Raw genomic sequence first — 56,828 nt, 5'->3', positions numbered from 1 at the left:
ACCTATGGGAGCACGAAGGCCCGCTGGGCAACCGGGATGGCTCCCCCGCTCAAACGCGACCCGGAGACTGGCGAGCCGATCCTCAACGAGGATGGCAACCCGATCCCGTTGCCGATGAACTACAACGCGAAGCGGTTCCTGTTCGCCGAGGACGAGACGACCAAATTCGGCTCGTTTGATGAGACACCACTGGATGGCTTCATTTCGAGCGTCGACATGTCGATCCGGCACCTGTCCGCGATCTCGCAGACACCGCCGCATCACCTGCTGGGGCAGATCGCCAACCTTAGCGCCGAGGCGCTGCTGGCCGCTGAGACTGCGCTGTCGCGCATGGTTGAGGAGTTTCGCACCAGCTTCGGCGAGTCGTGGGAGCGGGTTGACCGGCTGGCCGCCGAACTGAACAACGAATCTCTCGACGACTACGAGGTCGAGGTCATCTGGCGCGACATGGAGCTGAAGTCCCTCGCGCAGTCGGCCGACGGGCTGGGCAAGCTGGCCGAACTGCTCGGCATCCCGAAGCGCGGCCTGTGGGCCCGAGTTCCGGGCGCACGGCAGTCCGAGCTGGACGAGTGGGAGCGGCTATACGAGGAGGAGAACGCCGACCTGGCGATCTCCCAGGCGCTGCGCCGGTCGAGCCCTGACCGCGCCGTCGACATCCCGGCCACCCCGGATGCGGAGGCAACTCCTTCGTGACGCCCGCGCAGAGGGAGGCTGATCAAGCCTCGGTCGCCTTCCACTTGGCGCTGACCCAGGTCGGTGCCGCGACCATCGAAGACGCCCTCAAGATATGGGCCGACGTGCCACCCACCGCGACCACGCAGACTGCTGGTCGATGGCTGACTCAGGCTGTCCGCCTGGTCATGACCCGGCGTGGTCAGGCACGCGCGTTGGCGATGGCGTACTACCGGCTCATCCGGGCCCTCCGTGTTGGCAGGACCGTCGCGGACCCCTGGAGACCCGAGCCCGAGTACGTCACGCTCCAAATGCTGCGTGACGAGTTCGGAGAGCTGGCCGGACCCGTTCAGAAGCCCCTGGAGGACACTCCGTCCACCGGCGCAGACAGTGTCCTGGACGAGGACCGAATCCCGGTCGAGGAGATTGACGGAAACTCTGCTGCGGAGGAGGAGCGCCTGGAGCGCCTCGCTGAGCGGGAGGCCCGCATCGACCTCGAAGCCCTGGGGCCAAAGAACCTCGAAGTCAAGGTCAGCCACATTGACACCGACGCTCCCGCCAAGGAGGTTGACGCTGCCCGCGACGAGGCGCACCGCAGCGCCGGCAGCCGCCAGGCAGCCACCGCGGCGCGGGTCGCCATGGATGGCGGTCGGGGAATTGTCTGGAACTACTCCGACCGCGACCGCCGGGTGATCGGCTACGTGCGTCTGTCGCGCACTGGCGCCCCTTGCGGGTGGTGCGCGATGTTGATTTCCCGGGGCCCGGTCTACAAGACCAATGCGACCGCCAGGTACGGCGACGGGGACAAATACCACGACAACTGCCACTGCTACGCCGAGCCGGTCTACAGCCGCGAGCAGTGGCGTACATCAACTCGCTACACCCTGAACCGCCGCTACCAGGCGCTCTGGCCCCAGGTCACCAAGGGGCTGTCGGGCCAGGCGGCGGTAAGCGCCTGGCGGCGCTTCATCCGCCAGGAGCAGACCTAGCTCGCCCAGGCGGCGATCAACACCCCGAGCCCAGGAGGCTGATCCACGCATGCCCGACATCAACGAAGAGCCAGAGATCCCGGGCCCACAGGACACCGAAGTTGCGCCGGCCAAGGAGTCGGGCGGCGGGCCGGAGGCCCCGGAGACGCCCGAGGGCGAGGGCAAGAACGAAGGCGACGAGCTGCCGAAGTGGGCTCGGGACAGGCTGACCAAAGCCAACGCCGAGGCAGCCAACTACCGCACGCGACTGCGCGAGGCCGAAATGAAACTCTCGGCCGTGAAGTCGGTCGAGGAGCTTGAGGCCGCGACGAAGGAGCTACGGGACACCAACCAGAAGCTGGAGCGCCAGGTTCTCGTCAGCGATGTTGCGCGGCGATTCAGCTTGCCTGATGACCTCGCAAAGCGCCTGGACGGCACCACCGCCGAGGAGTTGGAGGCCGACGCGAAGGCGCTCCAGAGGTACGCGGTGGCCCCGCCAGGGGACCTTCGGGGTGGCCTGGACCCGTCCGACGAGGACGAGCCGTTCAACCCCGTGACGGAGGCACGCCGGGCGCGGGCTTTCCGCTACTGACTCCCTGATAACGCGAGCCCTGGGCGCAGCCAGCCCGGGGCTTCTTCGTAGCCCAGGAGGGCAGACAGAGTGGCTGAGCATCAGGTAATCAAGCCGGAGAAGATCGTCGCCACCGCGGCGGTCGCTCTGGAGGAGCAGCTTATCGTGCCGGCCGTGTTCCGGCGCGAGGGTATTGACCAATTCAAGGGTGCGACGGATGACACGATCAACGTGACCGTTGAGGGCGTCCTGCCATACCGCAGTTACGGCTGGCGCGCGGACCGAACGACCGAGGTCGTGTTCGATGAGTACGCCGAGCGCAAGGTTGCGGTGCAGTTCGGCGGCGACATCTACTCGGCCGTCAAGCTGACCGACGAGCAGAACGAGATGGACCTGCGTGGCTGGGCGAAGCTGGCGACCAAACAAACTGAGGCGATCGGCCGGGGCCTGGAGCACGAGGCCACCAACCACCTCGTGGCGGCCCCGTACGAGGTAACCCTCGGTGTAGCGGACACCAGCTTACGGGCGGGCCTGATCCGTGCCGGCCTGACGCTGGATGCCCTGCGTGCGCCGGGCCGCCGGGCCATGCTGATCGGCACCGGCTGGCAGTCGGCCCTACTCAACGACGAGAAGCTCAACCTCGCGTCCAACGTCGGTGAGGTCGAGGCGGTTACCGCACTACGTGAGGCGACCCTGGCCCGCCGGTTCGGTTTCGATTTCGTCGTCGCCCGAGAGCTGCCTGCCGACACCGCCATTGCGCTGGTGGACAGCGCGTTCATCTTCATGTCCGCGGCACCTGGTGTCCCGCAGTCCGTGCCGTTCGGGGCAACCGCCAGCCACAACGGCGTGGCCTTGCGCTGGATTCGGGACTACGACTCGACCCGGTTCCAGGACCGCTCAATTTTCAACAGCTACAGGGGCTTCCGTAACGTGGATGACCCGCTGGTGGGACATGATGGGTCGAACCAGCCGTTCGTCTCAACCCACAACCACTTCGTGCGGGCGATCAAGCTGGTTCTTAACGGCACCGACTCGCTGCCGGACCCGGTCGCTGGCCGGACCGATGAGAACGCAAAGTTCACCATCGAGTACGACACCGAGCTGGCCAACATCACCGGCATCAGCGGATAACCCTGTGTGATCCTGTGAGCGGGCTACCTTTCGGGGCCCCGCTCTCCACGCAAAGGAGACGGCATGGCGGACTACGCGACACTCGATGAACTGAAAGGCCGCCTCGACTGGACTCTTGACGCAGACGAGGAGCGAATCGCGCAGAGCGCCCTGGAGGACGCCTCGGACCTGGCCCGCCACTACGGCAGAGATTGGGACGTGACAAATACTCCACGCTTGGTGCGGACTTTGGTACTACGGGCCTGCAAGCGGTTCATGGACAACCCTCAGGGCTACACCCAGTCGCGGGCCGGCGACGAGACCCTGAGCTGGTCCGATGAAGCCGGCGGAGGCAGTGGCGCGGTCCACTTCACCACTGCTGAGCAGAAGCTGCTGGGGGGAATTGCCGGTAGCCGTGCGGCGCTCTACTGTGCACCCATCTCCGCATGGGGGCCGCAACGCAAGCGCCCCGTGGGCCTAGTGCCCGACGAGGGCAGCAATGAGCCCATCCCGTACTTTTCCAGCGACACGGAGCCGTGGTGAGCCATCAGCGCCGACGCGGCATAGACGCGCGCGTATGGCGGACCGTGGTCATACAGGACAACAGGGGCAACCAGGTGCGGATGGCCGACGCTGACGGCCCGCACGAGGTGCGGGTCTGGGTCAGTGCCCAGCGATCCGCCCGAGCCGAGGTGCCTGGACAGCAAAAGATCAACATCATCCGTATTGGCGTGGCCGCCGACCTGGAAGGCGTCGAGCTATGGTCCCGCGTCGAGATACTCGGGTCCACTTGGGACGTGGTGACCCCGCCGGCCTACCACCATGGCACCCGGCGCACCCGTCACTGGTCGATGGACTTGCGGGAGCGACCATGACCGTCACGCTCTACGGGAATGTCGAGAAGGCCCTGGCTCGCCATGGTGGCGTCCAGAGCTTCATGGCTGAGTTGCTTTTCGAGATGAAGGCCCACGCAGACGTTGAGCTTGCCGCACACAGGCACGATGGCCACGCCGCCATCGACATAGCCAGGGGACGCATCGATCACTATCTTGTCCTAACCGATGAACGCGGCCAAAGGGCTGCCCTGTCGATCGAATTCGGGCGTGCGGGCTATATCGACCCGGAGACTGGCGCAACCTGGGGTGCGATGGACGGCCTGTTCATCCTGCATCGGGTCGCACGGCTGCCCCGCAAGCGCAAAACGCTTAAGCGTGAGGTGCGCCGCCGGCCCGGCCGTGGGCCAGGCAGGTGACGCGGAGGAGGCGCTGATGGCCCCCATCAGGCGAGACAGCGGGCTGCCGGACGCAGTGCGGGCACTGGTCGAACTGTCACCCGTGGAGGATCTGCTTTTGACGATCTTGCGCGAGGGGCTACCAGAAATCCAAGTCAGGACGCTCATCGCCGACAAACAAGTGTTCCCCCTGGTGTTGGTGCGCCGGTTGCCTCAGTTCGGTGTTTGGGGTGGCGACACCCGTTTCGTTGATGAGGCAGACATCGTCGTGCACACCTTCTGCGAAGACCCCAACGGGGACGAGGATGCTGCCCTGCTGGGCGAGGCGGTTCGGGTGGTCCTACGTGATGCCTGGTTCAACCACACGGTGGTGCCAGGTCGCGGCCACATCACTCATGTGGAGATGACCTCCGCTCCGCGGCGGGCCCCGGACTGGGCGACTGCCACCGGGCCCGTTCAGTACGCAGACCTGCCTACGGGGCTCCATCGATACGAGACCGTGTTCCGCGTCCAAATCCGTAGATCCCGAAACCGGCCCTTTCCGCTCCCCTGATTGGAGTAGCCCCTGTGGCCTTGAACGACAACGCCACCCTCGTCATCGGCAGTGGCAACTACTTGACCGCGCCGACCGGCACTGCGAAGCCTTCGGACTTGCTCCTCCCAGGTGCCCCCTGGGAGCCTGTGGGCCATACGAGCCTCGAAGACATCTTCGGGATCACGTCTGAGGGCGGCGAGGCCACCACCATCGGCACGCTCCAGAACAGCACCCTGCGCACCAAGTACAGCAGGCGAACCGAGACCATTAACTTCACGCTCCAGCAGTTCGACAAAGCGTCATTGCGCCTGTACTTCGGTGCCAACAGCCCCGAGCTACCGGACGGCACGATGGGCGTACCGAAAGACCCGCAACCGACCGTTTGCGCCTTTCTAGCGATCTTCGTAGACGGCGAGAATCACTTTGCGATCTACGCGCCGAAGACTGAGATATACCGGGCCGACGATATCGAGAGCAGTGACACTGAGTCACTTGCCAGCTTGCCGCTTGGTGTGAAGCCCCTGGCCTACATGACCAACGATTGGACCTTCGCGATCACCCCGTTGGGCGAGAATCACCAGGCTACCGGCGCGGATGCTGGCAGCCCGGGTACCTACACCCCGGCTGGCGCTATGGCCCCGACCGACCTGGCCACGATAGCCGCAGTGATCGCCAATCCGCTGTCCGCGTGGACCACGGGACAGTATGTGGTCCTAGGCGACAGCTCGAACGCCTATTGGGACGGTGACTCGTGGGAGGCCGGCGAGGCACCCTGACCCGACAGTAGGGGCCTTTTAGGAGATGTCTCAAGCCGTATTCCACCCATGCATGATCTACTTCCCCTGGAGACTCGCACATAATGCCTAACGCCCTCTCCCTCGACGATATTCGTGCTGCCGCTGATGCAAAGTACGCATCGCTCGACATTGCCCTCGGAGAGACCACGGTCTCCCTACTCAACCCGTTGCGCCTGGCCAAACGAAACCGGGATGCGCTAGGCAGCGTCCAGGAACGACTGACCGAAGACGGCGCGGACCAGGAAGCCCTACTTCGTGAGGCGTTGACCCTCGTCGCCCGCAACAAGCCTCAGGCGACCGCGCTACTGAGAGAGATTGGCGACGACCTCGCAGTCATGGCCACGATCTTCGAGCGCTACGTGGAGGGCACCCAGGCGGGGGAAGCCTCGCCCTCTGCCGACTGATCGACGCCTACGGTGAGGGGCTGCTGCCTGACCTCGCGTACCACTACGGGCTCAACCTGGTGGACGTGATCGAGGGGCGCGGTCCATCGCCGACCCTCGTCCTGGCGTACGTGCAGAGGCTGCCCGACACCTCCCTGACCGTTGCTCTCGCGTCCGGAGGCCGGGACCGATTCGGCTGGGGGCAGGACCGTTACCTGCTAGCCGACCTTTTCGACGCGATCACCACCAACACCCGGGCTACCGGCAACTGGCAGAAGGGCAAGGCACCGAAGTTCGACGCCTACCCGCGCCCTAGGTCGAAGTCACAGGCCGGGCCCAAGAAGCCTGCCTCGGTCGCTGACATCTACAAACGGCTCCAGCGGAGGTAGACATGCCGGATTCCGGACAGGTAATCGGGCGCATCAGCGTCAGAGTGATGCCTGACACCAGCAAATTCCGGTCGTCGACCCAACGCGAGCTGACCAAGATTCAGCGGCAGCTCAAGGATCTCAAGGTCCAGCTCGACATCGACAAGACCCACCTGAACCGGCTGAAGAAGGAGCTGCGGGACTGGGCTAGGGGCATCAGCCCTCTGAAGATCCAGGTCAAGCCTGAGCTGTTGACTGGTGCCGCCACCCTGGTCAATGCCCGGCTGCGCGCGGTCTCTCGGCCCCGCACGGTCGAGATCATTCCGCAGATCAATAATGCGGCCTTGGCGAACGTGGTCACAGCCCTGGCTGCCCTCAGCGGCGCTCGCGCGCTGCACAGCATCTTCGACACCCTGTACGAAAAGCTGATCAACTTGGACAAGGCCGTGCCCCTGATCGGCGCATTGGCCCTGGCGGTTGCTGGTCTCGCCGGCTGGGGTATCGCCGCGGCGAGCAATCTGGCCGCCTTGTCGGCCGCCCTGGCGCAGATCGCCCCCGCAGCCCTGGCGTTGCCCGGGATTTTCGGCGGGATGGCGATCGGCCTCGGGGCAACGGTCGCCGTCTTGAAGGACTTCACCACGGTCTTTCCGCAGGTCAGTGCCCAGCTATCCGCCCTCCAGGACAGGATGTCGGCTAACTTTTGGTCGGCGGCCAGGGCTCCAATTCAGGAGCTGATCAGTACCCTCCTGCCACAGTTCTCGGCCGGCATCGCGCACGTCTCGTCACATCTCGGCACCTTCTTCGGCCAGCTTGCCACCGCCTTCACGGGAACGTTCGACGGCGCTCTGGCCGGCATGTTCGACGACCTAACGGCTTCGATCGACATCGCCTCCGAGGCAAGCGAGGGCTTGGCCAGTATTTTCGCGACCCTCGGGTCGGTCGGTGCCGGCTACCTGCCCCGGCTCGCCCAGTGGTTTGTTGACATCACGAACAGCTTCGACGCCTGGCTCTCCGGGGCCGCGGCGGATGGTCGGCTCGACGACTGGATCGACACCGCGCTCATGCAGCTCACCGCGCTGGGCGATGTGATCAAGCACCTCTCGTCGACGTTCGCGGGCATTGGCCGGGCGGCTACGGCCGGCGGCGGTTCGTCGCTCGGCGCGATGGCCGACACCCTCGGCCGAGTCGCGGCGGTGGTCAACTCTCCCGCTTTCCAAGCGACGCTCACGAACGTGTTCGCCACAGCGCACGAGATGATGAGCAACATCGCCTCGGGCGCGGGCCCTCAGCTCGAACGGCTGTTCACCAGCCTGGCGAACACGTTCACCACGCTGGGCCCGTTGATCGGGGCAACGCTGGGTGTCGCGCTGGGTGCCATAGCTGGCGCGTTGGCGGACCCTGCTATCCAGAGGGGTATCGAGGCCCTGATCGTCGCGATGTCGGCTGCGGTCTCTGCCCTGGCTCCCGCGATGGCCCCGCTCGCCGGGGTCATTGGCCTGATCGCCCAGGTCGCTGGTCAGCTCTTGGCCGCGTTGGGACCGATCGCTGCGGTGCTGATCGAGGCGCTGGCCATCGCGTTCACTGCGATCCTGCCGGCCCTGATGCCGGTGGTCGACATCCTCGGCGGTGCGCTGCTCCAGATTGTTACCGCGCTGGCTCCGCTTCTGGGGCTGCTCGGAATGGTCATTGGTGAACTCCTAACCGCGATCACTCCGCTTTTGCCTGTTCTGATCAACCTGGTGACGGCGATCCTTACCCCACTGATCGACATCGTCATGCAGATCGTGATGGCAGTCCTGCCGCCATTGGTCGCCGCGATCACGGGCCTGGTCGCGGCCTTGACCCCAGTGCTCACCGTCATCGCGGCGTTCGCAAACTGGCTGCTCGACCTGCTCGCGCCAGCGATCGTCTGGGTCGGCGAGGTTGTCATTGGCGCCTTCATCGACATTATCAACGCAATCAAGGACGTATTTAAAGGCGTCACTAGCTATGTTATGGGGGTCTGGAACGTCTTCGCGGGCCTATTCACCGGTGACTGGAGCCGAATGTGGACCGGCATCCAGCAGGTCTGGACCGGCATCTGGGACGCCATCAAGGGTGCCTTCGTCCTGATCCTCGCCTTCCTCGGGGGGAGTGTCCTCAAGGGCGCGCTCAAGGGGATTACGAGTCTCTGGGGCAACGCTTGGAGCGCGATCAAGCGGATTGCGCTGGAGCTGTGGGACAGCATCAAGGGGCGATGGGGATCATTCCTGGACGACCTCAAAGCCGCCCCGGGCAATGCGCTAGATGCGATCAAGAAGCTGTTCCGCGGAGCCTTCGACGATGTTCGCGCCGCGGTTGAACTGCTGCGCAAGGGCGTCGTTGATACTTTCCGCAATGCCAGTACCCTCCTACACGACGCCGGCAAAAAGATCATCGATGGCCTCATAAGGGGCATCAAATCAATGGTCGGCAAGGTCAAGGGCACCCTCAATTCAATTACCAACCTGATCCCCGACTGGAAGGGCCCGGCCTCTGAGGACCGAAACCTTTTGGTTGACGCCGGCCGAATGGTCATGGACGGCTTCATTAATGGCCTGGAATCCCGCTACGGCATGGTGCGCCGCTCCCTGGCCGAGCTGACCAAAGATGTTGCCAGCACTGAGTTTGCTATTCCGGGCGCGACCGGCGGCATTCATTCCCGGCTAGCGGCAGCCCTGGATGGGGCCGAGCAGGAGGCCGTCGTTCAAAAGATCCTCAACTATCACGCGGCCCCGGGATCCTCGCTGTCCAGCGAGGAAGACCTGTTCAAGGCCGCCGGACGCGCACGGATGGTGGGCTGGTGAGACTGCAACTGGAGTCGGCTACCGATGTCATTAACCTCGATGACGTCCTGATGCGGGGCGAGGGGTTTCAGGCCATGCCGGGCCTTACGGGCCTCGGCCTCCCAGACATCTCCACCCAGTGGCTCGCGGGCGCTGGCGACGGTGCCCTGTTTCGGGGGCAGCGGGTGTTGCCCCGGGACATCGACCTCCCGCTCTATTTTTCCGCACCCGACCGCGCGGGCCTCCAGCGGCTAGTGTCCCGGCTGGCGCTCATGATGGCGGGACCGTGCACCTTGCGTCTGGTCGAGGATGGCGGGTCGAGCTGGTATACCGAGGTACGCCGAGTCGGGGGCGGTGACTACGTCTACGGCGTCGACACCATTGGGAACCAAGACCTGCGGCTGGTCCTCACCCTGCGCGCCGGCCAGCCGTATTGGACCTCCTCAGTCGAAACGCGCAAGGTCATCGAGCACGGCAGCGGTGGTCGCGGCCTACTGCTCAGCGGACTAGCCAGGCTCCAGGTCGCCGCCAGCCAGGCTATTGGCTCAATGACGCTGGAGAACACGGGTGACGCTCCCGCCTACCCGGTGTGGGAGGTGAACGGCCCGGGAAGCGCCTTCCATGCCCGGTCCGTGGAGGGGCATGAGTTCATGTGGGTGGGCACCCTTTTGCCCGATGAGAAGCTGATCGTCGACACTGGCTCCGGCGCGGTCACGGACGGCACCGGGGTCAATCGCTACGCCGAGCTTGCTCCCGCTCCGAAATTGTGGTCAATCCCGCCCGGCACGACTACCGCACACGTCTCCCTGGAGGACACTTCAGCCGGCACCCTTGCCCCAAGGGGCGCTCCGATCTGGACTAATTATGTCACCAATCCCCGCGGCGAGAATGCGACGGGGGAAACGGTGGTGCGGAGAAATTACTTCCGTAACCCCTCTCAAGAGCCCGGCGGTGACCGTGACATCGGGGGCGGCTGGATATGGGCCTCCGAATTCGGCTTCGACGCCACGGCGGCCTACTCGGGCACTCGGTCCTCCTGGATGACCACAAGCAACGCGGACGGCACCAGGGCTGCCGGCTTCTACATTTATGACCTCATGGCCGGTCAGGTGGCCGAAGGCGACCCACTCACCTGCTCTGTTTACATGCGCAGTGACGAACCGTGCGAAATGCAGGCATCAATGGTTGCCTACAGCGCCGACTTCGATGAACTGGCCCGCATCGAGGGACCAGTCGCTGACCTCCCGGCGAACACCTGGACCCGAGTGCACGTGACAAGCCAGTCAATGCCGGCAGAAGTGGACAAGGTCTATATTGAGGTTGTAACAACTGACATCAATGTACCTCACCCGCCGGACGGCACGGCTCTCTGGTGGGATGCGGTGCTGTATGAAAAGACGACCGTTCTGGATAGCTACTTCGACGGCAGCACGGACCCTACGGATGGAGTCACCTACCGGTGGGTGGACATGGCTCACGGCTCAGTCTCGGAGGCCGTGGCCCCGCAGTCGGTAGGGCAGGCGGTCAGCGTCTCCGGTGACTCAGCCTGGTTTCCGTATTGGGCCGCCGGCACCGCTGGCACCCGCCACCAGCGGTGGCGCGCTGTCGCCGGTAGCCCGACTACCAGCAACCGCGTAGCCAGGTCCACGGCCGTGTCGCATACCGACATCACCGCCGGACAGCAGTACACGCTGCTGGTACGCATGCGGATGGCAGGCTGGCCGTCCGACGAGGTCTCACTACGAATCGCCAACGAGGCAGGCTCTGCTGAAGTGATGCCCAGCACCCATGTCTTCGGCGTGGGTGCTGGCTGGATGGACGCGCGGATACATTTCACCGCGCTCGCCGACGCTGGGACAGATGCGGACATCGGGCTCCATATCAGCCTACCCGACACCCTATCCCCGACCACGCATGGGCAGTTCGACCTAGCCCACTGGGCACTCATCAGCGGCAGCTACACCGGTTCCTACTTCGATGGAGACAGCCTGGACTCCCTGACAACGGGCGTCCACCAATGGACGGGCGTGAACCACGCCTCCGCCTCAACCCGCTCCCTCCCGCAGGTTGTCGGCCGCTCGTCGATTTCCTGCACCTGGCGGCCACGCAGATGGATGGTGATCTGAGTGATCCTCGCGGACATCACCGTCGAGATTAGGGACAAGACCCTCACCCGCCTAGGCCAAGTCCGCCACGAAGAACTGGACCTGGAGCTATCCGACCTGCACAACAACGTTGGTAGCTGGCGGCTGCGACTGACTGCGGATCACCCCCTAGCGGGCGCTCTACGCCAGCCCGGCTCCGGCATCGTGGTGACGGGCCCAGATGGTCATGAGGCGTTTTCCGGACCTACGGCCCGGCAGGAAAGCCGCGCCACGGCCGACGACCCCGCTGGCACTATCACTTTTGAGGGAGTGACGGACACCGTCCTACTGGCGGACCACCTGGCGCTGCCTGATCCGACTAACCCCGACCTCGATGGCCAGGCCCTGGCCCACGACGTGCGAACCGGCCCAGCGGAGTCGGTGATGCACGCCTTCGTCGCCGCGAACATCGGCCCGGCTGCGCCAGCCGAGCGCCGGCCTACCGGACTGCTGACTAGCCACCTCGTCATGGGCGCGGACCTTGCCCGCGGCGAGCAGGTCACCAAGAGCACCCGCTTCGCGATCCTCGGCGACCTGCTCGCCGAGCTGGCCGGACCAGACAGCTTAGGATTTCGTATCATCCAGCGCGGCGCCAGTCTGGCCTTCGAGACCTACCAGGTCAATGATCGATCGGCAGAAGTCCGCCTGGACGTGTACAACAACACACTGGCCGGGCATCGTGTGGCGGTCACGCCACCGGGCGCGACCCGCGTCCTGGTCGCTGGCCAGGGCCAGTTGACCGAGCGGCAGTTCCTGGAAATAGAGACTGCCGAGTCCCTGGCCGCCGAGGGCGCGTGGGGCCGGCGCATTGAACGGTTTGTCGACCAGCGCAACACCGACGACTGGGACGAGCTAGCCCGAGCCGGCCAAGAGGTGCTGGACGAGGAGGGCTTCGCCGCCCTCGCCGTCCAGGCTGTTCCGATGGAAGATTCCAGCATGCAGTTCGGCCGCGACTGGTACCTGGGCGACCGGGTAGGCGTCACAGTCGAGGCCCGCCCGCTCGCCTCCACTGTGACCGGGTACATCCTCAGGGCCAACTCGGAGGGATTCCGGATCGGGGCCCTGATCGGGTCACCCCGCGCCGACCCCAGCTCGGCGAGCAGACTCGGCATCGCCGAAAAACGGATCTCCCTGCTGGAGCGGAACGCGGAGAACCCGAACACGCTGCCCCCCGACCCGCAGGTGCTGTCGTATAGCAACGCAATTCCGGTCACCGCAACGTCCTGGGCCGACCTGCCCAACCTCGGGACCATCAGCCTCACCCTGCCCCAAGACGCCATCGTCCAGGTCGAGTTGGGCGCCTGGTTGTCGGCCGGATATGTCGACTCGACGACCATCCGCTGCGGCGTCAGCGTCAATGGCACTGCCCCGCAGTCGTGGGCTGGTGGGGCCTGGGGGCAGGTGTTGTATGTGGGCACCCATGGCACTCAACCCGGCGGCGGCCAACACTCCACCAGCATGACCACCCGCCTGGATGCGGGTTCATACACCTTCCGGGCGCGAGCATACAAAACCGGCAACGGCGCAACCGGTGTTGCCTACCCAGCACTGCGGGTAACCCCAATCCGCTGGGCCAACTAACGCCCCACCCACCACCAGCCCCAAGCGCTAGGCGCGGGGGCTTCTCCATGCCGAGGACTGTAGGACTGCCTGTGATCAGCGCGTACCCCTTCGACGGCCAAGAAACAACGGAAACCCAATACTCCAACCTGTTTCGGGAACTTCAGGACTCCGGTGTTGCCGACACGCACGGCGGGGCCGGCTTCCAGGTGTCTGGCGACCCAGGTGGGATGAACGTCTTCGTGCAGCCGGGCTTCGCCATCGTTCGCGGCCATGCCGTCGTATCGACTGCTGTCGAGACGGTGCCGGTACCGCCCTCTGGCACGTCCGCCCGCACAGACCGCACCATTCTGCGCCTAGACCCCGCCGCGGACTCGATCACACTGGAAGTCCTGGAGGGAGTCCCCGGCGGCGGGCTCCCAGCCCTCACGCAGACCGACACCGGCAGGCATGAAATCTCCCTCGCTCGCATGCCGATCGACGCGAACGTAACCGGGATCGCCGGGGTGGTCGATGACCGCGAGTTCGCCGGTCTTCGCGTTCGCGGCTGGACCACCGACACGCGCCCGACCGCCCCCCGCAAGCCGCAGCTCGGCTTCAACGCTACGACGGGGCGCTGGGAGTACTACAACGGCTCGGCCTGGGAGGGCCTAATCCCCAACCCGGTCGAGAACTCGACCCGGTGGCACGGATATACGCTAACGGTCTCCACCACCACTCCGTCAGGTGCGCCGACTACGGACCGCATCTGGATTCAGCCGGTCGGCTGAGGCGCATGGCAACCACATGGGGTAGCAGCTCAGGTCACCTCCGGGTAGGCATTAACTGTTGGACGTCCACCCCCGGTGCATCGAGCACATCCGTCACCGTGTATCTGCGCGTCTACGTCAGGGTTACGGACGGCTGGAGATTCGACGACAATCAAAATTACAGCATCAGCGGCACGGGTGGCGGCACAGGCACATACCACAACAGCCTGGACGGCACCGGTGCCACGAAGTTGATCTACAGCAAGAATTTCACTGCCAGCATCAGCCACAGTGGCGGACCTACCTACTCATGGACGGCCGCCATCTCCGGGATGTATAACGGCGGCACACCGAGACACACACGTTCTCTTTCCCTGCCGGCCCGCCCTCCGAGCGCGCCAAGCGCCCCTGGGACGCCCACGGCCAGTTCCGTCACCGCCACCTCGGCACGGTTGTCCTGGTCCACCCCGTCCAACAACGGGCGCTCCCTGGACTACAACGCTGGGCAGTTGTCACGAAACTCCGCCTTCACGGACCTCGTCCACACCTGGAGCACGCCAGGCTGGGGCACGATCCGGACCATCGTCGGGCTGCCACCCGGCACCACTCTCTACGCCCGAGTGCGGGCGCGCAATTCCGTGGGCTGGGGTTCCTACTCCGGCTCCAGGGCGTTCACCACCAGCGCCAAAGCGCCGAGTGCACCCACCACGCCGAGTTTCAGCACTATCACCGCGACCACCGCCTCAGTGTCCTGGTATGCGCCATCTGACACTGGCGGCGCGTCCATCACTGGATACGAGATCGCCCGATCCGTGAACCCGTCCTTTACGGACGTGACCACCGTGACCGACTCAGCATCACCCGCAACCCTGTCCGGCCTGCTCCCGGGCACCACCTACTACATACGGATTCGCGCCATCAACGCAGTCGGCGTGAGCCCGTGGTCCCCAACGGCGTCGGCCACCACGCTGAGCGGTGTCAAGGTCGGCGATGGCGCTCGGTGGCGCGATGCCATCGTATGGATTGGCAGTGGCACCCGGTGGGTCATGACCCAGGTCAGGGCAGGTGACGGATCAACCTGGAGGTGAGACTGCCGCGTGCGCCCCGCCCTCGCTCTCTCCCTCGATCCGGCCGTACAGGCGGCCATAGTTACCGCCCTCGGCGCGATAGCCGTCGCCTTCATCGGCCTACTGGTTGACCTGCTACGCAGACAGCACAAGCACCTCGCCGAGGTGCGCGAGCATGTCACCAACGCCCACGACACCAACCTCCGCGACGACATCGACCGCGTCCTCGCCGGGCTGGACCAGGTCATCGAGACGCAACGTCAGCAGGGCCGAGACATCAACGGTCTGCGCGATGACATCCGCCACGAACGCTTAGAGCGGATGGATGTCGCCCGCCGCCTTGACCAGCACATGACTGGTTGACTCGCCCCAACTCCTAGCCGCCTGATGCCGCCGCGGCCAAACCACCGCCTCACGCAACCAATCCCGCCTTTGGAGAATCCGCCCATGGCAAAAGCACCGAACCCAATTCCCACTCGAATTCATAACAGCATGTGGGAACTGGCGGGCAACATCATCGCCCTAGAGAGTGGCGACCTGACCCTGTCGGGCATTTACGCCAATAAACCCGGTTACCACAACACCCGTGACGCCAACGCGAAAACTAACTACTCCGTTACCCACGCTGACGACAAGGCAGGCCCCGGCGACAAGGCCGCAGCCGTCGACATTACCTCCCGGTCAGCGCAACGCGGCGACTACAGGATCATCGCTAAGTACACCCAACGGCTACTCAGTGCGGCCAAAGCCCGGGACCCCCGCATGGCCGGTTGGCGCGAGTTCTTCGGCCAGGCTGACAGCGACAGCCAGGTCGAGGGCTGGGACATCCGCAAGGGCAGGGCGTCAGTCAGCGACAAGTCCCACCTGTGGCACATCCACATTTCCGAGGTGCGGAGATACGTCACGTCCTACACCAATAAGCATGCCCTGCTGTCAGTCCTCAAGGGCGAAACCTTGGACCGCTACCTTGCGGCAGGCGGCAAGCTCGTTGCCGGCCAGGCTCCGCCCGCCCTGGGCGACCGAGTGCTCAAGCGAGGCATGCAGGGCCAGGACGTGCGCACCGGTCAGGAGCGGCTGAACGATCACGGCGCGAACATCGCGGCCGACGGCGACTTCGGCCCTGCCACCGAGGCTGCGGTGATCGCGTTCCAGCGTGCCAGGACGCTGGCCGTGGATGGCGTGATTGGCCCAAAGACCACGGCGGCACTCAAGGCCACCCCGGGCCTGGCCGTGGATGGGCGGTTGGGGCCGAAGACGGTCCGACGCTGGCAGCAGGTTATGGGCACCCCGGCCGACGGCGTGATCTCCAACCCGAGCGAGTTGGTACGCGCTGTACAGCTCGTACTGAAGTCGCGGGTCGACCGAAACCTGGTGGTTGACGGTCGTGGTATCGCGCAGGACGGTCGGAGGTACCACACCGTGAGCGCGCTCCAGCGGTATCTGCGCACCCCGGTCGACAGTGTGATGTCTAGGCCGACATCCACGGTAGTAAAGGCTCTCCAGCACCGACTCAACGCCGGCCGCTTCTGACTTTTCGACGAAGGAGTCTCGCGTGAATGATCACTCCCCGTACAAGGACATCACCAGCGAGGATCTGGCGGCCGGCGATGCCCGGCGCAGGCGTATCCGTACCCGCTTTCAGGCATTTGTCTCCGCCTGCTCGGTCCTCCTGGTCGCGGTCCCTGTGGCCATGGAGCAGATCGAGGGTAATGTCCCGCCCAACGTCTACGCCTACCTCGCGGCAGGGGCTGGCGGCACCGTCGCTGTGGCCAGTGTCGTGACCCGGGTGATGAACACCCCGGTGGTCGCCGACTTCATCGACGCGCACATCCCCTGGCTCAGCCGATCCTGATCTGTGATCCTGTGACAAAACGCGCCCCACTTGCAACTCGCTTGCAGGTGGGGCGCTATCCCTGTCTCACGACCCCTTCAGCTTCTCGATGTCCTCCATCGTGGCGACCGGGACTCGGCCGGGGCGGCGGACAACCGGCCGATCTTCGATCTTTGCTTGCAGGTCGAGGATCGGCTTGGCGTCATCTTCACACAAGTCGACGCTGACGGATCCATCCTTGCTCTTGATCGTGTACGGCAGGGCGTCCTTTGACCTGTCCCCGCATATATCACAGATCGTAAGATTCATCTTGGCCATGCAGTACCTTCCTGCTAACCCTCGGTGGCCTCTTTGTGACTGATTGAATCCTATCACACGACTACTGTGAGTTGACAAGCCCACTTACGGTAAGGCACAGTTGCACATGTTTACCGTGGGGCCGGGGGCTGGACGCGACAGGGGGCGCAAGTGCCAAGTTCGAAGATCCAGAACGAGCAGGAGTTAATCCGCTGGTTCGAGGAGCGCAGAAGCTATCAGTGGATGGTCCAGGAGTACAAGCGGAAGTACGACATCGATGTCGTCCCGTCATTCTTTGGTAACTTTCGGCGGCGCCGGGGCCTAGAGCGCCGCACACTACGAAACGACGACCTGCTGCCATGGTTGCTTAAGGATGAACACCGCTGGCTGTTCCCGGCCCAGATGCTACGGGCCGAGGCCCGCCGGAGAGCCGGCAAGACGCTGAAGCCAGACGAGGAGAAGCGGGTCAAGAACTTCGTCGACCGCCTCAAGCGTGATGGCCTGGTAGTCCATTACGACATCGAGACAAAAGAGGGGTTCTTCTACGTGCCAGCGCGCAAGCAGGACACAGACTTGGTGCGCAAGCCCGAACGCAAGACAACCACTCGCCCCCGAGTGGACTGAAGGGAGCCTTGGCCACGTCCAAGGGGTTCGGAGGCTATAGAGCTCAGACGGATGTTGCAACCGACCTGTCGCCACACTGGAGGGTCGCCGTCCAGCACGCCACCGGCGCACTTCTGTCAGCATCCGGCCATGTGGTCCCGTGGATTTGATAGCCGGCGGCTCGCTGGGCACCACCGGCCCCAAAACCGCACGTCGTGCCGCTGCCAGGCCGGAATCTGCTCCGGCTTCAGCGTTAGCTGCTGGTGTGGGTGCTCATGCCCAGCTCGTGACTACAGGACCGCGGCACATCTTCGCCGGCGACCGTCCACACGACTCACTCACCCGGTCGCCGCCGTTCGTTGGGGCGTGACAGCTCCTGCCACTCAAGAGCGCCCCCCTCCGCTCGGAAATCTGCAACCGTATCCAGGCGAGCGTGCGAATCAAGGCCCCGGCCCGGAGGCCAGTCTCCGATCAGTGCAGACGTTCGGACAACCCTCGCCAACCCCCGCGTCCCACGTCAAAGGTGCTGCGTCCACAGTGTGGCAGGGGTTGCAAAGATCAGATAGGGTTCGAACTACTTGGATCAGCCGACAGGAACTTCGCCGATCACAGTTGCACACGCTCAACCAGTCAAGTATGGTGATCTTTCCACTCGGCGACACCGCAAACGCCCACCGTGGGGGACGGGAGCCGGCAAATGCGTCACACAAGGGCCGCGAAAGTGACAGTCCACATCGACCCCGAGAACTGGGACTGGCATATTGACCTACAACCAGGGTACGTGGCCGAGGAGTATGAGCACGCCGTGACTCTGGTTGAGGCTCGGGGTATGGAGGTGTACGACAGCGATGAGTGCGAGCCCGACCTACTGGATGACGGGACCATCCGCATTTGGATGAGCCCGAAGGAGGCAATACCCACGTGACCGAGTTCGGCAGACCGCAACCCCGGCAGGCGGTGGACGAGCAACCCCGGGACCGCTTCGGAAGGCCCCTCATACACGTACCGAGCAAGGACAAGCTAGTCGCCTACACTCGGGCCACTACCTTCATCGATGCAATAGAGGACCGTTCAAGCTTAGAGCGCTGGCAGAAGCGGATGGTACTAATCGGGGCGACTCGCGACCCAGACGGGGTCCGGCTCGCTGGGAACCTAGACCCAGCCAACGACAAAAAGCAGCTCAACTCGCTGGCGGACCGGCTGGTAGAGGCAGCAGGCGCGCATGACAAGCGGAACAAGGGCTCGCACCTGCACTATCTGTCCGAGTGCGTCGATCGAGGCGAGCCTCTTCCGAACGTGCTGAAGCGCCCTGGGCGGCCATCAGTGCTGGTAACTGAGCAGGACCGTCAGGACATGGCCGGCTACATGCTTGCCACAATGGACCTAGAGGTGGTCCAGGTCGAGCAGTTGGTGGTGGTTGACGACATGCTAGTGGCCGGCACTCCTGACCGAGTGTCCCGCTACGACGGACCCGGCCCCGGCCGCTCCCCGGGGGCGCCGGAGTACGCGCCGGACAGCATCAGCGGCAGCCTGATCGTGGACCTGAAGACGGGCAACAAAGCCTACGGGGCGCTAAAACGAGCCATGCAGCTCGCGCTGTACTCACGTGGGCAGAGCTACGACTGGCGGACTCAGGAACGCACGCCACTGCCTGACGTCAATCAGGACTGGGGGCTGATCGTCCATCTACTTCCGGGTGGCGGCTCGACGGTCGTCGAGTGGATTGATCTGCGGATCGGTTGGCAGGCGGTGAAGGTGGCCCGCCAGGTGCGGGAGCTGCGCCGGGTGCGGAGCATCGAGTTTCCGCTCCAGATCAGCATGTGATGTTGACACCGATTCGCAATCGGAGTACTGTGAAGTTGTGAGCGTAGAGGAGCTGATCCACCAGTGAGTACCGTTAGCGGCACGAAGGGCCGCGGACTCCAGGTAACGATCAAGTATGGCAAGGGCCATGAGGAGACCTGGGTATCCTTCGCTGGCTCCCGGGAAGAGATCCATGAGGATATCGTCGAGTACTTCGACCTCGATCCAGACAGCCTTGCCGGCCTAAGCCTGTCGGATGTCGTCGTGTCGGCCACCAACCTGGCCCACGCCAAGGGCAACCTAGCCGGAGCTTTGGGTGCGACCGTCATCCCACCAGGTCGGGAGTACACGCCGGCCGCTCAGTCCAGACCACAGGGCGATGTCTGGAATGCCGTCGGCCAGGCCGTCCAGGCTGGGGCCACGGAATCGGCGGAGCCGACCGAACCCAAGCGACCGATGCTCGCTCTTATCGAGGCTGAGAAGACAGAAAACGGGCTCAAACGGCTGTACGCGGAGCACCCGACCGAGTTCAGGGACGCCGGCCTACTGGAGGCCTGGAAGGCACGGGGCAGGGCGCTGAGAGCGGCGACGTAGGTGGCGAGTCCGTTCGGCGGCTTTCATACGCGGTGAGCTATCGAACCACCAGCCCACGGCGCTAGCCCCTACCTGCGCGAGCCAACCCATAGTCCAAACAGCACGATGTGATCGTGTGACCAACAGAGGAGCCAATCGGTGTCCATCTTCGGCAAGCCATCCGCTGGCGAGTTCTTCAGGCCGGCACATCACATGAACGACTTGGCCCTACTCATTGAGACAAAGTCAATCCGTAGAAACGTGCCGAACACCTATCAGGGGGTGACTAGCACCCGCGACGAGGTCGTCGCCGACATCACTATCTTCAGCACCTCGGAGTCCCTGGACAAGGGGCAGCCAAGCAAGGTGCTAAAGGGCGCGACGATCACCCACAAGTACCTGACGCCAGACCTGGAGGCGTTCGTCGACAAGCCGTTCCTTGCCATCGTTACGCGGAAGACATTCGCAAATGGCGGGTCCGGCTTCGTGTGGCGGGGCACCGACCCCTCGGTCGAGGGGAAGGTCGAGAACTACTTCACCAGCCGAGAAGAGGCCGTCACCAGGGCACTGGCCAACGTTCCAACTTTCGACTGAAGTGTGAACTTGTGAGCGAGTGGGTAGCCAAACGGGCTGCCCACTCGCCCACTCAGCGAGGAGGTGGAGACAGAGTGCTGACAGCCGACAGATCCCTCGCCCTGTACGCGGAATCCGGCAAGGAACTACCCCGCGTTCCGGCGCTCCAGGCGCTCTACGAGCGCGGGACTCGCCCTCGACATGGTGAGGTCATCATGATCGCTGGCCGCAGCGGGACGCAAAAGAGTGGATTCGCCCTATTCTGGGTCGCGCAGATGGGACTACCCACCTTGTACTTTAGCGCCGACATGTCGGCCTTTACTGCTTCGTCGCGACTGGCCTCAATGGCAAGCGGCGACACGGCTGCGGTGGTCGAAAAGGGCATGGCGATGGGCGGGAAGTACCGCCAGAAGTACCTTTCCGCCCTTAGGCGGAGCAAAATCCAGTTCTCCTTCGGCTCCCCCATCACCTGGCAACAGGTGGACGAGGAGCTGGAAGCGTACGTGGAACTGCATAATCGGTACCCCGAGGTCATCGTCTTTGACAATCTGATGGACTTCGATCGGGCCGAATCCGACTACACCGAGCAAATGTCGGTTATGTCGATGGGCACCGAGCTGGCCCGCAACACCGGGGCTACCACGATGTTCCTTCACCACGCCAGCGACAAGACCTGGGACGCCAAGAGTAATCCCTGGTTGCCACCCAGCCGGGATCAGGTGAAAGGCGGTCTTTCGGAGAAGACTGAACTGTCCCTGTCTGTAGCCCTCGACCCAAACACCCTGGAGTACCGAATAGCGACGATTAAGCAGCGTATGGGCCCGAGTGACCCCTCAGGGCGCAAATACGCGATCGTGTACTGCGAACCCGAACTAACCCGGTTCAACGCCACTCCCCACTCGTCCAGTGCGCGAACCCTAGGAGTGTGATCCTGTGAGTACCGGAAGGAGAGTCGGTTCGGACCGCCATCGGGGTAAGCCGTGCGTCGACTGCGGCAAGAAGAAAGGGCCGAACCAGCAGGTCCACATCCGCTGCTACCGGTGCGGGCTGGCGAAACGGCGGGAGCGCAGAGACCGAGCGCACAGTCGGCGAATCGAGCAGGTTTACGGCATTACCGGTAATGAATACAACACGCTCTTGTCCTTCCAGGGCAGATGCTGTGCCATCTGCCGACGGGCCACGGGCCTAACCAAGCGACTCGCCGTGGACCACGACCACGCTCTGGCGGCAGAGCGTGGCAGTCGAGCTTCTGTGCGTGGCCTTCTCTGCTCCCCCTGTAACGACACTCTGGCGCATGCCCGGGACGACCCACATTTCCTGCGCCGCGCCATCGACTATTTGACCACCCCGCCTTCACGGGAGGTGTTAAACCTTGACCAGCCATTACGGTAGTACGGGGCCACAGTTGTAAGGTCCGCGACGACCTGCTCTTGCTGGCCGACTTCTCCGAGGTGGAGGTGAAGAGATGAGCGTCGATCGGCCGGACTTGGTGGAGGTGCTGGAGCACTACGGCGTCCAGGTCAATTCGTACAGGGTCACGCAGATGGTGCGGTGCCCGCTTCAGGACGAGGACCGTACACCGTCGATGTCCATAGACCTGAAAGCCGGGCTGTGGAACTGTCACTCCTGCGGAAAGGGAGGCGACAGCTTCACGCTAATCATGGAAAAGGAGGGGACGACCTTTGTCGGAGCAAGAGCCCTTGCAGCCACTCTCGACCTCACAGCGGGAAGCGCTGGAGGAAGCGACGACGGCGTACGAGGGTCAGCTTACGGAGGACGCCGCGAGGTACCTGATCGGACGAGGCATCGGACAGGCCGAGGCGGCTACATTCCGGCTTGGCGTCGTCATTGACCCGTTCCCGGGCCACACGAAGTACCGAGGAATGCTGGCCATCCCGTATCTGGACCGCTCCGGCAAGCCACTCTCGATCCGGTTCCGCTGCATCGTGAAGCATGAGCACCGCCACTTCTCTCACGGCAAGTACAACACTGTAAGGAACGAGCCGGTTCGCTGCTTCAACGTCGGTGCGATCTTCCGTGCCGACGATGAGCTGCACCTCACCGAAGGTGAGTTCGACGCGATCGTCCTCAACAAGATCGGGCTACCAGCGGTGGCCCTACCAGGGGCCAACGCCTTCAAGCCCCGTCACCGACGAATGCTGGCCGGCTTCTCACGGGTCTGGATCTGGGGAGATCCGGACGACGCTGGTGCGGAGTTCACGAACAAGGTCTGTCGCTCGCTGCGGCAAGCGAAGGGCCTACGGCTGCGGACCGGCGACGTGACCGACACGTACCTGGTCGGCGGGGAAGAGGCTCTACTGGCCCTCCTGGAGGAGGAAAGGAGGCGAGCAACCAATGACCGAGTGTGAAACTGTGAGCAGGCCCAATTCGAAGCTCCAGGTCGCCCTAGACGCGATGAGCGATGCCATAAGAGTCGCGTTCATGCGCCACCTCGACGGCGATACCAGCGCAGAGTATCTGTCCGACTGGCTAGAGCGGGCCGGCACCCCGGTCTCCCCGTCCAGCATCCGTACCTACAGGCGCACGGTGCGTCGAAGTGGAGTGTGATCCTGTGGGCACCGACCTACTGAAGGAGCTGCTCGACAAGCCCGTCGGGCCACAGATCCCGGCTCGTAAGACTAGCCCCGAGCGGGACTTCACGCGACAGGTCGAGGTTGCAGGCGATGTGGCCGCGGTGACGGTGCGGGGGTTGAAGGGAGACGTGAACGAGGATCTAGCGGTCGCCCACCTCCAGGAACGGGGCCTCGACCCGGACGGCTGGAAGGTGACTGGCTTCCGGTCCTCGGAGTGGACAATGCCGAACGGTGAGACTGGGTTGTCCACCCGGTTCACGTTCGTTCGCGTCGGCTCCGACGCCGGGCCCCCCGACATCGACCACCTGTTCGACCGGATCAGCCGGGACACGACGGTGGTCAGCCGGCCCACGGGTGACTACGGGTTCCTGGTCCTGCTCGGCGACATGCAGTTCGGCAAGATCGACGGCGACGGGGTAGAGGGCGCTTTGCGGCGCACGATCGGCTGCCTCGATCGGGCATCCGATCGACTACTTCAATACAGCGACCACGTTCCCATCGGCCACGTCCACCTCGGTTGGCTCGGCGACCACATTGAGGGCTTCGCCAGCCAGGGCGGGGCCAACGTATGGCGGACGCCACTAACGCTCAACGAGCAGATCCGGCTGACCCGCCGGGTGATGCTCTACGCGATGGAGCTGTTCGCACCGCTGGCCAGCCGGGTCAGCATGGCGGCGGTGCCGGGTAATCATGGCGAGGCGGTGCGTCTCGCCGGCAAGGGGGTGACCCGGTATGACGACAGCCACGACACCGAGTCGCTAATCGCCGTCGCCGATGCGGCCCGGCTCAACCCACAGGCGTTTGGCCATGTCGACTTCTACGTCCCAGAGACAGATGAATTGACCGTGGTCTTAGACGTGGCCGGCACGGTAGTGGCCCATGCCCACGGGCACCAGTGGCGGCCGGGCAAACACTTTGGGTGGTGGAGGGGGCAGGCGTTCAACCGGAAGTCCCCGATGCACCAGGCCGACCTGTTGGTCGCTGGCCACCTACACCACGAGCAAACCGACACCGATGGGCCCCGCACCTTCATACAGCCTCCGGCGATGGAAAGCGAGTCGACCTGGTGGCGGCACGCCAACGGCACGACGGGAGCGCCCGGCCTGATCATCGCGATCACCAGGGGCGGAGAAACGAACATCAAGGAGCTTGTGCGTGTTGAGTGAGAGTGTCCACGGTGCGGACTGGTCGGTGCTGGAGTACCCAGGCGTACGGACGGTTGCCCGAAAGGCGGCGAGCAAGGTGGCCACCGACTACGCAGATTTGACCACCATCGACTTCGACGACCTGCACCACGAGGTGCTAATCCTGCTGGCCACAGGGCCCGAGGCTCGGCAGTGCCTGGAGGACCCCGGACTGGGGCTGGGCGTGCTCTACGTTCGAATGGTCCAGGGCCTGCTCGACAAGGTGCGGGTGGAGGCTGGCCGGCACAACCGACAGACCTCGCTCGACGCTGCGACGGGTGACAGCCACGACGCCTCCCCAGCACGGGCCCGGGAGGCCGACGCACCAGGTAGTGACTACAGCCGAGAGCTGGTTGAGCAGCTTCTACCCGCAGTTTGGGATCATTCATGCGCTTTTGGCATGACCAACCCTAATGCCCCCGATCCCGACATGCCGCGAGCCACGATCGACGTGTCCCACGGCTGCACCCTGTTCGCCCACCTGGCTGACATTAAGGCCGCTTGGAGGTACGCGCCGCTGACCCTCCGGGAGCGGCGGTCCCTGCTCTTGCGTTTCGGCTTGGGCTGGGATCACCGGGAGATTGGCCATCACGAAGGGGTAAGCCGACAGGCGATCACCTCCCGACTGGAGACCGCCATCGGCAAGATGCGGGACCGACTGAACAACACCCTTCACGGGTGATGTGTGAAATTGTGATCGAAATGCCCACATCGCATGGAGCGCGGCCCAGGGCATTGACGGCCGCCCTAGAGTGAGGAAGTGGGCACGGGGAGTGCCCAGGCCCACTATCCGTTGGCTACTCTTCTAGGGCTGGACTGCTCGAATTACACATCTGGTGCCCTGGTGCGGCGATGACAGCGCCGCACCAGGTCACAGGTTGAACGAGCCGTCCCGAACCCCACCCACAAAGGCGTTCCAGCCGGCAGGGGTGAAGGCGACGTGGCCTTCTCCGGGGTTCTTGCTGTCGCGCACCAGCACGCCCTCACGGTCGAGTAGGTTGGTCGCGACCTCAACGCAGTCGCCCCCGTTTCCACTCCAGGTGCTCTTGCGCCAGATGGCGTCGGTCGGATCATGCACGGGTGTATCCCTCCTGTAGTTCCTTCATGAACGCTCTCGACGCCTCAACGTCGAGAGCGCGCTCTTCGAGGTCGCGCCAGGCGAGCCGGTACGCCCCAACCTCCTCGGACTTGTTCAAGTACATCGCACCAGTCAGCGATTCGACGTACGCCAGCGGGGGCTCCAGCGGATCACCAGTCGAGGCCGCCGGGAAGTCCAGGATGGTGAATGGCCCGCAGGCGGCCATGCCGCCATGCACGCCGGCTGAGAACGGCAGCACACGAATCTCGACGTTCGCGCGTTGCTGCACCTCTACAAGGTGACCGAGCTGCTCGGCCATCACGTCGCCGCCACCGACCGGGCGGCGTAGCACCGGCTCGTTGATGATGACGTTGAGGTGGGGTGCCCGGGGTCGGCGCAGCAGTGACTGCCGCTCCATACGAACGCGCACCCGGCGTTCGATTTCATCCTCGGTTACGTAGCCGGCGGGCACTCTGGTCACCTGCTCGGCGTACGCCTCTGTCTGGAGCAGGCCGGGAACCAGCTCCGCCAGATATTGCCGGATCGTCTCGGCGGAGTCCTCCAGGGATACGTAAAGCCCGAACCAGCCTGGCAACGCCGTCTCTGTGTAGTCATGCCACCAGCTCTTCCGACGCCCGTTGCGCGTCTCGGCAGTCAGCGCGAGCAGTAGCTCCGTCTCCTGGTCCGTCGCCCGATAGATCGCGAGCATCGCCCTGACGTCAATCTCCCTGAACCGGACCCGATCGTCACCGTCCTCGATGCGACCCAGCGTTGCGCGACCGCGCTCCAGAGCCTTCGCCGCCTGCTCCTGTGTCAGGCCGACACGCTCGCGTAGAGCTGCGAAGCGGCGGCCGATGTAGCGGCGCAGGAGCGCAGACCCAATCGTGTCGGACACCCGGGCACTCCTCCCAATGGTTTTTTGGGCACATGTCTCGCCCAATTAATACACGCCGCAGGATACAGCAGCAACTGGCCGATCCTGCATGAGGCGGCATCAAGCGAGTGGCCTCACAGTACTCCGACCCCTACTAGGCGGTTCGCGGTGAGCCATTGTTTTTTGGGCAGACTCACGCTTGAATGGTCCTAACTCGACGTGCCCACGGCGACATACGCACTCGTCGTGTCGCTCGACGGCCTATGTGTCCCCCTCGCCCGACCACGCCGCTCCGCATAGAGAGGATGATCTTTTGAGGCGCCGAAAATGGTTCGTACCCAGCGACGATGAGCATCCATACGAGCCGTTCGGCATTCAGGGCCTAGGCGAGGCCACCCTGTACGGCCACCACGGCGGTTGGGCTGGATGCGACGAACTCTCAGCTGAGGACGCAGCAGAAGCGAACCGGATCTTCTGGGCCAGCCTCAACCCAGCCGGCCGAAGCGCCAGGCAGGAAGGCCAGCGATGAACAGATCCCCTGGCGCGGGCAGCCAAAGCGCCCCGCCGGCCCGCCACCCTCCCACCCCGTACCCGCGCGCAGTCGGCATGGCCGGTGGGCCGCTGATCGCCAACGATTTCTACTTTTTGAGCCACGACGATCAGACCGGCCACCCTCGGCTGTTCCCCATCGCGGTGTCCCTAGGGCTGGCCGCCGGGCTGCTCGCAGAGCTGTACTTCGCTGCCCGAATTGACTTCTATCAGCGGCATGTTCAGATCCGGAACCACGGGCCGACGCCAACGGACTGGCTGCAACTCAAGGTGTTCGACCGGCTGCGCCGTCACCAGCAGCACACCACGATTCATGCCTGGCTGCTCTACCTCGCCGGCACTGACGCTGAGCAGGTCGCGGAGCGGATGACGCAGGCGGGGCTGCTCCAGGAGGAGACGGCCGGACCTCGCTGGCGGCGGCGTACCACATACGTCCCGACAGACACGAACGTCGCGTACTCGGGGGTGGCGCAACTGTCCGTGCAGCTACGCCATGGTGGCCCGCTCACCGAACGGGACATCCTCCTGGCCGGTCTGGCGCAGCACACCCAACTGGCCGCAGCGGTGCTCGACGGTGCCCCCAAATCCGCCTGGCAGTACCTAGAGCAGCAGCTCGCGCAGTTGCCGCCGCAGCTAACCGACCTGCTCGCCGACCTCGGTGTCGCTGTCGGTACCGCCGTTCTTTCTCACCGCACCTCCTAAGCGCCACACCCCCATCCCACCCCCATAGAGAGTGAACTATGCCTGACGTAAAATCCGATGCCGTGACGGCGACCCTGGCCCGTGGTCGGCTCGGGATTCCCTCGGTGGTGTTCTTCGTCCTCGCTGCCGCCGCGCCGCTGACCGTGGTTGCCGGCGGGCAGACCACCGCGTACGCCGTTACCGGCGTACGCGGCATCCCCGTGGCCTACCTGCTAGTCGCCGTCGTGCTGGCCCTGTTCGCGGTCGGCTTCGTGACGATGAGTCGCCACATCGTCAACGCCGGCGCGTTCTACGCCTACGTCGCCCGCGGCCTCGGTCGCCCGGCCGGCGTAGCCACCGCCATGATCGCCCTGTTGGCCTACAACACGATGCAGATCGGCCTCTATGGCGGGTTCGGTGTGGTGTTGGCCGGGTTCATGGAGGATCGGTACGGCTGGCCCGCCCCATGGTCGCTCTACGCCCTGGTCGCCTGGGTGGCCGTCACCGTTCTCGGCGTGCTCCGTATCGACCTCAACGGCAAAATCCTGGCAGTCCTACTGGTCGCCGAGGCCGCTGTGGTGCTGGTCTTCGACGCCGTTATGGTCTCTCACCCTGCTGATGGCCTCACCCTTACCACCCTGTCTCCCTCACACGTGCTCGCTGCTGGCATCGGTGCCGCGCTGGTCACCGCGATCACGGGTTATGTGGGATTTGAGGCCACCGTGGTGTTCAGTGAGGAAACCCGGGACCCACTTCGCACTGTTCCCCGCGCGACCTATCTCGCGCTGGCGGTGACTGGTCTGCTGTACGGGCTGAGTTCCTGGGCGATGTCCGTGGCCACCGGACCGGGCAACATCGTGGACTCCGCCCAGGCCGACGGCACAGACCTGATCTTCAACCTGGTGTCGCCGTATCTGGCCGGCAGCATCATCACTATCGCCCGAGTCCTGTTCATCACCAGCCTATTCGCAGCCCTGCTCGCCTTTCACCACACAGTGGCCCGGTACGTGTTCGCACTCGGCCGCGAGCGGGTCCTGCCCGAGGTGTTCGGCCGCACCAGCCGCCGCACCGGAGCACCTAAAGTCGGCTCACTCGTGCAGTCCGCGCTGGCCGCATCAGTGCTCGTCGTCTACGTGGTGGCGGGCTGGGATCCGCTCGTGCACCTGTTCTTCTGGCTCACCGTCACGGGCGGACTCGGGGTCCTGACCCTCATGACCATTACCTCGGCGTCCGTAGTCGCCTACTTTGCGCGGGCATCCCACCACGGGGAGGGTCGGTGGCGCTCTAGGATCGCACCACTGATCGCCACGCTGGTCCTCGGCGCGATCCTGGCCGCCACGCTGCGTGAGTTCGACACGCTACTCGGCGTCGACGCGCACTCGCCGCTGCGGTGGATTTTCCCCAGTGCCTACGTCGCCGTCGCGGTCGTCGGCGTGGTGTGGGCACTGATTCTGCGCGCCACCAACCGATCCGCCTACCTCACGGTCGGAATGGGCGCGAACAGCCTCAACGCCTCGCATGACGAGCACACCCCCGTCCGCCAGCCCGCCTGACCACGGAGGCGACCATGGCCAACACCAACACCACCGTCCGTCCGGCGACGATCGACGACGCAGAAGAGCTGATCGCCGTCCTCGCAGCGGCATTCCACGAAGGACCAGTCGCCTGCTGGCTGGTCCCTGACACCGGTGCCCGGCACGCGGTCTATCACCGATATTTCACGGACGCCGTTGACCACGGCCTGGCGCACGGCCACGTCGACACCACGGCAGACCTGTCCGCCGTCGCGATCTGGTACCCCCGCCTGGAGCCGTCAAAGGGGATGCCAGCCGAGCGTCAGCCAACGCTCGAACGCCTTGCCGGCTCCTGTGCCCCCAGGTTTTGGTTGCTGGAATCCATGTTCGACACCTTTCACCCCCAGACCCCCCATCACTACCTGGCGTATGTGGCTGTCCGGCCCGAACGGCAGAACCAGGGCCTCGGCGCGGCCCTGTTGAGCCACTACCACCGGCGGCTCGATGACCGCGACCTACCGGCCTATCTTGAGGCCACCAACACCCGCAACCGGGACCTCTACCGGCGGCTCGGCTACGTCGCCGGCCCCCCACTGCTCCTGCCCGGCGACGACATTCCGATCTGGCGCATGTGGCGCGGAACGCGGACTACCACCGGCCGTTCCCCGTTCCCGGCCGGCGACAGGCGGGCACGGCTAGCAGATGGGTTTCCGCGCCGCTAGGGAGTGCAAGCACCGTTCGCCGGATTCGCGTAAGACGCGACATCCATTAACTCCATGGAAAGCTAAATGAGGGATTGAATGGGGAGGACCGCAACGGCGTGTTCCGACCCACTATCCATATTCTCACATTCACAAGGAAGGGAAAGGCAATGGCAGTAGTAGCGTTCGGGGCGCGGCAGGCAGTTGACGTCGTGCCGGTGCCGGTGGACTTCTCCGTCATTCAGTTCGATGCAGATCGACAGATCAGCATGGTAACCGAGGGCGGGGTGAGTGTGCCGGCGTTGAGGCATTCCACCGGTGCCACGTCCACGAACACGGCAAACCGAGACAACCAGGGCGGCTCGGACACCGACTCTGACCGGACCGAGGACTGAGGCAGCCCGTGGGCGGGCAAACGGTCGTGGTGTTCACCGCCGAGTTCGACGTGACGGCCGACGCGGTGATTGTCGAGTTGGAGCGTCGAGGGACTCCGGTGTTCCGGTGTGATCCTGGCGCGTTCCCGTCCACGGTGGTGCTGGGTGCCCAGTTCGGCGAAAGCTGGACTGGGCGCCTTCGCGCCGATCGGCGAGTGGTGGACGTAGCCGATGTGGCCTGCGCGTGGTGGCGTCGCCCCACGCGCATTGAGGTATCGGCCGAGGTGCCACACAGCGGTTGGGTACGAGCGGAGGCGGTGGCCGGCTTGCGCGGCATCCTGGCGGTGTTGCCCTGGTTAAACAATCCGGACGACATCCGCGCGGCCGAGCACAAGCCGTTGCAGTTGGCGACGGCGGCACAAGTCGGGATGAGCGTCCCTGCCACGCTGGTGACCAATGACCCTGGCGAAGCGCGGGCGTTCGCAGAGACGCACGGCCCGATCATCTATAAATCGATGACCACCGGCATTCTCGACGGCGACCAGGTGATCTACGCCTGTCCGGTCGACCCGGCGACCCTCGATGGCGGGGTGGCAGTCACGGCCCACATGTTTCAACAAAAGATCACCAAAGCATACGAGTTGCGCGTGTCGGTCGTAGACGGGAATTTATTCACGGCGCGCATCGATGCACTGACGAATAAGGGTCGTGCCGACTGGCGCGCGGACTACCGCAATCTACGGTACAGCGTCGAAACGCTACCGGATGACGTAGCGGCCAAGGTTCGTCGCTTCCTGAAGCTGCGCCGTCTGCGTTTCGCGGCGCTGGACTTCATCGTAACCCCCGAGGGAGAGCACGTATTTTTGGAGGCAAACCCAAACGGGCAATGGGCCTGGATAGAAGATCAAACCGGGCTGCCGATTGCCGCTGCTATCGCAGATGCGCTGGAAGGCGTCACACATGACTGAAGAACTGTCCGACTACATCGCACAGTTTCTGGCCGGGCTAGAAGCGGACGGCTACCTGTCCGACCCGCTGTGGAAGAAGGCGTTTGGCGCGGTGCCGCGTCACGTGTTCCTACCGTCGTTCTTCCTGTCGCTGCCCGATGGGCGTTGGCAGGCGATCGACACGACCCACCCTGCCTACTGGCGCATGGTGTACTCCAACACCACCTTGACAACTCAACTCGACGGGGCGGTCGGCCCGGACCCGGAGGACGGCGCGCTGTCCGGCACCCCCACGTCCAGTTCAACACAACCAGGGCTCATGGCGTTGATGCTGGACTCGCTGCGCCTGTCCGGCAGGGATCGGGTGTTGGAGATCGGCACCGGGACCGGCTACAACGCCGCGTTGCTGGCACACCGTGTTGGGGCACGGAATGTCACCAGCGTCGAAGTGGACCCAGGGGTCGCGAAGTTGGCCCGGCAACGGCTCGCATCCGTGGCTGGCGACTGGCCGAGCGTGGTCACGACCTCCGGAGAGCAGGGCTGGCGGGACAACGGCCCCTATGATCGGCTGATCGCGACGGTGTCCGTGCCGGCGGTGCCACCCGCATGGCTCGCACAGGTTCGCGACGGCGGGGTAATCGTTCTCAGTCTGTGGCGTGACCTGGGCGGCGGTCCGCTGGTGCGGTTGGAGGTCAACGGCGGCAGCGCACAGGGCTTTTTCTTGGCCGAGGCGGGCAGCTTCATGCCGGTCCGTGCGGCCAACCGAGTGCCGACGGCGCTATCTACGGCCCTCAAGCAGACCGGAACCAGCCGGCAAACCCGGTATCCGAGCACCGTGCTGCACCACCCTGATGCGGGGCTGTGGCTGGCGTTGCGTGTCCAAAGCGTGAACTGGCTCGGGTTCACTCCGGATGGCGGCAACGAACAGGTGTGGCTGTTCGCCCCGGATGGCTCCTGGGCGGTCATTGACGACATCGCAGGGCAGGTGGAGCAGTTCGGACCACGTGAGCTGTGGAACGAGGTCGAAACCGTGTACGACCGGTGGCGCGCGATGGGCGCTCCATCGCGCGACCGCCTCGGGCTGACCGTCACCGACACTGGGGAACACCGGATCTGGCTGGACAGTCCGGGCGTGGTGGTGTGGGACGACATCAGCAGGCCAGTAGCCTTCCGCGGCTGAAGTCTCGTTAGGAGGATTTACAGCCGGGGAGGGCAAGGAGGACGCGCCGTTGTGGAATCCGGTCTTGCTCAACTTTGATTTTCTAGACCCAAGCGACTAGGGCATTGCGCAAGGTCGCTACGGTGGACCATGATCGTCGATGTTGGACAACACTTAAGCAGCGGAGGGGGGTAATGTGCAATGTCGTCCGTAATTCGTAAGGCGTCGCCCCTGGCGAAGGGGTTCTGGTGGACCATGGTGATCTGCACCTGTGGCCTGTGGGCGCTGGTGCGGGGACGCCCGCGTTGACCCACGAACTAGGCCCGCCCCCGCGGCAGCACACAATCGCACCCATTTGACGCGAGCGCCCCACCCCGCCGAGGGGTTGGGGCGCTGCTGCGTGTCCGGGGTTTCATGGCCCTCACTCGCGGCCTTGACCGGGAAAGGGTCGCCGCCGCGCACGATGACCAGACCCTCGCCCCGCCCTGCACGGGCAGGCGCCCCCAGGCGGGCAACTCATGATCGTGCGGCACGCGCTCTTGTGCCCGCCAAGGCACTCGGAGAGCGGGGGGCCAGCGAGCTGCCACCGCCTCGGCGTCCATCCCCCCAGGCTCGCACCAGCAGTTGCTGCCTGGCGCATCCTGCCCCTGTGCCATATATGTGCCCAAGTTCCCCGCACTCACATGCGTTGGTGGGTGTTAGCCCAGCACAGGGGCAGGATGTACCCGAGAAGAGCACCGCCCTCCGGAGGCGGGAGCGCAGGTTCGAATCCTGCCGGGGGCACGTAGAACATGGAAGCGGGTTTGACCGACAGGGGCGGACGCCAGCGCGTCCACCCCTTTCTGCTTCGCGTTCGGGCTGCCGCTGCCTCGGAACCTTCGGGGCCCTGCCCGTGGCGTCGGCAGCAGCCTGGCTGATGACGTCAATCACCTCAGCGCGTACGGCGACGCGCAGTGTGATCCGCTGGAGGTGTCGGTCGTACCGGATCTACAGCTGGAAGGCGTCGAACAGCTGCCTCTGCATCTCGTCGGGCAGGTCGAGCACGTTCAGATCAATGTGCGGTAGTCGGTCCACCAGTTCGCGGGTTCCCGCCCCCTTCGGCTGTGCGGCCTTGGCCAGCTCCTAGAGTTCAGCAGCGCGTACCTGGGCTCGGCGACCAGACCCATTCGCTGGGCGGGGTGACACGGCCTTTCACTCCTCGATCCGGCCGTGAGCGCTTGCGTCGGTTCCAGACCATGTATCCGGTGTACTTGTGGTTGTTGAGGCGGTGCTGCGCGACCAGCCGGGGTTGTTCGGGCCGGTCGCCTCTGACCCTGCCTTCAGCTACCACCCGCTGCTGTGCTTCCTGGACAACACCGGCGAAGCCCTCGCCGGCCTGCTGCGCGAAGGCCGAGCCGGGTCAAACACCACCGCCAACCACATCACCGTCCTCGATGAGGCCCTGGCCCAGATCCCCGACGCCCACCGGCACGGCACCCAATCCTGCTGCGCAGTGATTCGGCCGGCTCCAGCCACGGCTTCCTCGCCCACATCCGATCCCTACGCGAGCAGCACCACCTGGACATCCGGTTCTCGACGCCGCCGGATGGCCTACCGGCACCCGATTCCTGGTCCGCCGCGAACGCCCGCACCCCGGCGCCCAACTGACTACCCCAACCCGCCGGCTGACCCCGAAATCTCACGCCTCGACCCGCAGCACGGAGGAACCCGGCCCAGCACCGGGCCATCAGCATGCCAGCGAACCGGCCGACCAGCCCCGAACCAACTCATCGACCAGCAGCTACGACAGATCCCCCAGATGAAAGACCGAGGCCAGCGTTGCGTAGCCGGCCCCGGCCCCACACGCAGATCATCCGCGACCGTGGCCTGTAAGCCCGAAATGTTATGGTTGTCGGACCGCCTCCTCGTCTTCATGGCGTACCTGTCTCCTCAATCAGATATGACGCTCAGACGAAGCCAAAGGTGACCGATGAACGACCAGCGTCAGCTCGCCGATGAGTTCCATCGGCTCCGTGGCCACCTGCGCGGTGTCGCGTCGCGCATACTGGGCTCCTCGGACGAGGCGGACGACGCCATCCAGGAGGCGTGGCTGCGCGCGAACCGCAGCGACGTTGGCGTTGTTGAGAACGTGCCGGGGTGGCTGACCACGATCGTCGGCCGGGTGTGTCTCGACATGGTCCGTTCTCGCCTGCGCCGGCCCGAGGTCCCGATCGATGTGGGCACTCCAGACCCGCCTGCCGGTGACACCGCGAGCAGTGACCCGGCCGAGGCAGCCGAGCTGGCCGACTCGGTCGGGCTGGCCCTACTGGTAGTTCTGGACCGGTTGACACCTGCCGAACGTGTCGCGTTCGTGCTTCATGACCTGTTCGCCGTGCCCTTCGCCGAAATCGCAGAGGTGGTGGAACGGTCGCCGGACGCCACGAAGAAGCTGGCCAGCCGCGCCCGTCAACGCGTGCGCGGGGCGCCGAAGCTGCCTGCCTGCGACGTCGAACGGCACCGCAGGGTCGTCGAAGCGTTCCTCGCCGCGACTCGGGCCGGCGACCTGTACGGCCTCATCGCAGTGTTGTCACCCGACGTCGAGCGGCGGGCGGATCGAGTTGCACTGCGGCGGTACGCCCGTGCGCACGTTCGAGGCGCTGGCGAGGTCGCACAAGAGACGCTTACCAACGGCCAGCAGGCTCGCTTCGCTGAGCCCGCGCTCATCGAGGGTGAGGTGGGCGCGGTCGTGGCGCCAAGGGGGCGGCTGCGGTTCGTCCTGCAGTTCGTGGTCCACGACGATCGGATCGCTGCGATTGAGGTCGTCGGTGACCCACTCCGGCTCCGGCAACTGGACATTGCCCTGTGCGCGCCGGTCACCTCCGCCTGACCGCAGACGTCAGATGGGTGGCAGGTTCACAGCAGGGGAGGTTGCACATGAGCACCAAAATCGCCATCGTCTACCACAGCGGATACGGCCACACTCGGCGGCAGGCCGAGGCGGTTAAAACAGGGGTTGAACTGGTATCTGATGTCGAAGCACTCATGCTGACCGTCGAGGAGGCCAAAGACCAGTGGGTCGAACTGGCGTGCGCCGACGCGATCATCTTCGGTGCGCCGACGTACGTCGGCGGTCCCTCGGCCGCTTTCAAGGAGTTCCAGGAGGCCAGTTCCGCCGCAGTGATGCGCAACGGCTACCTGTGGCGTGACAAGATCGCAGCGGGATTCACCAACTCGGGCACACAGGCGGGCGACAAGCTGGCGACGCTAACCCAGATGGTGATCTTCGCCGCCCAGCACGGCATGCACTGGGTGTCGCTCGATCTACCGCCGGCGAACTGCTCGGCAACCGGCTCGGAGCACGATCTCAACCGGCTTGGGTTCTGGCTGGGCGCCGCCGCTCAGTCGAACGTCGACGCTGGGCCTGAGCAGGCGCCCCCGAAAGCCGACCTGCTCACCGCCGAGCACCTCGGTCGACGCGTTGCCGAGATCACACTGCGGTTCGTACAGGGGTCGCCCTCGACCGTTAGCGGATGTTGAGGGGCTCGCAGGGACGCCGCGGCTTCGGCGATCGACTGATCCTGCAGGCCCTGCGCCGTGACCCGGCGTGATGGCCGACCTTCTCATCGACACCATTCGCGCAGCAGGCTCGCCAACCTGGGGTTTCAGGATCGGTGATCTTGGGGTGGGCCAGAAACAGATCGGTTGGAATAGTACTCCAGCCGCACTTTCAGGTTCGATGTCTGCGCAGGTAGTGGCTGGTTCGCGCGCGGTAGCGGGCGACGATGTCGGCGGTTTGGGCCGCCCGGGCCAGTGGGCTGTGGTGGACGGCCGAGAACGGCACTGTGCGGAGCCGTCGGCCCAGCCGGTCGGCCTGGTCGCGGCCGAGCTGCGACAGACCTTCGTCCGGCTCGTCGTGGTCGGAGGCCGCACCCTATTCGCCGTGGCGAACGAGGTACAGCTGTGTACGAGCCATCGTGGGCGACCCTCCGGGTCCTTGTGCGACGAGGAGCACAAGGACCCGGAGGCACGGACGACCCGGTCGAGAGCACTGCCAGGTGCACTCTTCTGGCACCCCTCCCTACGCAGCGTCACCTTCGCATCGGGATGCCGGGCGCGCGGTCGCGTCGATAAGAGACATGCGGTCGCCAGCCAGCGGTAACCACACTCCGCCGTCTGTCGGGCCGCGTGCACCATCGACAGCATCCTCATCTAGCCACCCCGTTCGCACCGGAGGTCATGGTCCCAACCGGGGCGACCGAGGTTCTGATGTGCAGCTACCCCACGCTGGGGCCCGAACCGTGGAGTCTCGGCAGTACCAGGCGCAACACCAGCGACGTCACCGAGCTGACCGACTACCTCAACGGGCTGGCGGTCTCGTCCGAAGACGACGAGGCCTGCCTGATGCACCTCCCGTCTCTGCGGGGCAGCGTCGTGTTCGGCTACCCCGCGCAGCGTGTGGTGTCGATCCATCTGGACTGCCCCTTCTGGCAACGCGACGGCGGCACGTCCCGCTACGGTGGCGACCAGCGGAAGGTCCTCGTGTACTGGGGCCTGAGCTGGAACGAGCACTGAACGCTCCCACTCCAGCGATGGCAGCAATCGACCGGCTCATAGCCAGGCGGCGCGTGCGCACCCTACGCCGACTTCTTCTCCACCAATGCCCGCGCCGAACGGGGCGTCGCCGACTACCGGCGCGGCCTGCCCAACTCGACCAAGGCGTGATCGTGTCCGAGCCCGGCTACACGGTGGACACCGTCTCGACCGCGCCGAGGCCCTAACCCTCTGTCGCGGTGGCATGACAGTTCCGTTTACCAATGTCACAAATACACAAACCAGATAACGATTCGATAATGAGGGATGCGTTACATAAAAGCATCTGTCAAATAGCCGACAAGCTGGAATCAGTGCATACAGGCCGAGGTCAGAGCTGGTTTCTAATGGCACGGTGAAGGCTGCGGGTACCGCCAGGAAGAGCCTGGGGCGTAATTGTGTGTAGTATTCATCGACGTCGACCTCGACTCCCGGATCGGATCAACCAAGCCTGCGAGCGGACGCGGTTGAGCGAGCTGGTCGCACCATGGAAGGGTCGAGTGCCAGCAATCTATTGGCCTCAGATTGAAAGGGAAACGGCATGAGGTTGAAGAGGACACGAGCGCTCCTGGCGACGTCGATCGGCACCGTGGCTGCGGTATTGATGACCGCCTCGCCCGCACAGGCGGCGACGATCACCGACATCACCACACTGATCGAAGATCATTCGAAGTACGTCTACTTCAATGGTCTTGATCTCATCGGCCCGCCGATTTTAATCTCGGAGACCGATGCGGTTCCGGTGGGTACGGCGAAGGTCGTGTCAGGTGCTCCCTTCTACCTGGGGTGCGCGAGTTTGACGAACTCCACAAGTTCGAATCAGACCCTGACGAGCCACTCGTTCAGTAAGGCCTACACGAACACGGTGTCGACGACCGTCACCACCGGCGTGTCGTCAACCACAAAGATTTCGGGTAGCTTCGCCCTCTCAAAAGTGATCGGCCTTGGCCTCGAAGAGTCAGTGACGGTGTCGTACCAAAATTCGAACACGCAGTCGGAGTCGATCAAGGAGACACACACCGCGCCGTCCCAGCGTGTGCTGGTGCCCGCAAACGAAACCCGGTACGTCGTGTCGTCGCTGACGCAAAACACCTACAGTGGCTCGCTGGCGCTGAATGGCAGTTTCGAGGGCGCGTTTACGGCTTCCAGCGTTGTTTTCCCCTTCCCCCAAGCATACAATATGTACGATGTCTTGTCTCAGGCTAAAGATGCCGGCGCCAAGCTCCCTGCGGGATTCTCGCTTAACAGCTCCACCAGAAGGTTGGACTTCCAAGGAGCCGGGACCTACACGGTGAAGGCCGGGGTTCACTTCAAGGTTGACGTCCTGGAAACGTTGCCGAGCGGGTTGTCGGCAACACAATGCGCCTGAGTTAAAACGGGACCCGGTGGCCGCCAAGGGCGCAGCCACCGGGGGTGTCCCACCAGCACCCCGCCACAACAGTGCCCCGCCTGACCTCGCGGTCGGGCGGGGCACCGTGACAAGTTACCAAGGTTTTCATGCTCGCACAGCGACGCCTTCCGGGAGTTGTTGCACGCCGGAGTACCGGCCCTGGCCTCCCTCCACCCAGCCGCCATAGCACCGTTTCGACCTGTACCCGGGGCACTGGCCGATGTTGTCTGCTCCAGCAGAACTCGCCGACGTCCTCGATCTGGCCGCCGGCTGACCGCGAAGCAATGACCCATTCAGCCGGCGGCCCGCCGGGCACGGGCCCGACGCTTCCCCTCCTGCATCGCCTGCACCCGAGCCACCGGGATGGTGCGCCCCTCGACGATCAGGTCGGCCGGGAGCCGCTGCGCCGTGGGCATTCCGTCCGCCCACGGGTCCGCCGCGGCGACCAGGGCGGGCACGGTCTGAATCGTGAAATCGGTGGGCGTGACCGACGGCAGGAGATCCCAGGGCACCGGAAACGACACCGGCACGCCGGGCCGCAGCCGCGGACTGTAGGCGGCCACCACCGTCGCCCCACCAGCTCGGGTGGAGTCGATGAAGACCTTCCCACTCCGGTCCTCCCGGATGAAGGCGGTCGTCGCGAGGTCCGGATCGAGGCGTGCCGCCCGAAGCGCGAGCGCTCGGGTGGCGGCGGCAAGTTCCTCCGCCGTCGCCTCCGCCGCCACCGGCACGAACACGTGCACCCCCTTGGCACCACTGGTCTTCACCGCCCCGGCAAGCCCGGCTCCGGCGAGCGCCCGCCGGACCAGGAGGGCCGCGGCCACCGCCACCTCGAACGGGGCGCCCTCCGGCGGGTCCAGGTCGAGCACCAGGTGGGTCGGGCACTGCAGCGCGGCGACCGTGGCGAGGGTGGGGTGAAACTCCACCGCCCGCTGGTTGGCGAGCCAGAGCAACGTCCGTCGGTCGCCGCAGAGGGCGTACGAGATCTCGCGGTGCGACGCTGCCGCCCACACCGCCGTACGAGGAACCCAGTCCGGGGTGTACTTCGGCAGGTTCTTCTGCATGAACGGGGGCTGCCCGGGGCGCACCCGCATGACCGACAGCGGCCGTTCCCGCAGGTGCGGCAGAATCCGGTCGCGCACCGCGTCCAGGTAGTTCACCAGGTCGCGCTTTGTCGCGCCCGCACCGTCGAACAGCGGCTGACTCAGGTTGGTCAGTGCCACCCCGTCCCGGGTCTCCTCGACCTTGCCCATCTGATCACACTGCCGGCAGCCGGGACGGCGGTCAACCCAACTGGCCGTCAACACGGACACGTCAGCCAGCCGTGGGCCGGAACCGGCGGCGCCCGGAGCGCCCTCGCCGCGGCGGTCGCCGGCACTACCCCCAAACGGCCTCGCCACGGCGGTCGCCGGCACTACCCGAAACGCCCTCGCCGCGGCGGTCACTGTGCCCGGCGAGGCTCGTCCGGGTGTGGCGAACGCCACTGGATCGCCCATCAGTCGGCATCTGACCGATCGGTCAGGCATGCTGTTCGAGGAGGTGGGACCGACATGACACGGGCAGCGCCCGAGCGGCACGCTGATATTCTCGCGGCGGCGGGGCGACGGTTTGCGCAATCCGGCTACCGGGGCACGTCGTTGCAGGACATCGCGGCAGACGTGGGCTGTTCGAAGGCGGCGGTGCTCTACCACTTCGCCGACAAGAAGGCGATTCTTGCCGAATTGGTAGCCCGGCCGATCGACCAGCTACGGGAGCTCGACGAGCGCATCGCCGGCGCGAGTAACCCGGCGGAGGCGCAACGGATCGCGGCCGAGGGCTTCGTCGACCTGGCGGTCCGGTTCCGCCGCGAGACCGCGTTCCTCCGCGGTGAGTTCCCCGGCCTGTTCCAGCAACCCCCCTTCAGCCACCTACAACACATCCCAGATCGGCTCGTCCATGCCTTCGCCGGACATTCCGACCGCCCGGCTGCCCGGGTCGCGGCGCTGGTGATCCTCGCGGGCATCGCCGAGACGTGCGGCGAATTCATCGATCTCCCCGAGGCGGAGCTACGTCCGGCGCTGCTCGTGCTGGTCCGCCGGGCACTCGAACCGGTCAACTGACCCAACCAATAACGACGGAGGACATCGACCCATGTCGACCCTGCTCTATCGGCTCGGCCGCGGCGCGATGCGCAGACGACGCCTCGTCGCCGCGATCTGGCTAGTCGTGCTCGTCGGTCTCGGCCTGGCGGCCCTGAACCTGCGCGGCCCGACGGCGAGCGACTTCAGCATGCCCGGCACCGAGTCGCAGCAGGCGCGGGATCTGCTCGATGAACAGTTCTCGGCGGCCAGCGGCGCTACCGGCACAATCGCGCTCAAAGCCCCGCAGCCGGGCCTGCTCGGCACCCCGCAGGGCCAGGCGGTGGCCACCGAAGTCACCCAGGAGGCCGCGACGCTGCCCGGCGTGACCGCCGCGGTGGACCCACTCACAGCCCAGGCCATCAGCCCGGACGGCCAGTACGGGCTGATCCAGGTCCAGTTCACCGAGGGCGCGGACAAGGTCACCGACGAAGAGCGGGAGGCGTACGAGCAGGTCGGCGCCGCGGCCAAGGCGCAGGGCTGGCAGGTGGCCCCCGGCGGTGAGGTGCTCAACGCCGAGCCGCAGGCCGGCTCCTCCGAGGTGATCGGCGTCGCCGTCGCGGCGGTCGTCCTGGTCATCACCTTCGGCTCGCTGGTAGCAGCGGGAATGACCATGCTGAACGCGCTGATCGGGGTCGGCGTCGGCATGGCCGGTCTCTACGCGCTCAGCGGCACGGTTGAGTTGACCAGCACCGCGCCAATCCTCGCCCTGATGCTCGGTCTCGCGGTCGGCATCGACTACTCGCTCTTCATCACCTCCCGCTACCGGCAGAACCTGCTCGAGGGGCTGCCGCCGGACGAGGCGGTCGGCCGGGCGGTCGGCACCGCCGGCTCGGCCGTGCTCTTCGCCGGCGCCACCGTGGTCATCGCGCTCTCCGGTCTGGCGGTGGTGAACATCCCGTTCCTGACCGTCATGGGTTTGGCCGCCGCCGGAACGGTCGTCATCGCCGTGCTGGTCGCCCTCACCCTGCAGCCGGCGCTGCTCGGCTTCGCCGGCCGCCGGGTGCTCCGTCGCAAGCAACGGCACCAGTACCGGGCCACCGCGACCGAGCCCGGAACGGACACACCCGAGCCGATCGCGTCGGCCGAGGACCGCTCCACATTCGGCTTCCGCTGGGCCCGGCTGGTCATCCGGTTCCGGGTGCCGGTGATCCTGGTCGCCCTGCTCGGGCTGGGCGTGCTCGCGCTGCCCACCTCCGACATGCGGCTGGCCCTCCCGGACCAGGGGACCGCGCCGGTCGGCTCACCGGCCCGGGTCTCCAACGACCTGATCAGCGAGGGCTTCGGACCGGGCTTCACCGGTCGGCTGGCGATCGTGGTGGCCGGGGACAGCCCGGAGGCGACAGCGACAGCCGTGCCCCAGGTCGCGGCCCTGGTCCAGGACACCAACAACGTCCTGGCCGTGACGCCACCGCAGCTGAGTCCGGACGGGCGGACCGCCCTGCTCGGCGTGATCCCGGAGACCGGACCCACCGACCCGGCGACCGAGCAGGTGGTGGACGACATCCGCGGCTCGGTCGGCGGCATCCAGGGTGCCGAGGTGCTACTCACCGGGGTGACCGCGATCGGCATCGACGTCTCGGAGAAGCTCACCGACGCCCTGCCGATCTATCTACTCCTGGTGGTCGGGCTGTCGATCGTGCTGTTGATGCTGGTGTTCCGCTCGCTGCTGGTGCCGGTGAAGGCCGCGCTGGGCTTCCTGCTCACCGTGGCGGCCACTTTCGGACTCACCGTCGCGGTCTTCCAGCAGGGCCACCTCGCCGACCTGGTCGGTCTGGACACACCGGGGCCGCTGATCAGCTTCCTGCCGATCCTGCTCATCGGTATCCTCTTCGGACTGGCGATGGACTACGAGGTCTTCCTCGTCTCCCGGATGCGGGAGGACTTCGTCCACGGCGACACCGCCCGGCAGGCCACCATCAACGGGATGGGGCACGGTGCCCGGGTGGTCACCGCGGCCGCGCTCATCATGATCTCCGTCTTCGGTGGCTTCATCTTCATGGAGGACCCGGTGATCAAGTCGATGGGCTTCGCGCTGGCGGTCGGCGTCGCCATCGATGCGTTCGTGGTCCGGATGACGATCGTGCCGGCGGTCATGTCCCTGCTCGGCGACGCCGGCTGGTGGCTGCCGCGCTGGCTGAACCGGGTCCTGCCCAACGTGGACGTAGAGGGTGAGGGACTGCGTAGCCACCTGGCGGAGCAGGAGCCCGCCCGCACCTGAGGTCGACGACGAGGGACCCTTGCCCCGGTACGCGTGACGTGCCGGAGCAGGGGTCCCTCCCGTGGTGCGTGAACCGGGGCCGCTCCTTGGCGACGCCCGCTACACCCCGGCTGGATACGTCTCCAACTCACCGCGGGTGCCCCGAGCGGGCAGTGGGTCCAGCGCGGTCGCCTCGTCACACCAGACGAACCCGTCGTACCGCTCCCCCAGCCGGGTCGGCTGATAATTGCCCCAGGACTCGAACGAGGGGTTGTAGACCACCCCGATCGCCCGGTGGTCCAGCGGCTCGGTCACCCAGCCGGGCTGGTCGGCGCCATCGAAGATCAGCACTGCCTGTTCGGGTAGCAGCTCGTGTAGCCGCCGTTCCACCGACCCCTCCCGGGCCGGCGGAACGTTCATCTTCTCGGCCGGCGAGCCCCAGTGCGGCGCGGCGACCACCGTGCCCCGATGGCTACCGAACCCAACCAGGACGACATCGTCCCGGCCGTGCCGCTCCCGGGCCAACTGGCCCAGGCTCACCATGCCGTCCGCGACCATATCGGTTGCCCGCGCGTCCCCGACGTGGGTGTTGTGGGCCCACACCACCCCACGTGCCCCCGGGCCGTAGCGCTCCAACAGCCGGTCCAGCGTGTCTGCCATGTGGTGGTCCCGGATGTTCCACGACTCCGGTCCACCCCCGATCATGGCCCGGTAGTACCGCTCCGCGCCGGAGACGACCTCCGCGTTCTGCCAGGTCGAGAAGGCGTCCGCGCCGTCGGTCGCGGCGTGTTCCCGAATCCGTGCCAGCAGGCAGACCACCTCGTCCTCACAGCGCGCGGAGACGAACCGGCTCGCTGTGCCGTACTCCTCGATCCGCCGTCCGTACGGCTCGAAGCACCGGTAGGCGTCCTGCGCGGCGTCCAGCGCCGCCGGCGCCTCCTCCCCCAGGTAGTCGAAGATGGCCTGCATCGACTCCCACAGGCTGTAGACGTCCAACCCGTGGAAGCCGACCCGTTCCGGTCCGGGCCGCTGCCCGTTCCACTCCCGCAGCCAGCGGCAGAAGCGGGCCACCTCCGCGTTCGCCCACATCCAGGTGGGCCACCGTTCGAACCGTTCGAGGGCGGCCTGCGGTTCAACGGCGGCGTCGGGGGCGGCCGTGACCGAGCGGTGTACCCGGTCGCAGTCCGGCCAGTCCCCCTCCACCGCGACGAACGAGAAACCCCCTTCGGCGATCAACCGCCGGGTCAGCTCCCCGCGCAGCCGGTAGTAGTCATGGCTGCCGTGGGTCGCCTCCCCGAGCATCACGATCCGGGCGTCCCGGGCGCGCTCCAGCAACGGGTCAAAATCGCTCGGGGCGCCGAGCCGCCGCACCAGCATGCCGAGCGGCTACCCTGCCCGCCGGGTGGGCAAACCCAGCCGGCCGGGTGGGCCACCCGGTGTGCCGGCACGCGGAGCGGGTATCCGGCCCCATGACCGTCTCCGGCGCGCAGTTGCAGGACTATTTCGCCGCCCTCGCCTACCCCGTCTCCCGCAAGGACCTGGTCCGGTGGGGCCAGGAGAACGGGCTGAGCACGGAGATGCTGCAGGCGCTGCGGCTGCTGCCGGAGGGGAGCTTCAACTCACCGGCCGAGCTGTCGGAGGCGCTGAAGCTGCGCTAACGCCACAGCAGACGGAACAGCACCAGCCACTGCTCCGGCCAGACCTGGCCGACCGGGGTCGCCGGATCGAGTCGGGTCGCGCGCAGCGCCGCCGCCAGCCGCGCCCGCGGGTGGTGGCGGGCCAGCGACGCCGCGAGCGAGCCGCCGACGCCGTCGAAGCCCAACTCCACCATCCGCTGGTACGCGGGCAGCGCCGCCGCCGGCAGCAACGGCTCCCGGCGGCGCTCGATCCGCAGGATTCCGGCGTCCACCCGCGGGACCGGACGGAACGCCGTCCGGGGCACCCGCCCGGCCAGCCGCCAGCTGAACTCCGGCCAACTGCGCACGGTCAACCGCGTCCACCGCCCGTAGTCACCGCTGCGCTTGCGGGCGTACTCGAGTTGGGTGAGCAGGGTGGCCGTGCGCAGGCTCGGCGCGGCCAGGCACCAGCGGACCACTGCGGAGGTCAGCGACCACGGAATGTTGCCGACCACGTCGAAGGGCGCCCGCGGCGGCGGGGCGGTCAGGAAGTCGGCCTGCCGACAGGTCACAGTGGGCAGATCCGCGCAGCTTCGGACCAGTTCGGCGGCGGCGACCGGATCTACCTCGTAGGCGATGAGGCGACGGCTGTGGGCGGCGAGCAGCCGGGTCAGCTGGCCACGCCCGGCACCCACCTCCAGCAGGAGGCGGTCCGGGTCGGGCCGGGTCGCCCGGGTCAGCCGGTTGACCGCGGCCGGATCAACGAGAAAGTTCTGGGAGAGGATGCGACGGGACCGGTCGCGTTCGGTTGCTCGGGTACGGCGGGGCGCCATGGATCGTCGTCCTGTCTGTCGCCCGGTGGCGACGCTGGACAGGCAGCCGGAATCGGGGCCTGTCCGGATGAATCGGGACTCGGACGGCCCTCGGCGCTGGCGCGCGGTGCGCGGTTGGGTCAGGCGCGGCGGGCGCCGGCCGGGGCCGGACGCCGAACGCGCGGGCGGGCCACCAACAACGGCCCGCGGGTCGCCGGCACGGCGGCCCACTTGGTCAGGGGGTACGCGAACATGACCCGGACTGTAGTCGCCCCGGTCACCCCGTTCGACAGATTTTCGCCGTACCGGCGTCGGTACGGATCTTCGCCGTACCGACGCCGGCCGGGACGTGGTGGGCGGCTACGCGGGCACCTCAACGGTGCGGGCCTCGGCGCGGGCCGTCTCCGCCGCCGCCAGGATGGCCACCACCTCACGACCGAACCGCACGTCGAGGCGGTGGTCTCGGGTCCCCGAGTCGATCTCCGCCAGCAGCTGGTCGATCGCCGCCTCGAACGCCCCGGCCAGGGTGTCGTCGCCGTCGGGCACGGTCTCGACGCCGCTCTCGCCGTAGAAGACGATGTCCCGGCGGGCCACTGAACTGGGGGCGTCCAGGGTGAGCGACAGCCTGCTCGTGGCGCCGTTGTCGTGGGTGAGCAGCAGGTGCACCAGGCCCCGGGGGCCGTCCATCGCCGCGACCTGGGTGACCCGTCCCATGACCGGCAGGATCAGGGACAGCGCGTGCGGACCGATGTCCCAAAGCCCGCCGTGCTCACGCCGCCAGGTAGAGCCCACGTACGGGCTGCCGGGCTGGAAGATCGAGGTGAAGAGGGTCGCCTCGGCGTGTTCCCAGCCGCCGTCCGCGGCGGTGGCGGCGAGGAAGGTGGTGACGTTCTGGTGATAGCGCTGGGTGAAGAAGACCAACGAGGCGACCTTGGCCGTCCGGGCCGTGGCGACCAGGCGGTCGGCGTCGGCGAGGGTCAACGCGAGCGGCTTGTCGAGCAGCAGGTGCCGTCCCGCCGCGGCGGCCCGGGTGGCCAGCTCGACCTGCACATCTGGTGGCAGGGCGATCGCCACGGCCTCGCACGCCTCGATCAACGCGTCGGCGTCGGCAAACGCCGGCACGCCGTACCGCTCGGCGAGCACGGCGGCCTTGGCCGGATCCCGCCCCCAGACACCGACCAACTCGGTACGGGGATGGGCAGCCAGGCCCGCTCCATGCGTCCCGCCCGCCCAGTGCCCGGTACCGAACAACCCAAACCGCACCACGAACCTCCAACCGATCGGCGCCGCGACCACCGCGGTGTCGCAGACAACGCTATCCGGCGGGGCGAGGACGCCACCGGCAGGTGTACCACCCGGATTAGTAGAGTGTGCCGGTGACCGAAGCGAGCGCGACCACCAGCGCTGCCGGCGACCTCCCAGTCGACGGGCTCCTCACCGCCGTCCCGATCGCGCTCTCCCTTCTCGTCGCGGGTTGGGCCCTCGTGGCGACGCTGCGGCACCGCGCCCCGGACCGGGCGCAGTTCGCCGGCCTGGCCGTGCTGGAAGCGGCGCTGCTCGTGCTCACCGTCGTCACCCTGATCGCCCTCGGCGGCGGCCAGCGGCCGGATGAGCCGGGTTCCTTCTTCGGCTACCTGACCACCCTGGTCTGCCTACCCCCGCTGGCCTGGGTGCTGGCCCGAATGGAGCCCACCCGGTGGGGGTCGGCCATCGTCTGCACGATCTGCCTGGTCACCCCGGTGGTTCTGGTCCGGCTCCAGCAGACCTGGACGGTGCTCGGTGGCTGACCGGCGACCCACCGAGCGCCCACGAGCCGCCGATCGGACCCGGACCAATTCCGGCCCCGGCCGCCTCCTGATCGCGGTCTACCTGCTCTTCGCCATCGCCGCCACCAGCCGCGCCGGCCTCCAGATCGCCACCCGGTTCGAGGCGGCGCCGATGGCGTACCTCCTCTCCGCCTTCGCCGCCGCGGTCTACATCGTGGCGGCGGTGGGGCTGGGCCGGGCCGGCCGCACCGGCCGCCTGATCGCACTGGCCTGCTGCACGGTCGAGTTGGTCGGGGTGGTGGGTGTCGGTGCGGTCAGCCAGGCCCGGCCGGAGTTGTTCCCGGACGAGACGGTCTGGTCCGGCTTCGGCAGCGGGTACGGCTACATCCCGCTGGTGCTGCCGGTGCTCGGGCTGTTCTGGCTCTGGCGTACCCGCCACGACCTCGACCGGGCTGCGGCCAGCCGGCCGAGGCCGTCCCGGGTCGCGCCGGATCAGTCCTTCGGCCCGCCGGCGACGTAGAGGACCTGCCCGGAGACGAACGACGCGCCCGCACTGGCCAGGAACGAGATGGTGTGCGCGATGTCCTCCGGGCGACCCACCCGGCGGACCGGAATCTCCGCCGCAGCATGTTTCTGCAGCGCCTCGAAGTCAATCTTCATTCGGGTGGCGGTCGCCGCGGTCATGTCGGTGACGATGAAACCCGGAGCGACCGCGTTGACCGTCACCCCGAACGGGCCCAACTCGATCGCGAGGGTCTTCGTGAAGCCCTGCAGACCGGCCTTGGCCGCGGCGTAGTTCGCCTGCCCCCGGTTGCCGAGCGCGGAGATGCTGGAGAGGTTGACGATCCGGCCCCATTGCTGCTCGACCATGTACTGCTGGGTGGCCTGGCTGAACAGGAAGGCACCCCGCAGGTGCACGCCCAGCACCGTGTCCCACTCGGCGTCGGACATCTTGAACAGCAGATTGTCCCGCAGCACACCGGCGTTGTTGACCAGGACGGTGGGCGCGCCGAGATCAGCGGCGACCCGCTCGACGGCCGCCTCCACCTGGGCCCGGTCCGACACGTCCGCACCGACGCCGAGCGCCCGCCCACCCGCCTCGGTGATGGCGGCGACGGTCGCCCCGGTCGCGGACTCGTCGATGTCCACCACCGCTACGGCCAACCCGTCGGCGGCCAACCGCCGGGCGGTGGCCGCTCCGATGCCCCGTGCCGCGCCGGTCACGATAGCGACCCGCTGCTCCGACATGCTACCTCCCAGTAACGTCGATCGATCGAAGGAGCTTAGCCCACTCGAGCCGACTCGTTGCCCGTCCGGGAAGCGGTCGCCGCTGGGGGTGCTCGACGGGTTTTCGAGGGGAAAGCCGGCGGGCGGCCCTGGTTGGCGCCGGCGGGGAGCCGACCAGGGCCGCTCGCACCGCTAGCGGCGGAAGGTGAACCAGTTGACGTTGACGAAGTCGTTCGGCTGGCCGCTGGTGAAGGTCAGGTAGACCGTGTGGCGACCGGTGGGGCCGGCGACGTTGCCGGGCACCGAACGCCAGCTCTGCCAGCCGCCGGTGTTGCCGATCGCGAAGCTGCCGATCGGTGGGCTGGTCAGGCTGTCCAGGCGCACCTCGACCAACCCGCTCACGCCACCACCGGCGCCGGAGGCCACCCGAGCGACGAAGTCCCGGGGTCCGGTGGCGCCGAACTCGACGTTGTCGTACCGGGCCCAGTCACCGTTGCGCAGGTAGCCGATGTTCTCCCCGCCCTCGGTGGCGCCCTCCACCTGAACGCCGTACTGACCGTCGAACGACTCGGCCTCGATCGTCGCGTACGCGTCCCGCGCCCCACCCGGCGGTGGGGTGGTCGGCGGGGCGGTGGTGGGCGGGGCGGTGCCGGCGCCCCGGCTGTAGACCGCGACGTAGTCAACGAGCATCGGCCGACCCGGCACCGTCGCGGCGGTCGGGGTGGTCCCGCCGGCGACACCGTTCGGGAAGGCGCCGCCCATCGCCACGTTGAGCAGCAGGAAGTAGCCGTCGTGACTGGTCATCTGCGACCAGGCCGGCTCACCGACCCGGGTCTGGGTCACCGTGTGGTATTGCTCGCCGTCGACGTACCAGCGCAGTTCCTGCGGGCTGACCGAGGCGTCCCACTCGAACCGGTAGGTGTGAAACGCCGACTGACAGGTGGCTCCCGGGCAGGTTCGGGCGGCACCGATGCCGTTGAACTCGTCGCACGGCCCGCCCGGCGCATAGCCGCAGTGCAGCACGCCCCACACCGAGTTGATCCCGTTCACGTTCTCCATCACGTCAAACTCGCCGACGCTCGGCCAGTTCTGGAAGTTACCCCGGTACGGCGACCCGAGTGCCCAGAACGCCGGCCAGTAGCCGGCCGCCGGAGCCCCGGTCACATTCGGCACCTGGAGCCGGCCCTCGATCGCGAGGACACCGCCGGCCGGCGGCTTGAAGTCGGTCCGTATGGTCTCGATCCGCGCCGAGGTCCACCCGCCGGCTGAGTCGCGCAGGGGGGTGATTCGTAGGTTGCCCGCACCATCGTGACTGAGGTTGGCGGTGCTGTCGGTATACGTCTGGATCTCGCCGGTGCCCCAGTTGGGCGGGCCGCCGGGGTAGCTGGTGCCGAGATCGATGATCCATTCGGCCGAGGAGGGCAGGGTGCCGGCCGCGCCGTCGAAGTCGTCGCTCCAGACCAGACTCCAGCCGGGGGCGGGCGTGGGCACGGCGGCGCTCGCGGTGACCGCGACACCGGCCAGGGCGGTGGTGGTGAGGGCAGTGAACAGCGCCAACGCCAGTCGCTTCCGGCGTCTCGCGGGCAGGGCGGCAGGCGCCCCGGGTGGGGTGTACATGAACGTGCCTCTCTGGGGACGGGTCGAGAGAGCGCTCTCTCCGAGTTGTACGTGCCCGCCACGCAGTTGTCAATGCCGATCTCTTGCACCTCCGCCCAGCGCCCCCGGGCCCGGGTCGATCCGTGGCAGGATGAGCTGGTGACAGAACGGTTGATCGTCATTGGCGGCGATGCCGCCGGGATGGCGGCGGCGTCGCAGGCCCGCCGCCGCCGCGGCCCGGACGACCTGGAGATCATCGCCTTCGAGCGGGGCCAGTTCACGTCCTACTCGGCCTGCGGCATCCCATACTGGATCAGCGGCCTGGTGCCGCAACGCGACCAACTGATCGCCCGCGATCCGACGACCTTCCGCGAGCGGTTCGACATCGGAGTCCGGCTACGGCACGAGGTCACCGCGGTCGACCTCGACCGACGCGAGGTGGTCGCCCGGGACCTGGCCAACGGCGGCGAGGTCCGCGAGCGATTCGACACCCTGGTCTACGCCACCGGCGCCCACCCGCTGCGGCCCGCCTGGGCGCGCACCGGGGTGAAGGGCGTCTTCGGCGTGCAGACCCTCGACGACGGCGCCGCCCTCCGGGACTGGCTGGACACCGACCCGCGCCCCCGCCAGGCGGTCGTGGTCGGCGGGGGCTACATCGGAGTCGAGATGGCCGAGGCACTGATCCAGCGTGGACTGGAGGTCACCCTGGTCGAGAAGGCCAGTCAACCGATGTCGACCGTGGACCCGGACATGGCCAAGCTGGTCAATGACGCCATGCACGGAGTGGGGGTGCAGATCCGCACCGACCTGGAGGTGACCGGCCTACAGGAGCGAGACGGGCGGGTCTGCACGGTGCTCACCTCCGACGGACCGATCCCCGCCGACCTGGTCGTGCTCGGCCTCGGTGTCCGCCCCAACGTCGCGCTCGCCGAGGCCGCCGGGCTGCCAATCGGGCCCAGCGGGGCGCTGCGGGTGGACCGACGCATGCGGGTACCCGGAGTTGACGACGTGTGGGCCGCCGGTGACTGCGTGGAGTGCCTGCACCGGGTCAGCGGAATGCCCGTACACATCCCGCTGGGCACACACGCCAACAAGCAGGGCCGGGTCGCCGGCGTCAACATCGGTGGCGGGTACGCGACCTTCCCCGGGGTGATCGGCACCGCGGTGATCAAGGTCTGCGACCTGGAGGTCGGCCGCACCGGGCTCCGGGAGCAGGACGCTGCGGCGGCGGGTTTCGAATTCGTCTCGGTGATCACCGAGTCCACCAACCGTGCCGGCTACTTCCCCGGCTCCCGCCCGATGACCGTCAAACTCATCGCCGAACGGCCCACCGGGCGGCTCCTCGGCGCGCAGATCGTGGGCTGGTCGGAGGCGGCAAAGCGGATCGACGCCCTGGCCGTGGCGCTCTGGAACGGCATGACGGTGGACGACATGACCGCCCTGGACCTCGGGTACGCCCCGCCGTACTCCCCGGTCTGGGATCCGGTGCTGATCGCCGCGCGTAAGGCCGTCGACGCCCTCGGGCGGTGACCCGGTCCGTCTTCGCTCCGGGCCGGAGCAGTCGGGGACGCCCCTCCGGCGCCTGCAAGGAAACGCTACAGAAGAGCCGCCAAACGCAATGATCCGACGGCCAAAGCAACTTCCTACGGTGGATCCCGCTGGCCTGCCCCACATACCGTGGAGCAACGGCGCCAGCCCGCGGGCCACGGTGGCCAGGCGCGCCCGACCCTGAGAGCAGGACAATGCCGATGGACGCCACCCGCCACCAGCGCTTCCTCATGTGCCGGCCGACATACTTCGCCGTCGACTACGCGATCAATCCGTGGATGGATCCCACCGCGCCGGTCGACGTCGACCTGGCGATCCGGCAGTGGGAGCAGCTACGCCAGACCTACCGGGACCTCGGCCACGCTGTCGAGGAGATCACCCCGCTGCCGGGCCTACCCGACATGGTCTTCGCCGCGAACGGCGGCACGGTCCTCGGCGGCCGGGCCATGGCGGCGCAGTTCCGGGCCCCGCAGCGCGCCGATGAGGCGCCCGCCTACCGTGCCTGGTTCGAAGCCGCCGGCTTCGAGGTGCACCACCCGAAGCACGTCAACGAGGGAGAAGGCGACATCCTGCTCGCCGGTGGCCACCTCCTCGCCGGCACCGGATTCCGGACCGCGCACCCCGCCCACGCGCAGTTGCAGGAGGTCTTCGGCTACCCGGTCCTCACCATGCAGTTGGTGGACCCCCGCTTCTACCACCTGGACACCGCGTTGACCGTGCTGGACGAGCACACCATCGCGTACCTCCCTGAGGCCTTCTCCCCCGGCAGCCAGGCGGTGCTGCGCCGGCTCTTCCCGGACGCCGTACTCGCCAGCATGGCCGACGCCGCGGTCCTGGGCCTCAACGCGGTCAGCGACGGCCAGCACGTCGTCCTGCCGGCGCAGGCCACCGGCTTGGCGGCGCAGCTGCGGGAGCGGGGCTACCAGACGATCGGGATCGACCTGTCCGAGCTGCGTAAGGCCGGCGGCGGCCCGAAGTGCTGCACATTGCGACTCTTGCAGGGAGGCGAGTAGATGATCAAAGACGAGGTACGGACACCCACGGCCGTTCGCGATGCGCAACGGTGGACAGCGCACAGCTACAACCCGCTGCCGGTGGTCATCTCCTCAGCCGAGGGCGCCTGGGTCACCGACGTGGACGGCCGCCGCTACCTGGACTGCCTGGCCGGCTACTCGGCGCTCAACTTCGGGCACCGCCACCCGCGGCTGGTCGAGGCCGCCCACGCCCAGCTGGACCGGCTCACCCTGACCAGCCGCGCCTTCATCCACGACCAGTTCGCCGACTTCTGTCGGGAGCTGTCCCAGCTCTGCGGCAAGGAGCTGGTGCTGCCAATGAACACCGGGGCCGAGGCGGTCGAGAGCGGCATCAAGGTGGCCCGCAAATGGGGCTACCAGGTCAAGGGGGTCGCGGCGGAGCAGGCGAACATTGTGGTGGCCGAGGGCAACTTCCACGGTCGCACCACCACCATCGTCAGCTTCTCCACCGACGAGGACGCCCGCGCCGACTTCGGGCCGTACACGCCGGGCTTCCGCCTCGTCGCCTACGGCGACCTGGCAGCGCTGACCGCCGCCATCGACGAGAACACCGTCGCGGTGCTGCTCGAACCGATCCAGGGCGAACAGGGGGTGATCGTGCCACCGGCCGGCTACCTGCCGGACGTACGGCGGGTCTGCACCGACCAGAACGTGCTCCTGATCGCCGACGAGATCCAGTCCGGCCTCGGCCGCACCGGCACCACGTTCGCCTGCGAGCACGAAGCTGTGGTGCCGGACATGTACCTGCTCGGTAAGGCTCTCGGTGGCGGCATCGTGCCAGTCTCGGCCGTCGCGGCGGATGCCGATGTGCTCGGCGTACTCCAACCGGGCCAGCACGGTTCCACCTTCGGTGGGAACCCGCTCGCCGCCGCGGTCGCCACCGAGGTTGTCCGGCTCCTGGCCACCGGCGAGTTCCAGCGCCGCTCCGCCGAGCTCGGCGCCCGGTTACACGCCGGTCTTCGGGCGCTGGTCGGCAAGGGCCTGCTCGCGGTCCGGGGCCGCGGGCTCTGGGCCGGCCTGGACATCGATCCGGCGCTGATGACCGGGCGGGCGGCGAGCGAACGGCTGATGAGCCGCGGCGTCCTCGCCAAGGACACCCACGGCTCCACCATCCGTCTGGCCCCGCCTCTGGTCATCACCGAGGAAGAGATCGACCACGCGGTGGCACAGCTGGCTGCGATCCTCACCGAGTAGTCCTCGTACCACGGCGGGGGTGCCGGCCGGGTGATCCGGCGCCCCCGCCGGGGCCGGCGGTCAACGCGGCAGACGCATCGCCATCGTCGGCGCCTCGGCCATCACCGAGGTCGGGGTGTACGGCGCGCCAGCCGGCAGTTCGTCCGGGCGCCCGACCTGCACGCCCGGGTACAGCTCCACCATGTGCCCCTCGGCCAGCACCCGAGACTGCTGCGGTGCCAGCGGGACCCGCTCCGCCTCCACCATCGACCCGTTCGGCCGGATCCCGGAGCCGTTGGTACTCACGTCGGTGACGACGATCTCGCCGACCCGCAACTCCAGTCGCAGGTGGCTGCGGCTGATCCACCGGCGGGCCTCGTCGTTGAGCCACTGGCCGAGGATCACCCCGCCGTCAGCCTCCGGAGCACGCCCGACCAAGACCGGTTCGGAGTCGGTGAGCACGAACCGACGCCGGATCAGGCCACCAACCCGGACCGCCAGCACCGCCGACCGCGGACGTGGACCCGCGTCGCTGAGCCGAGCGCCGTGCCGGGGGCAGCTCGGCACTCCCCCACGCAGGCTGGGCGGCGGCTGCGTCACCGGGCTGCGATCGCTGACCGCGGCCAGGTCGGCGAAGGCCCCACCCCCACCGCCCTGACCGAAGAGTGCGCACGGGGCCTCGGGGCAGCGCCAGTGCCGCGCCAACAGCTTGGCGCCGGCCACGGACCGTTCGCCGGCGGAGAGGGCGTCCCCGCCACCGACGTGCGCGACGAAGGTCGGCCCACTCTGGGCGGGTACCGGGGCGACCACCCGGCCGGGCTGGTCGGCCACCCAGGGGTAGCGGCCCCGCAACCCGTCGAACCGGGCCCGACTCAGCACCGGAAGCCCGAGCAGGTCGGCGACCTCCAGCATCCGACCACCAGGATTGTCCAGCACCTCCACCAGGCCGTCATCGGCCCAGCGCCGCACCACCATCCGCTCGTTCGAGGTCAGGTCGGCGTCGGAGAGCACGCCCCGGTGCACCACCGCGTAGACCGGGACGCTGTCCTCCTCCAGGTGCCGCGCCAGGGCGTCGATCACCATGCCGAGGCGGAGCAGACTGGCCGGCCGGCCACCGTCAATATCCTGGTACCGAATCACCTCGGCCAGGTCGAGCACCGCGCGGGTCAGCCAGGGGTCGGTGGACACTCGGCCCTCAATGGCGTCCAACACCTTACTGATCTCGAATCTCATCGGATCTCCCCCACGAGGGTCGCCCTCCGCCCGGTGCGCACGGCTGCCACGGGCCGACCCTACCGGCACCGCTGGTAGGGAGCTGACCAGCGGTGTCGACGCCAGCTCGCCACCGCTGGAGCGCTCCTCGCTCAGCGCAACGGTCGGCCAACCGCATGCAGGTGCGCGAGCGCCTGCCGGTACGACTCCACCACCCCCACCTCGACGTACGGGACCCCCCGCTGCGCGCAGTAGGCCCGGACGATCGGTTGGGCCCGACGTAGGTTGTCGCGCGGCATACTCGGAAACAGGTGGTGCTCGATCTGCTGGTTCAACCCACCCAGGGCGACATCGACAAACCGACCACCTCGTACGTTCCGTGAGGTGATCACCTGCTTCCGCAGGAAGTCCAGCTGGTCACCGGCGGTCGGCATCGGCATGCCCTTGTGATTCGGAGCGAACGCGCACCCCATGTACAGCCCCCACAGCCCCTGGTGCACCACCGCGAAGACCAACGCCTTCCCCGGTGACATCACCAGCAGCAGGCCACCGACGTAGAGGACGGTGTGCGCGGCGAGCAGGAACGCCTCACCACCCCGGTGCCGCATCGGCGTCTGGAACCGCCCATCCGGCCCCCGCCCCGCGATGGCTCGCAGGCTCGACAGATGCAGGTTCAGCCCTTCCAGCAGCAGCATCGGGAAGAAGAGGAACGCCTGCCGGCGAGCCAGCCACCGAGCGAACCCCCGGGTCGCCCGGGCCTGCTCCACCGACCAGACCAACGCGCCCGCCGCCACGTCCGGGTCCTCGTCGGCGTGGTTGGGGTTGGCGTGGTGCCGATTGTGCTTCTCCACCCACCACCCGTAGCTGAGCCCGACCGCCAGGTTCCCCGCGAGCAGGCCGACCAGTTCGCTCGGCCCTCGCCGCCGGAACATCTGTCGGTGCCCGGCGTCGTGGCCGAGGAAGGCCACCTGGGTGCTGGCCACCGCCATCAGTGCCGCGACCGCGGCCTGCCCCCAGGAGTCGCCGACGAGGATGACCAGCGCCCAGACCGCGCCGAAAAACGCGCTTGTGGACGCGATCCGAACCGCATACCAGCCGGGACGGCGCTCCAGAAGTCCCGCCGCCCGGATCCGCCGGGACAACTCGGCGTAGTCACTGCCCCGTACCGGCGGATCCGATACCAGCTGCCGCATATTCGCCCACCCCCTCCTCGACTCCGGTCGCGCCGGTCAGCTCGACCACCGGCACCGAGTCTGCCGAGGAGGGTTGCGCTGAGTAAGCCGGTACGCCCCCGACTGGAGGTGGGAATACGCCCCCCGCCGATGGTGGTGGTACGCCCCCGGCTGAAGGTGGGGTACGCCCTACCGGGGCGGGCTACGGACGGGTCTGCTCGTGGACCCAGGCGGCGTAGTCGGGGTTGCTCTCCACCCGGTTCACCAGGATCTCTGGTACGTCGTAGGGGTGGTTGGCCCGGATCTGTTCGACCAGCGCGCCGACTCGTCCCGGGGCGGTCTTGAACTGCACGGACCACTCGGAGTTGGTCTCGACGCGCTGTTGCCACCAGTACGTGCTGTCCACCTGGCCGCCCACCTGCGCGCAGGCCGCCAGGTGATCGACCACCGCCGCGTCCGCGAGCCCCGCGGCGATCGAGCGCTCGTCCACCACCGTCGTCACCACACAGATCTCCTCCACCCGGTCACCCTACGTGGACCCGCTCTGGCGCGTCCCGCACAGCCACCGGGGTGGTGGCGGCATCAGCGGTCCAGCTGGGCCAGGTAGCGCCGCGAGGCCGTGTAGGCCCGGCTGATCCGCCGCCCCACCGCTGCCGTGTCCCGGTATGCCCACGGCGAGTCCTCCCGGGGCTGGATTCCTCCGGTCGGCAGCACATGCACCTGGACCCCGTCGGGCACGGCGGCCAGCTCGCGGGCAAACCGGTGCCGGCGGGCGATCTCGAGCGCGACCTGGGAGATCTCCCAGGGCCGTCGTGGTGGGCTGAGCTCGCGTTCGATTCGCCCCACCTGAAGCACGAAGATCCGGGTGGCTCCAGCCGCCACCGCCTCGCCGATCGGGATCGGGTTGACCACACCGCCGTCGATGTAGTGCTGGCCGTCGATCTGGGCTGGGGGGAGAAGACCCGGCACGGAGGCGCTGGCGAGGACGGCCGGTACGACCGGCCCGGTGTCAAACCAGTGCTCGGCGGCCCGCTCGATGTTCGCCGCGCAGCAGCGGAAGGGCACCCGCAGGTCCGCGAAGGTGGTGTCGGCACCGAGTTCC

General features: G+C 66.8%; 62 protein-coding genes and 2 pseudogenes (2 of these 64 only partly in view). 50 read left to right on the top strand and 14 right to left on the bottom strand.

Features of this window, described 5'->3' with window-relative positions:
• From B118_RS0101735 to B118_RS0101640, 19 genes are all read left to right on the top strand, one after another.
• A protein-coding gene (locus B118_RS0101735; protein WP_018728513.1) for a phage portal protein crosses the window boundary here: on the top strand, positions 1-693 show its end. The gene continues 729 nt to the left of window position 1, outside the view; 693 of the gene's 1,422 nt are visible here — the last part of the coding sequence; the start codon falls outside the window, past its left edge; it ends in the stop codon at positions 691-693.
• Positions 690-1,661 carry a VG15 protein gene (locus B118_RS0101730; RefSeq protein WP_018728514.1) on the top strand — a complete coding sequence of 324 codons (972 nt, stop codon included), beginning with the start codon at positions 690-692 and terminating at the stop codon, positions 1,659-1,661. Before B118_RS0101735 ends, B118_RS0101730 begins: the two co-directional genes overlap by 4 nt.
• 49 nt (positions 1,662-1,710) lie before the next feature.
• Positions 1,711-2,232 (top strand): hypothetical protein, encoded by a 522-nt coding sequence (locus B118_RS0101725; protein WP_050592772.1) that lies wholly within the window; start codon positions 1,711-1,713, stop codon positions 2,230-2,232.
• 69 nt (positions 2,233-2,301) lie between these two features.
• Complete coding sequence (locus tag B118_RS0101720) at positions 2,302-3,342, top strand: hypothetical protein (protein ID WP_018728516.1); 1,041 nt, start codon at positions 2,302-2,304, stop codon at positions 3,340-3,342.
• Between the two features lie 63 nt (positions 3,343-3,405).
• Positions 3,406-3,864: a hypothetical protein gene (locus B118_RS0101715; RefSeq protein WP_028192294.1), complete on the top strand. Its 459-nt coding sequence runs from the start codon at positions 3,406-3,408 to the stop codon at positions 3,862-3,864.
• Entirely contained in the window at positions 3,861-4,196 is a 336-nt protein-coding gene (locus B118_RS0101710) for a hypothetical protein (protein ID WP_028192293.1), read from the top strand. Before B118_RS0101715 ends, B118_RS0101710 begins: the two co-directional genes overlap by 4 nt.
• Positions 4,193-4,573, top strand: a complete 381-nt coding sequence (locus tag B118_RS0101705; protein WP_028192292.1) for a DUF5403 family protein — start codon at positions 4,193-4,195, stop codon at positions 4,571-4,573. The genes B118_RS0101710 and B118_RS0101705 overlap by 4 nt, the downstream gene beginning before the upstream one ends.
• Positions 4,574-4,589: 16 nt before the next feature.
• Positions 4,590-5,105, top strand: coding sequence for a hypothetical protein (locus B118_RS0101700; RefSeq protein ID WP_043540976.1), 516 nt, complete (start codon positions 4,590-4,592; stop codon positions 5,103-5,105).
• Positions 5,106-5,119: 14 nt separating this feature from the next.
• The gene (locus tag B118_RS0101695) at positions 5,120-5,863 is read left to right on the top strand and encodes a phage tail tube protein (protein ID WP_028192290.1); all 744 of its coding nucleotides are present in this window, start codon (positions 5,120-5,122) and stop codon (positions 5,861-5,863) included.
• A gap of 83 nt (positions 5,864-5,946) precedes the next feature.
• Entirely contained in the window at positions 5,947-6,288 is a 342-nt protein-coding gene (locus B118_RS0101690) for a phage tail assembly protein (protein WP_018728522.1), read from the top strand.
• 65 nt (positions 6,289-6,353) lie between these two features.
• A complete protein-coding gene (locus tag B118_RS0101685) occupies positions 6,354-6,656 on the top strand; it encodes a hypothetical protein (protein ID WP_238323847.1) in 303 nt (100 codons plus the stop codon).
• A gap of 47 nt (positions 6,657-6,703) precedes the next feature.
• Positions 6,704-9,460, top strand: a complete 2,757-nt coding sequence (locus B118_RS0101680; protein ID WP_155256528.1) for a phage tail protein — start codon at positions 6,704-6,706, stop codon at positions 9,458-9,460.
• Complete coding sequence (locus B118_RS32300) at positions 9,457-11,565, top strand: phage tail family protein (RefSeq protein WP_202902311.1); 2,109 nt, start codon at positions 9,457-9,459, stop codon at positions 11,563-11,565. Before B118_RS0101680 ends, B118_RS32300 begins: the two co-directional genes overlap by 4 nt.
• Positions 11,566-13,164 carry a siphovirus ReqiPepy6 Gp37-like family protein gene (locus tag B118_RS27810; RefSeq protein WP_080678004.1) on the top strand — a complete coding sequence of 533 codons (1,599 nt, stop codon included), beginning with the start codon at positions 11,566-11,568 and terminating at the stop codon, positions 13,162-13,164.
• Between the two features lie 71 nt (positions 13,165-13,235).
• On the top strand, positions 13,236-13,913 hold the full coding sequence (locus tag B118_RS0101665; RefSeq protein ID WP_238323846.1) for a hypothetical protein: 678 nt from the start codon (positions 13,236-13,238) through the stop codon (positions 13,911-13,913).
• Positions 13,914-14,011: 98 nt separating this feature from the next.
• Positions 14,012-14,980, top strand: a complete 969-nt coding sequence (locus tag B118_RS29745; protein WP_162173344.1) for a fibronectin type III domain-containing protein — start codon at positions 14,012-14,014, stop codon at positions 14,978-14,980.
• Between the two features lie 9 nt (positions 14,981-14,989).
• Positions 14,990-15,322 carry a DUF2746 domain-containing protein gene (locus tag B118_RS0101650; RefSeq protein ID WP_018728529.1) on the top strand — a complete coding sequence of 111 codons (333 nt, stop codon included), beginning with the start codon at positions 14,990-14,992 and terminating at the stop codon, positions 15,320-15,322.
• 84 nt (positions 15,323-15,406) lie between these two features.
• Positions 15,407-16,489, top strand: a complete 1,083-nt coding sequence (locus B118_RS32645; protein ID WP_238323845.1) for a peptidoglycan-binding domain-containing protein — start codon at positions 15,407-15,409, stop codon at positions 16,487-16,489.
• Positions 16,490-16,511: 22 nt separating this feature from the next.
• Entirely contained in the window at positions 16,512-16,811 is a 300-nt protein-coding gene (locus B118_RS0101640) for a hypothetical protein (protein WP_018728531.1), read from the top strand.
• A gap of 66 nt (positions 16,812-16,877) precedes the next feature.
• On the opposite strand, the gene B118_RS0101635 is transcribed toward B118_RS0101640, so the two are convergent.
• Positions 16,878-17,108, bottom strand: a complete 231-nt coding sequence (locus tag B118_RS0101635) for a hypothetical protein (protein ID WP_018728532.1) — start codon at positions 17,106-17,108, stop codon at positions 16,878-16,880.
• A 150-nt stretch (positions 17,109-17,258) separates the two neighbouring features.
• Between B118_RS0101635 and B118_RS0101630 the strand changes: the two genes are divergently transcribed.
• The 11 genes from B118_RS0101630 (at position 17,259) to B118_RS31485 (ending at position 25,099) form a co-directional block, all read left to right on the top strand.
• Complete coding sequence (locus B118_RS0101630; RefSeq protein WP_018728533.1) at positions 17,259-17,711, top strand: hypothetical protein; 453 nt, start codon at positions 17,259-17,261, stop codon at positions 17,709-17,711.
• Positions 17,712-18,411: 700 nt separating this feature from the next.
• On the top strand, positions 18,412-18,615 hold the full coding sequence (locus tag B118_RS31490) for a hypothetical protein (RefSeq protein WP_155256527.1): 204 nt from the start codon (positions 18,412-18,414) through the stop codon (positions 18,613-18,615).
• The gene (locus tag B118_RS0101620) at positions 18,612-19,514 is read left to right on the top strand and encodes a hypothetical protein (RefSeq protein ID WP_238323844.1); all 903 of its coding nucleotides are present in this window, start codon (positions 18,612-18,614) and stop codon (positions 19,512-19,514) included. The genes B118_RS31490 and B118_RS0101620 overlap by 4 nt, the downstream gene beginning before the upstream one ends.
• Before the next feature lie 63 nt (positions 19,515-19,577).
• A complete protein-coding gene (locus B118_RS0101615; RefSeq protein WP_018728536.1) occupies positions 19,578-20,087 on the top strand; it encodes a hypothetical protein in 510 nt (169 codons plus the stop codon).
• Positions 20,088-20,225: 138 nt separating this feature from the next.
• Positions 20,226-20,660 carry a hypothetical protein gene (locus tag B118_RS0101610; protein WP_018728537.1) on the top strand — a complete coding sequence of 145 codons (435 nt, stop codon included), beginning with the start codon at positions 20,226-20,228 and terminating at the stop codon, positions 20,658-20,660.
• Positions 20,661-20,734: 74 nt separating this feature from the next.
• On the top strand, positions 20,735-21,568 hold the full coding sequence (locus tag B118_RS27795; RefSeq protein ID WP_026323052.1) for an AAA family ATPase: 834 nt from the start codon (positions 20,735-20,737) through the stop codon (positions 21,566-21,568).
• A gap of 4 nt (positions 21,569-21,572) precedes the next feature.
• Complete coding sequence (locus B118_RS29740) at positions 21,573-22,031, top strand: endonuclease VII domain-containing protein (protein WP_018728539.1); 459 nt, start codon at positions 21,573-21,575, stop codon at positions 22,029-22,031.
• A 73-nt stretch (positions 22,032-22,104) separates the two neighbouring features.
• Complete coding sequence (locus B118_RS33815) at positions 22,105-22,491, top strand: CHC2 zinc finger domain-containing protein (protein ID WP_043540966.1); 387 nt, start codon at positions 22,105-22,107, stop codon at positions 22,489-22,491.
• Positions 22,373-23,008 (top strand): toprim domain-containing protein, encoded by a 636-nt coding sequence (locus tag B118_RS27785; protein WP_420329447.1) that lies wholly within the window; start codon positions 22,373-22,375, stop codon positions 23,006-23,008. Before B118_RS33815 ends, B118_RS27785 begins: the two co-directional genes overlap by 119 nt.
• 203 nt (positions 23,009-23,211) lie before the next feature.
• A complete protein-coding gene (locus B118_RS0101585; protein ID WP_028192283.1) occupies positions 23,212-24,399 on the top strand; it encodes a hypothetical protein in 1,188 nt (395 codons plus the stop codon).
• Positions 24,389-25,099, top strand: a complete 711-nt coding sequence (locus B118_RS31485; protein ID WP_155256525.1) for a sigma factor-like helix-turn-helix DNA-binding protein — start codon at positions 24,389-24,391, stop codon at positions 25,097-25,099. Before B118_RS0101585 ends, B118_RS31485 begins: the two co-directional genes overlap by 11 nt.
• A gap of 189 nt (positions 25,100-25,288) precedes the next feature.
• Here the strand turns inward: B118_RS31485 and B118_RS0101575 are convergent, their stop codons facing one another.
• Together B118_RS0101575 and B118_RS0101570 are read right to left on the bottom strand one after the other, a co-directional pair.
• Complete coding sequence (locus tag B118_RS0101575; RefSeq protein WP_018728543.1) at positions 25,289-25,495, bottom strand: DUF397 domain-containing protein; 207 nt, start codon at positions 25,493-25,495, stop codon at positions 25,289-25,291.
• Complete coding sequence (locus B118_RS0101570; RefSeq protein ID WP_018728544.1) at positions 25,488-26,390, bottom strand: helix-turn-helix domain-containing protein; 903 nt, start codon at positions 26,388-26,390, stop codon at positions 25,488-25,490. Before B118_RS0101570 ends, B118_RS0101575 begins: the two co-directional genes overlap by 8 nt.
• Positions 26,391-26,894: 504 nt before the next feature.
• On the opposite strand from B118_RS0101570, the gene B118_RS0101565 reads away from it, so the two are divergent.
• The 9 genes and pseudogenes from B118_RS0101565 (at position 26,895) to B118_RS0101525 (ending at position 35,810) form a co-directional block, all read left to right on the top strand.
• Positions 26,895-27,620, top strand: coding sequence for a GOLPH3/VPS74 family protein (locus B118_RS0101565; protein ID WP_050592770.1), 726 nt, complete (start codon positions 26,895-26,897; stop codon positions 27,618-27,620).
• A gap of 38 nt (positions 27,621-27,658) precedes the next feature.
• Positions 27,659-29,152: an APC family permease gene (locus tag B118_RS0101560; protein ID WP_050592769.1), complete on the top strand. Its 1,494-nt coding sequence runs from the start codon at positions 27,659-27,661 to the stop codon at positions 29,150-29,152.
• 14 nt (positions 29,153-29,166) lie between these two features.
• Positions 29,167-29,835, top strand: a complete 669-nt coding sequence (locus B118_RS0101555; RefSeq protein WP_028192280.1) for a GNAT family N-acetyltransferase — start codon at positions 29,167-29,169, stop codon at positions 29,833-29,835.
• 149 nt (positions 29,836-29,984) lie between these two features.
• The gene (gene tgmA / locus B118_RS27780) at positions 29,985-30,209 is read left to right on the top strand and encodes a putative ATP-grasp-modified RiPP (RefSeq protein ID WP_080678001.1); all 225 of its coding nucleotides are present in this window, start codon (positions 29,985-29,987) and stop codon (positions 30,207-30,209) included.
• A gap of 8 nt (positions 30,210-30,217) precedes the next feature.
• Positions 30,218-31,156, top strand: a complete 939-nt coding sequence (tgmB, locus tag B118_RS0101545; RefSeq protein ID WP_028192279.1) for an ATP-grasp ribosomal peptide maturase — start codon at positions 30,218-30,220, stop codon at positions 31,154-31,156.
• Entirely contained in the window at positions 31,149-32,315 is a 1,167-nt protein-coding gene (gene tgmC / locus B118_RS0101540; RefSeq protein WP_043540973.1) for an ATP-grasp peptide maturase system methyltransferase, read from the top strand. The genes tgmB and tgmC overlap by 8 nt, the downstream gene beginning before the upstream one ends.
• 1,297 nt (positions 32,316-33,612) lie before the next feature.
• Positions 33,613-33,943 (top strand): annotated as a pseudogene (locus B118_RS29720) (IS1380 family transposase); the annotation flags it as partial.
• 320 nt (positions 33,944-34,263) lie between these two features.
• Entirely contained in the window at positions 34,264-35,160 is an 897-nt protein-coding gene (locus B118_RS0101530) for a sigma-70 family RNA polymerase sigma factor (RefSeq protein ID WP_018810066.1), read from the top strand.
• 47 nt (positions 35,161-35,207) lie between these two features.
• The gene (locus B118_RS0101525; RefSeq protein WP_018222824.1) at positions 35,208-35,810 is read left to right on the top strand and encodes a flavodoxin family protein; all 603 of its coding nucleotides are present in this window, start codon (positions 35,208-35,210) and stop codon (positions 35,808-35,810) included.
• A gap of 190 nt (positions 35,811-36,000) precedes the next feature.
• Here B118_RS0101525 and B118_RS32640 read toward each other — a convergent pair whose 3' ends face one another.
• A complete protein-coding gene (locus B118_RS32640; protein WP_232430568.1) occupies positions 36,001-36,135 on the bottom strand; it encodes a histidine phosphatase family protein in 135 nt (44 codons plus the stop codon).
• A gap of 404 nt (positions 36,136-36,539) precedes the next feature.
• On the opposite strand from B118_RS32640, the gene B118_RS0101515 reads away from it, so the two are divergent.
• From B118_RS0101515 to B118_RS33810, 3 genes and pseudogenes are all read left to right on the top strand, one after another.
• Entirely contained in the window at positions 36,540-36,845 is a 306-nt protein-coding gene (locus B118_RS0101515) for a protein-tyrosine phosphatase family protein (RefSeq protein ID WP_232430525.1), read from the top strand.
• A 559-nt stretch (positions 36,846-37,404) separates the two neighbouring features.
• A complete protein-coding gene (locus B118_RS0101510) occupies positions 37,405-38,232 on the top strand; it encodes an ETX/MTX2 family pore-forming toxin (RefSeq protein ID WP_018810068.1) in 828 nt (275 codons plus the stop codon).
• 147 nt (positions 38,233-38,379) lie between these two features.
• Positions 38,380-38,527: pseudogene (locus B118_RS33810) on the top strand (alpha/beta hydrolase); the annotation flags it as partial.
• Positions 38,528-38,546: 19 nt separating this feature from the next.
• On the opposite strand, the gene B118_RS0101505 reads toward B118_RS33810, so the two are convergent.
• Positions 38,547-39,506, bottom strand: coding sequence for a non-homologous end-joining DNA ligase LigD (locus tag B118_RS0101505; protein ID WP_018810069.1), 960 nt, complete (start codon positions 39,504-39,506; stop codon positions 38,547-38,549).
• Between the two features lie 297 nt (positions 39,507-39,803).
• Between B118_RS0101505 and B118_RS0101500 the strand changes: the two genes are divergently transcribed.
• On the top strand, positions 39,804-40,352 hold the full coding sequence (locus tag B118_RS0101500) for a TetR/AcrR family transcriptional regulator (RefSeq protein WP_018810070.1): 549 nt from the start codon (positions 39,804-39,806) through the stop codon (positions 40,350-40,352).
• A 31-nt stretch (positions 40,353-40,383) separates the two neighbouring features.
• A complete protein-coding gene (locus B118_RS0101495) occupies positions 40,384-42,591 on the top strand; it encodes an MMPL family transporter (protein ID WP_018810071.1) in 2,208 nt (735 codons plus the stop codon).
• Positions 42,592-42,690: 99 nt separating this feature from the next.
• Here B118_RS0101495 and B118_RS0101490 read toward each other — a convergent pair whose 3' ends face one another.
• On the bottom strand, positions 42,691-43,947 hold the full coding sequence (locus B118_RS0101490) for an erythromycin esterase family protein (RefSeq protein WP_018222817.1): 1,257 nt from the start codon (positions 43,945-43,947) through the stop codon (positions 42,691-42,693).
• Between the two features lie 92 nt (positions 43,948-44,039).
• On the opposite strand from B118_RS0101490, the gene B118_RS0101485 reads away from it, so the two are divergent.
• Positions 44,040-44,228 (top strand): DUF2795 domain-containing protein, encoded by a 189-nt coding sequence (locus tag B118_RS0101485; RefSeq protein WP_018222816.1) that lies wholly within the window; start codon positions 44,040-44,042, stop codon positions 44,226-44,228.
• Here B118_RS0101485 and erm read toward each other — a convergent pair.
• Both erm and B118_RS0101470 read right to left on the bottom strand, forming a co-directional pair.
• Positions 44,225-45,019, bottom strand: coding sequence for an ErmE/ErmH/ErmO/ErmR family 23S rRNA (adenine(2058)-N(6))-methyltransferase (gene erm / locus B118_RS0101480; protein ID WP_018810072.1), 795 nt, complete (start codon positions 45,017-45,019; stop codon positions 44,225-44,227). The genes B118_RS0101485 and erm overlap by 4 nt on opposite strands.
• Positions 45,020-45,358: 339 nt before the next feature.
• The gene (locus B118_RS0101470; RefSeq protein ID WP_026270413.1) at positions 45,359-46,264 is read right to left on the bottom strand and encodes a Gfo/Idh/MocA family protein; all 906 of its coding nucleotides are present in this window, start codon (positions 46,262-46,264) and stop codon (positions 45,359-45,361) included.
• A 104-nt stretch (positions 46,265-46,368) separates the two neighbouring features.
• Between B118_RS0101470 and B118_RS0101465 the strand changes: the two genes are divergently transcribed.
• Together B118_RS0101465 and B118_RS0101460 are read left to right on the top strand one after the other, a co-directional pair.
• Positions 46,369-46,785, top strand: coding sequence for a hypothetical protein (locus B118_RS0101465; RefSeq protein ID WP_018810074.1), 417 nt, complete (start codon positions 46,369-46,371; stop codon positions 46,783-46,785).
• On the top strand, positions 46,778-47,284 hold the full coding sequence (locus tag B118_RS0101460; protein ID WP_018222811.1) for a hypothetical protein: 507 nt from the start codon (positions 46,778-46,780) through the stop codon (positions 47,282-47,284). The genes B118_RS0101465 and B118_RS0101460 overlap by 8 nt, the downstream gene beginning before the upstream one ends.
• Here B118_RS0101460 and fabG read toward each other — a convergent pair.
• Positions 47,257-48,012, bottom strand: coding sequence for a 3-oxoacyl-ACP reductase FabG (fabG, locus tag B118_RS0101455; protein WP_018222810.1), 756 nt, complete (start codon positions 48,010-48,012; stop codon positions 47,257-47,259). The two genes, B118_RS0101460 and fabG, sit on opposite strands and share 28 nt — an antisense overlap.
• Before the next feature lie 171 nt (positions 48,013-48,183).
• Complete coding sequence (locus B118_RS0101450; protein WP_028192277.1) at positions 48,184-49,608, bottom strand: carbohydrate-binding protein; 1,425 nt, start codon at positions 49,606-49,608, stop codon at positions 48,184-48,186.
• A gap of 138 nt (positions 49,609-49,746) precedes the next feature.
• On the opposite strand from B118_RS0101450, the gene B118_RS0101445 reads away from it, so the two are divergent.
• The 3 genes from B118_RS0101445 to rocD all read left to right on the top strand — a co-directional run bounded on the left by B118_RS0101445 (position 49,747) and on the right by rocD (position 53,363).
• The gene (locus B118_RS0101445; RefSeq protein WP_026185725.1) at positions 49,747-51,117 is read left to right on the top strand and encodes an FAD-dependent oxidoreductase; all 1,371 of its coding nucleotides are present in this window, start codon (positions 49,747-49,749) and stop codon (positions 51,115-51,117) included.
• Between the two features lie 218 nt (positions 51,118-51,335).
• Positions 51,336-52,148, top strand: a complete 813-nt coding sequence (gene ddaH / locus B118_RS0101440) for a dimethylargininase (RefSeq protein ID WP_018222807.1) — start codon at positions 51,336-51,338, stop codon at positions 52,146-52,148.
• Positions 52,149-53,363 (top strand): ornithine--oxo-acid transaminase, encoded by a 1,215-nt coding sequence (gene rocD, locus B118_RS0101435; protein ID WP_018810076.1) that lies wholly within the window; start codon positions 52,149-52,151, stop codon positions 53,361-53,363.
• Between the two features lie 60 nt (positions 53,364-53,423).
• On the opposite strand, the gene B118_RS0101430 is transcribed toward rocD, so the two are convergent.
• The 4 genes from B118_RS0101430 to B118_RS0101415 form a co-directional block, all read right to left on the bottom strand.
• Positions 53,424-54,575: an FHA domain-containing protein gene (locus B118_RS0101430; protein WP_018810077.1), complete on the bottom strand. Its 1,152-nt coding sequence runs from the start codon at positions 54,573-54,575 to the stop codon at positions 53,424-53,426.
• 131 nt (positions 54,576-54,706) lie between these two features.
• Positions 54,707-55,747 carry a fatty acid desaturase family protein gene (locus tag B118_RS0101425; RefSeq protein ID WP_018222804.1) on the bottom strand — a complete coding sequence of 347 codons (1,041 nt, stop codon included), beginning with the start codon at positions 55,745-55,747 and terminating at the stop codon, positions 54,707-54,709.
• Positions 55,748-55,928: 181 nt separating this feature from the next.
• Positions 55,929-56,246, bottom strand: a complete 318-nt coding sequence (gene cutA / locus B118_RS0101420; RefSeq protein ID WP_018810078.1) for a divalent-cation tolerance protein CutA — start codon at positions 56,244-56,246, stop codon at positions 55,929-55,931.
• A gap of 62 nt (positions 56,247-56,308) precedes the next feature.
• On the bottom strand, positions 56,309-56,828 hold the 3' portion of the coding sequence (locus B118_RS0101415; RefSeq protein WP_018222802.1) for a patatin-like phospholipase family protein. Its footprint extends 311 nt past the window's final position; only the last 520 of its 831 coding nucleotides appear in the window; its start codon lies beyond the right edge, outside the window; the stop codon is at positions 56,309-56,311.

The organism is Salinispora pacifica CNR114 (genome assembly GCF_000514775.1).
Lineage (GTDB): Bacteria > Actinomycetota > Actinomycetes > Mycobacteriales > Micromonosporaceae > Micromonospora > Micromonospora pacifica.
Note: the sequence above shows the minus strand (reverse complement) of the source record. Positions and strands in the feature narration are given on the sequence as shown.

Excerpts from the sequence above, each read along its gene's own strand:
- B118_RS0101725 (WP_050592772.1), top strand. The coding sequence starts at position 1,711 with ATGCCCGACATCAACGAAGAGCCAGAGATCCCGGGCCCACAGGACACC.
- B118_RS0101715 (WP_028192294.1), top strand. The coding sequence starts at position 3,406 with ATGGCGGACTACGCGACACTCGATGAACTGAAAGGCCGCCTCGACTGG.
- B118_RS0101705 (WP_028192292.1), top strand. The coding sequence starts at position 4,193 with ATGACCGTCACGCTCTACGGGAATGTCGAGAAGGCCCTGGCTCGCCAT.
- B118_RS0101700 (WP_043540976.1), top strand. The coding sequence starts at position 4,590 with ATGGCCCCCATCAGGCGAGACAGCGGGCTGCCGGACGCAGTGCGGGCA.
- B118_RS0101690 (WP_018728522.1), top strand. The coding sequence starts at position 5,947 with ATGCCTAACGCCCTCTCCCTCGACGATATTCGTGCTGCCGCTGATGCA.
- B118_RS0101680 (WP_155256528.1), top strand. The coding sequence starts at position 6,704 with ATGCCTGACACCAGCAAATTCCGGTCGTCGACCCAACGCGAGCTGACC.
- B118_RS32645 (WP_238323845.1), top strand. The coding sequence starts at position 15,407 with ATGGCAAAAGCACCGAACCCAATTCCCACTCGAATTCATAACAGCATG.
- B118_RS0101635 (WP_018728532.1), bottom strand. The coding sequence starts at position 17,108 with ATGGCCAAGATGAATCTTACGATCTGTGATATATGCGGGGACAGGTCA.
- B118_RS33815 (WP_043540966.1), top strand. The coding sequence starts at position 22,105 with ATGAGCGTCGATCGGCCGGACTTGGTGGAGGTGCTGGAGCACTACGGC.
- B118_RS0101565 (WP_050592770.1), top strand. The coding sequence starts at position 26,895 with ATGAACAGATCCCCTGGCGCGGGCAGCCAAAGCGCCCCGCCGGCCCGC.
- B118_RS0101560 (WP_050592769.1), top strand. The coding sequence starts at position 27,659 with ATGCCTGACGTAAAATCCGATGCCGTGACGGCGACCCTGGCCCGTGGT.
- B118_RS0101555 (WP_028192280.1), top strand. The coding sequence starts at position 29,167 with ATGGCCAACACCAACACCACCGTCCGTCCGGCGACGATCGACGACGCA.
- tgmA (WP_080678001.1), top strand. The coding sequence starts at position 29,985 with ATGGCAGTAGTAGCGTTCGGGGCGCGGCAGGCAGTTGACGTCGTGCCG.
- tgmC (WP_043540973.1), top strand. The coding sequence starts at position 31,149 with ATGACTGAAGAACTGTCCGACTACATCGCACAGTTTCTGGCCGGGCTA.
- B118_RS0101530 (WP_018810066.1), top strand. The coding sequence starts at position 34,264 with ATGAACGACCAGCGTCAGCTCGCCGATGAGTTCCATCGGCTCCGTGGC.
- B118_RS0101525 (WP_018222824.1), top strand. The coding sequence starts at position 35,208 with ATGAGCACCAAAATCGCCATCGTCTACCACAGCGGATACGGCCACACT.
- B118_RS0101515 (WP_232430525.1), top strand. The coding sequence starts at position 36,540 with ATGTGCAGCTACCCCACGCTGGGGCCCGAACCGTGGAGTCTCGGCAGT.
- B118_RS0101510 (WP_018810068.1), top strand. The coding sequence starts at position 37,405 with ATGAGGTTGAAGAGGACACGAGCGCTCCTGGCGACGTCGATCGGCACC.
- B118_RS0101505 (WP_018810069.1), bottom strand. The coding sequence starts at position 39,506 with ATGGGCAAGGTCGAGGAGACCCGGGACGGGGTGGCACTGACCAACCTG.
- B118_RS0101500 (WP_018810070.1), top strand. The coding sequence starts at position 39,804 with ATGACACGGGCAGCGCCCGAGCGGCACGCTGATATTCTCGCGGCGGCG.
- B118_RS0101495 (WP_018810071.1), top strand. The coding sequence starts at position 40,384 with ATGTCGACCCTGCTCTATCGGCTCGGCCGCGGCGCGATGCGCAGACGA.
- B118_RS0101490 (WP_018222817.1), bottom strand. The coding sequence starts at position 43,947 with ATGCTGGTGCGGCGGCTCGGCGCCCCGAGCGATTTTGACCCGTTGCTG.
- B118_RS0101485 (WP_018222816.1), top strand. The coding sequence starts at position 44,040 with ATGACCGTCTCCGGCGCGCAGTTGCAGGACTATTTCGCCGCCCTCGCC.
- erm (WP_018810072.1), bottom strand. The coding sequence starts at position 45,019 with ATGGCGCCCCGCCGTACCCGAGCAACCGAACGCGACCGGTCCCGTCGC.
- fabG (WP_018222810.1), bottom strand. The coding sequence starts at position 48,012 with ATGTCGGAGCAGCGGGTCGCTATCGTGACCGGCGCGGCACGGGGCATC.
- B118_RS0101450 (WP_028192277.1), bottom strand. The coding sequence starts at position 49,608 with ATGTACACCCCACCCGGGGCGCCTGCCGCCCTGCCCGCGAGACGCCGG.
- ddaH (WP_018222807.1), top strand. The coding sequence starts at position 51,336 with ATGGACGCCACCCGCCACCAGCGCTTCCTCATGTGCCGGCCGACATAC.
- rocD (WP_018810076.1), top strand. The coding sequence starts at position 52,149 with ATGATCAAAGACGAGGTACGGACACCCACGGCCGTTCGCGATGCGCAA.
- B118_RS0101430 (WP_018810077.1), bottom strand. The coding sequence starts at position 54,575 with ATGAGATTCGAGATCAGTAAGGTGTTGGACGCCATTGAGGGCCGAGTG.
- B118_RS0101425 (WP_018222804.1), bottom strand. The coding sequence starts at position 55,747 with ATGCGGCAGCTGGTATCGGATCCGCCGGTACGGGGCAGTGACTACGCC.